General features: G+C 52.2%; 62 protein-coding genes (1 of these 62 cut by a window edge). 33 read left to right on the top strand and 29 right to left on the bottom strand.

The features are described 5' to 3' along the window. From PsAD46_RS24365 to PsAD46_RS24400, 8 genes are all read left to right on the top strand, one after another. Window positions 1-47, top strand: the end of a protein-coding gene (locus PsAD46_RS24365) for an endonuclease/exonuclease/phosphatase family protein (protein WP_084404527.1). It extends 985 nt beyond the left edge of the window; only the last 47 of its 1,032 coding nucleotides appear in the window; its start codon lies off the left edge, out of view; its stop codon occupies window positions 45-47. A gap of 49 nt (window positions 48-96) precedes the next feature. After that, window positions 97-786 (top strand): HAD family hydrolase, encoded by a 690-nt coding sequence (locus tag PsAD46_RS24370; protein WP_063293972.1) that lies wholly within the window; start codon window positions 97-99, stop codon window positions 784-786. Window positions 787-903: 117 nt separating this feature from the next. Continuing rightward, window positions 904-1,542, top strand: coding sequence for a thymidine kinase (locus PsAD46_RS24375; RefSeq protein ID WP_057463577.1), 639 nt, complete (start codon window positions 904-906; stop codon window positions 1,540-1,542). A 27-nt stretch (window positions 1,543-1,569) separates the two neighbouring features. Next, on the top strand, window positions 1,570-1,851 hold the full coding sequence (locus tag PsAD46_RS24380; RefSeq protein ID WP_057463578.1) for an HlyU family transcriptional regulator: 282 nt from the start codon (window positions 1,570-1,572) through the stop codon (window positions 1,849-1,851). Window positions 1,852-1,968: 117 nt separating this feature from the next. Next, window positions 1,969-2,541, top strand: coding sequence for a CDP-diacylglycerol--glycerol-3-phosphate 3-phosphatidyltransferase (gene pgsA, locus PsAD46_RS24385; protein WP_057463579.1), 573 nt, complete (start codon window positions 1,969-1,971; stop codon window positions 2,539-2,541). A gap of 60 nt (window positions 2,542-2,601) precedes the next feature. Next, entirely contained in the window at window positions 2,602-2,853 is a 252-nt protein-coding gene (gene moaD, locus PsAD46_RS24390; RefSeq protein WP_057463580.1) for a molybdopterin converting factor subunit 1, read from the top strand. 42 nt (window positions 2,854-2,895) lie between these two features. Further along, window positions 2,896-3,384, top strand: coding sequence for a molybdenum cofactor biosynthesis protein MoaE (locus tag PsAD46_RS24395; protein WP_063308051.1), 489 nt, complete (start codon window positions 2,896-2,898; stop codon window positions 3,382-3,384). A 154-nt stretch (window positions 3,385-3,538) separates the two neighbouring features. Continuing rightward, window positions 3,539-4,795, top strand: a complete 1,257-nt coding sequence (locus tag PsAD46_RS24400; protein WP_063293976.1) for a multidrug effflux MFS transporter — start codon at window positions 3,539-3,541, stop codon at window positions 4,793-4,795. 61 nt (window positions 4,796-4,856) lie between these two features. Here PsAD46_RS24400 and PsAD46_RS24405 read toward each other — a convergent pair whose 3' ends face one another. Further along, on the bottom strand, window positions 4,857-5,756 hold the full coding sequence (locus PsAD46_RS24405) for a branched-chain amino acid aminotransferase (RefSeq protein WP_063293977.1): 900 nt from the start codon (window positions 5,754-5,756) through the stop codon (window positions 4,857-4,859). A 319-nt stretch (window positions 5,757-6,075) separates the two neighbouring features. On the opposite strand from PsAD46_RS24405, the gene PsAD46_RS24410 reads away from it, so the two are divergent. Genes PsAD46_RS24410 through PsAD46_RS24420 form a run of 3 tightly spaced genes read left to right on the top strand, consistent with a single transcriptional unit; the run spans window position 6,076 to window position 8,690 of the window. Next, on the top strand, window positions 6,076-6,552 hold the full coding sequence (locus PsAD46_RS24410; protein WP_057463584.1) for a MarR family transcriptional regulator: 477 nt from the start codon (window positions 6,076-6,078) through the stop codon (window positions 6,550-6,552). 9 nt (window positions 6,553-6,561) lie between these two features. After that, complete coding sequence (locus PsAD46_RS24415) at window positions 6,562-7,263, top strand: response regulator transcription factor (RefSeq protein WP_063293978.1); 702 nt, start codon at window positions 6,562-6,564, stop codon at window positions 7,261-7,263. Between the two features lie 44 nt (window positions 7,264-7,307). After that, a complete protein-coding gene (locus tag PsAD46_RS24420; RefSeq protein WP_063290031.1) occupies window positions 7,308-8,690 on the top strand; it encodes an ATP-binding protein in 1,383 nt (460 codons plus the stop codon). A 568-nt stretch (window positions 8,691-9,258) separates the two neighbouring features. Here the strand turns inward: PsAD46_RS24420 and PsAD46_RS24425 are convergent. The 5 genes from PsAD46_RS24425 to PsAD46_RS24445 form a co-directional block, all read right to left on the bottom strand. Continuing rightward, window positions 9,259-9,615 (bottom strand): tRNA-binding protein, encoded by a 357-nt coding sequence (locus tag PsAD46_RS24425; protein WP_057463587.1) that lies wholly within the window; start codon window positions 9,613-9,615, stop codon window positions 9,259-9,261. A 121-nt stretch (window positions 9,616-9,736) separates the two neighbouring features. Then, the gene (locus PsAD46_RS24430; protein ID WP_063308052.1) at window positions 9,737-10,429 is read right to left on the bottom strand and encodes a hypothetical protein; all 693 of its coding nucleotides are present in this window, start codon (window positions 10,427-10,429) and stop codon (window positions 9,737-9,739) included. 341 nt (window positions 10,430-10,770) lie between these two features. Then, entirely contained in the window at window positions 10,771-11,592 is an 822-nt protein-coding gene (gene proC, locus PsAD46_RS24435; RefSeq protein WP_063308053.1) for a pyrroline-5-carboxylate reductase, read from the bottom strand. Continuing rightward, on the bottom strand, window positions 11,589-12,089 hold the full coding sequence (locus tag PsAD46_RS24440; protein WP_063293981.1) for a YbjN domain-containing protein: 501 nt from the start codon (window positions 12,087-12,089) through the stop codon (window positions 11,589-11,591). Before PsAD46_RS24440 ends, proC begins: the two co-directional genes overlap by 4 nt. Window positions 12,090-12,370: 281 nt before the next feature. Beyond that, on the bottom strand, window positions 12,371-12,655 hold the full coding sequence (locus tag PsAD46_RS24445) for an accessory factor UbiK family protein (protein ID WP_057463662.1): 285 nt from the start codon (window positions 12,653-12,655) through the stop codon (window positions 12,371-12,373). 307 nt (window positions 12,656-12,962) lie between these two features. Between PsAD46_RS24445 and lgt the strand changes: the two genes are divergently transcribed. From lgt to ychF, 9 genes are all read left to right on the top strand, one after another. Next, on the top strand, window positions 12,963-13,796 hold the full coding sequence (lgt, locus tag PsAD46_RS24450; protein ID WP_063293982.1) for a prolipoprotein diacylglyceryl transferase: 834 nt from the start codon (window positions 12,963-12,965) through the stop codon (window positions 13,794-13,796). Further along, window positions 13,793-14,884 carry a class I SAM-dependent methyltransferase gene (locus PsAD46_RS24455; protein WP_063308054.1) on the top strand — a complete coding sequence of 364 codons (1,092 nt, stop codon included), beginning with the start codon at window positions 13,793-13,795 and terminating at the stop codon, window positions 14,882-14,884. Before lgt ends, PsAD46_RS24455 begins: the two co-directional genes overlap by 4 nt. Window positions 14,885-14,908: 24 nt before the next feature. Then, window positions 14,909-15,676, top strand: a complete 768-nt coding sequence (gene pgeF / locus PsAD46_RS24460) for a peptidoglycan editing factor PgeF (protein ID WP_063308055.1) — start codon at window positions 14,909-14,911, stop codon at window positions 15,674-15,676. A gap of 71 nt (window positions 15,677-15,747) precedes the next feature. Further along, window positions 15,748-16,908, top strand: a complete 1,161-nt coding sequence (locus PsAD46_RS24465) for a Xaa-Pro peptidase family protein (RefSeq protein WP_193757761.1) — start codon at window positions 15,748-15,750, stop codon at window positions 16,906-16,908. A 178-nt stretch (window positions 16,909-17,086) separates the two neighbouring features. Further along, a complete protein-coding gene (locus tag PsAD46_RS24470; protein WP_208980630.1) occupies window positions 17,087-17,488 on the top strand; it encodes a hypothetical protein in 402 nt (133 codons plus the stop codon). A 234-nt stretch (window positions 17,489-17,722) separates the two neighbouring features. After that, window positions 17,723-18,658 carry a ribose-phosphate pyrophosphokinase gene (locus PsAD46_RS24475; protein ID WP_057463594.1) on the top strand — a complete coding sequence of 312 codons (936 nt, stop codon included), beginning with the start codon at window positions 17,723-17,725 and terminating at the stop codon, window positions 18,656-18,658. A gap of 214 nt (window positions 18,659-18,872) precedes the next feature. Continuing rightward, window positions 18,873-19,484 (top strand): 50S ribosomal protein L25/general stress protein Ctc, encoded by a 612-nt coding sequence (locus PsAD46_RS24480; RefSeq protein WP_057463595.1) that lies wholly within the window; start codon window positions 18,873-18,875, stop codon window positions 19,482-19,484. Window positions 19,485-19,513: 29 nt separating this feature from the next. Next, a complete protein-coding gene (gene pth, locus PsAD46_RS24485; protein ID WP_063293986.1) occupies window positions 19,514-20,278 on the top strand; it encodes an aminoacyl-tRNA hydrolase in 765 nt (254 codons plus the stop codon). After that, window positions 20,279-21,379, top strand: coding sequence for a redox-regulated ATPase YchF (gene ychF / locus PsAD46_RS24490; protein WP_063290039.1), 1,101 nt, complete (start codon window positions 20,279-20,281; stop codon window positions 21,377-21,379). A 77-nt stretch (window positions 21,380-21,456) separates the two neighbouring features. Here the strand turns inward: ychF and PsAD46_RS24495 are convergent, their stop codons facing one another. The 11 genes from PsAD46_RS24495 to PsAD46_RS24545 all read right to left on the bottom strand — a co-directional run bounded on the left by PsAD46_RS24495 (window position 21,457) and on the right by PsAD46_RS24545 (window position 31,410). Beyond that, window positions 21,457-22,266 (bottom strand): DeoR/GlpR family DNA-binding transcription regulator, encoded by an 810-nt coding sequence (locus PsAD46_RS24495; RefSeq protein WP_208982014.1) that lies wholly within the window; start codon window positions 22,264-22,266, stop codon window positions 21,457-21,459. Between the two features lie 75 nt (window positions 22,267-22,341). Then, the gene (locus tag PsAD46_RS24500; protein WP_063293989.1) at window positions 22,342-23,136 is read right to left on the bottom strand and encodes a DeoR/GlpR family DNA-binding transcription regulator; all 795 of its coding nucleotides are present in this window, start codon (window positions 23,134-23,136) and stop codon (window positions 22,342-22,344) included. 69 nt (window positions 23,137-23,205) lie between these two features. Further along, window positions 23,206-23,700, bottom strand: a complete 495-nt coding sequence (locus tag PsAD46_RS24505; RefSeq protein WP_063303211.1) for a GNAT family N-acetyltransferase — start codon at window positions 23,698-23,700, stop codon at window positions 23,206-23,208. Beyond that, window positions 23,685-24,395: a 5,6-dimethylbenzimidazole synthase gene (bluB, locus tag PsAD46_RS24510; protein WP_057463599.1), complete on the bottom strand. Its 711-nt coding sequence runs from the start codon at window positions 24,393-24,395 to the stop codon at window positions 23,685-23,687. Before bluB ends, PsAD46_RS24505 begins: the two co-directional genes overlap by 16 nt. Then, a complete protein-coding gene (locus PsAD46_RS24515; RefSeq protein ID WP_193757764.1) occupies window positions 24,392-24,937 on the bottom strand; it encodes an adenine phosphoribosyltransferase in 546 nt (181 codons plus the stop codon). Before PsAD46_RS24515 ends, bluB begins: the two co-directional genes overlap by 4 nt. 86 nt (window positions 24,938-25,023) lie before the next feature. Next, window positions 25,024-25,896: an S-methyl-5'-thioadenosine phosphorylase gene (locus PsAD46_RS24520; RefSeq protein WP_063303210.1), complete on the bottom strand. Its 873-nt coding sequence runs from the start codon at window positions 25,894-25,896 to the stop codon at window positions 25,024-25,026. A gap of 144 nt (window positions 25,897-26,040) precedes the next feature. Continuing rightward, on the bottom strand, window positions 26,041-26,883 hold the full coding sequence (locus tag PsAD46_RS24525) for a cytochrome c1 (protein WP_063303209.1): 843 nt from the start codon (window positions 26,881-26,883) through the stop codon (window positions 26,041-26,043). A gap of 18 nt (window positions 26,884-26,901) precedes the next feature. Beyond that, entirely contained in the window at window positions 26,902-28,158 is a 1,257-nt protein-coding gene (locus tag PsAD46_RS24530) for a cytochrome b/b6 (protein ID WP_057463603.1), read from the bottom strand. A gap of 23 nt (window positions 28,159-28,181) precedes the next feature. Then, complete coding sequence (petA, locus tag PsAD46_RS24535; RefSeq protein ID WP_057463604.1) at window positions 28,182-28,742, bottom strand: ubiquinol-cytochrome c reductase iron-sulfur subunit; 561 nt, start codon at window positions 28,740-28,742, stop codon at window positions 28,182-28,184. 366 nt (window positions 28,743-29,108) lie between these two features. Beyond that, window positions 29,109-30,947 carry an ABC transporter ATP-binding protein gene (locus tag PsAD46_RS24540; RefSeq protein ID WP_063308056.1) on the bottom strand — a complete coding sequence of 613 codons (1,839 nt, stop codon included), beginning with the start codon at window positions 30,945-30,947 and terminating at the stop codon, window positions 29,109-29,111. 73 nt (window positions 30,948-31,020) lie between these two features. Further along, window positions 31,021-31,410, bottom strand: a complete 390-nt coding sequence (locus PsAD46_RS24545; protein WP_057463607.1) for a hypothetical protein — start codon at window positions 31,408-31,410, stop codon at window positions 31,021-31,023. A gap of 567 nt (window positions 31,411-31,977) precedes the next feature. Between PsAD46_RS24545 and PsAD46_RS24550 the strand changes: the two genes are divergently transcribed. From PsAD46_RS24550 to hemF, 4 genes are all read left to right on the top strand, one after another. Continuing rightward, on the top strand, window positions 31,978-32,433 hold the full coding sequence (locus tag PsAD46_RS24550) for a tRNA (cytidine(34)-2'-O)-methyltransferase (protein WP_063290043.1): 456 nt from the start codon (window positions 31,978-31,980) through the stop codon (window positions 32,431-32,433). Window positions 32,434-32,501: 68 nt separating this feature from the next. Beyond that, window positions 32,502-33,080, top strand: coding sequence for a DUF1176 domain-containing protein (locus tag PsAD46_RS24555; RefSeq protein ID WP_063308057.1), 579 nt, complete (start codon window positions 32,502-32,504; stop codon window positions 33,078-33,080). A gap of 241 nt (window positions 33,081-33,321) precedes the next feature. Further along, on the top strand, window positions 33,322-33,897 hold the full coding sequence (locus tag PsAD46_RS24560) for a DUF1176 domain-containing protein (protein ID WP_208982015.1): 576 nt from the start codon (window positions 33,322-33,324) through the stop codon (window positions 33,895-33,897). 89 nt (window positions 33,898-33,986) lie between these two features. Further along, window positions 33,987-34,898, top strand: a complete 912-nt coding sequence (gene hemF, locus PsAD46_RS24565) for an oxygen-dependent coproporphyrinogen oxidase (protein ID WP_063308058.1) — start codon at window positions 33,987-33,989, stop codon at window positions 34,896-34,898. A 74-nt stretch (window positions 34,899-34,972) separates the two neighbouring features. Here the strand turns inward: hemF and PsAD46_RS24570 are convergent, their stop codons facing one another. Beyond that, entirely contained in the window at window positions 34,973-35,563 is a 591-nt protein-coding gene (locus PsAD46_RS24570) for a DUF2087 domain-containing protein (RefSeq protein ID WP_208982016.1), read from the bottom strand. Between the two features lie 215 nt (window positions 35,564-35,778). Further along, on the bottom strand, window positions 35,779-36,186 hold the full coding sequence (locus PsAD46_RS24575) for a hypothetical protein (protein ID WP_063308059.1): 408 nt from the start codon (window positions 36,184-36,186) through the stop codon (window positions 35,779-35,781). Between the two features lie 86 nt (window positions 36,187-36,272). Between PsAD46_RS24575 and PsAD46_RS24580 the strand changes: the two genes are divergently transcribed. After that, window positions 36,273-36,845, top strand: a complete 573-nt coding sequence (locus PsAD46_RS24580) for a TetR/AcrR family transcriptional regulator (protein WP_063308060.1) — start codon at window positions 36,273-36,275, stop codon at window positions 36,843-36,845. On the opposite strand, the gene fumC is transcribed toward PsAD46_RS24580, so the two are convergent. After that, entirely contained in the window at window positions 36,832-38,238 is a 1,407-nt protein-coding gene (fumC, locus tag PsAD46_RS24585; RefSeq protein ID WP_063308061.1) for a class II fumarate hydratase, read from the bottom strand. The two genes, PsAD46_RS24580 and fumC, sit on opposite strands and share 14 nt — an antisense overlap. A 242-nt stretch (window positions 38,239-38,480) precedes the next feature. Between fumC and PsAD46_RS24590 the strand changes: the two genes are divergently transcribed. From PsAD46_RS24590 to PsAD46_RS24600, 3 genes are all read left to right on the top strand, one after another. Beyond that, window positions 38,481-39,605 carry an AAA family ATPase gene (locus PsAD46_RS24590; RefSeq protein WP_063293995.1) on the top strand — a complete coding sequence of 375 codons (1,125 nt, stop codon included), beginning with the start codon at window positions 38,481-38,483 and terminating at the stop codon, window positions 39,603-39,605. A gap of 2 nt (window positions 39,606-39,607) precedes the next feature. Further along, window positions 39,608-40,591 (top strand): EamA family transporter, encoded by a 984-nt coding sequence (locus PsAD46_RS24595; RefSeq protein WP_063308062.1) that lies wholly within the window; start codon window positions 39,608-39,610, stop codon window positions 40,589-40,591. A gap of 80 nt (window positions 40,592-40,671) precedes the next feature. Continuing rightward, window positions 40,672-41,145 carry a PAS domain-containing protein gene (locus PsAD46_RS24600; protein WP_063290051.1) on the top strand — a complete coding sequence of 158 codons (474 nt, stop codon included), beginning with the start codon at window positions 40,672-40,674 and terminating at the stop codon, window positions 41,143-41,145. Window positions 41,146-41,148: 3 nt separating this feature from the next. On the opposite strand, the gene PsAD46_RS24605 is transcribed toward PsAD46_RS24600, so the two are convergent. Continuing rightward, entirely contained in the window at window positions 41,149-41,619 is a 471-nt protein-coding gene (locus tag PsAD46_RS24605; RefSeq protein WP_208982017.1) for a MarR family transcriptional regulator, read from the bottom strand. A gap of 181 nt (window positions 41,620-41,800) precedes the next feature. Between PsAD46_RS24605 and PsAD46_RS24610 the strand changes: the two genes are divergently transcribed. After that, a complete protein-coding gene (locus tag PsAD46_RS24610) occupies window positions 41,801-42,232 on the top strand; it encodes an organic hydroperoxide resistance protein (protein ID WP_063308064.1) in 432 nt (143 codons plus the stop codon). Between the two features lie 178 nt (window positions 42,233-42,410). Here the strand turns inward: PsAD46_RS24610 and PsAD46_RS24615 are convergent, their stop codons facing one another. From PsAD46_RS24615 to PsAD46_RS24640, 6 genes are all read right to left on the bottom strand, one after another. Then, complete coding sequence (locus PsAD46_RS24615) at window positions 42,411-43,463, bottom strand: Tim44 domain-containing protein (RefSeq protein WP_063308065.1); 1,053 nt, start codon at window positions 43,461-43,463, stop codon at window positions 42,411-42,413. A 173-nt stretch (window positions 43,464-43,636) separates the two neighbouring features. Then, window positions 43,637-44,080, bottom strand: a complete 444-nt coding sequence (locus PsAD46_RS24620; protein WP_244273245.1) for a DUF1284 domain-containing protein — start codon at window positions 44,078-44,080, stop codon at window positions 43,637-43,639. Then, entirely contained in the window at window positions 44,077-45,297 is a 1,221-nt protein-coding gene (locus PsAD46_RS24625; RefSeq protein ID WP_063308066.1) for a CCA tRNA nucleotidyltransferase, read from the bottom strand. The genes PsAD46_RS24620 and PsAD46_RS24625 overlap by 4 nt, the downstream gene beginning before the upstream one ends. Beyond that, on the bottom strand, window positions 45,294-45,566 hold the full coding sequence (locus tag PsAD46_RS24630) for a DUF6111 family protein (protein WP_208860182.1): 273 nt from the start codon (window positions 45,564-45,566) through the stop codon (window positions 45,294-45,296). The genes PsAD46_RS24625 and PsAD46_RS24630 overlap by 4 nt, the downstream gene beginning before the upstream one ends. After that, entirely contained in the window at window positions 45,566-46,186 is a 621-nt protein-coding gene (locus PsAD46_RS24635; RefSeq protein ID WP_084404528.1) for a CoA pyrophosphatase, read from the bottom strand. Before PsAD46_RS24635 ends, PsAD46_RS24630 begins: the two co-directional genes overlap by 1 nt. A gap of 27 nt (window positions 46,187-46,213) precedes the next feature. Next, the gene (locus PsAD46_RS24640) at window positions 46,214-46,783 is read right to left on the bottom strand and encodes a DUF1285 domain-containing protein (RefSeq protein ID WP_244273251.1); all 570 of its coding nucleotides are present in this window, start codon (window positions 46,781-46,783) and stop codon (window positions 46,214-46,216) included. Between the two features lie 506 nt (window positions 46,784-47,289). Here PsAD46_RS24640 and PsAD46_RS24645 point away from each other — a divergent pair. From PsAD46_RS24645 to PsAD46_RS24660, 4 genes are read left to right on the top strand one after another with little or no spacing between them, the layout of a single operon-like run. Beyond that, the gene (locus tag PsAD46_RS24645) at window positions 47,290-48,303 is read left to right on the top strand and encodes a MoxR family ATPase (protein ID WP_063308069.1); all 1,014 of its coding nucleotides are present in this window, start codon (window positions 47,290-47,292) and stop codon (window positions 48,301-48,303) included. Window positions 48,304-48,325: 22 nt separating this feature from the next. Beyond that, window positions 48,326-49,252 carry a DUF58 domain-containing protein gene (locus tag PsAD46_RS24650; RefSeq protein ID WP_063308070.1) on the top strand — a complete coding sequence of 309 codons (927 nt, stop codon included), beginning with the start codon at window positions 48,326-48,328 and terminating at the stop codon, window positions 49,250-49,252. Next, window positions 49,249-52,059, top strand: coding sequence for a DUF4159 domain-containing protein (locus PsAD46_RS24655; protein WP_208982018.1), 2,811 nt, complete (start codon window positions 49,249-49,251; stop codon window positions 52,057-52,059). Before PsAD46_RS24650 ends, PsAD46_RS24655 begins: the two co-directional genes overlap by 4 nt. A gap of 37 nt (window positions 52,060-52,096) precedes the next feature. Next, on the top strand, window positions 52,097-54,181 hold the full coding sequence (locus tag PsAD46_RS24660; RefSeq protein ID WP_063308071.1) for a hypothetical protein: 2,085 nt from the start codon (window positions 52,097-52,099) through the stop codon (window positions 54,179-54,181). 59 nt (window positions 54,182-54,240) lie between these two features. Here the strand turns inward: PsAD46_RS24660 and PsAD46_RS24665 are convergent, their stop codons facing one another. Both PsAD46_RS24665 and PsAD46_RS24670 read right to left on the bottom strand, forming a co-directional pair. After that, window positions 54,241-54,816, bottom strand: coding sequence for an N-acetyltransferase (locus PsAD46_RS24665; RefSeq protein ID WP_063308072.1), 576 nt, complete (start codon window positions 54,814-54,816; stop codon window positions 54,241-54,243). A 323-nt stretch (window positions 54,817-55,139) separates the two neighbouring features. After that, window positions 55,140-55,544: an NUDIX domain-containing protein gene (locus PsAD46_RS24670; RefSeq protein WP_063308143.1), complete on the bottom strand. Its 405-nt coding sequence runs from the start codon at window positions 55,542-55,544 to the stop codon at window positions 55,140-55,142. Window positions 55,545-55,921: the final 377 nt, after the last annotated feature.

A 55,921-nucleotide genomic window follows, 5' to 3' on the forward strand; every position in this document is an offset into this window, starting at 1 on the left:
GCTCAGACCATTTTCCAATCTTCGCGACACTTCACATATTACCCTAAAGTAAGCATATAATAACTTTATAGGGATCGGTCCGGAGGGAAATTTGGAATGCCACGAGAATTGCTTATATCCTTCGATGCAGACCAAACCCTCTTTGATTTTCAACGAATTCTGGACGAAGCCCTCATCACCACTGCAAGTTTTTTAAGCCATTACTCCGACAAACCCATCACGCCCAAACGCCTCAAAAAAATACATAAATCCCTCGTTGAAGACGCAGACCCCAACAATATTCGCTATCTGGAAATTCGAAGAGCTTCATTTGAACAAGCTCTTAATCCACTGAGTAATGCTAAGGAGTTGTCTGAGCAGGCGCTGGAGATTTTCAAAAAAGTCCGCTTCGGGGACCCTTACTTTTACCCTCATGTCAAAGAAACGCTCGCGACGCTGAAGCGAAACTACAAGACAGCACTCATCACCAACGGCAACTCCTGCCCCAAAAGCGCAGGCATCGCCCACCTCTTCGATTTCGTGGTGATGGCAGAAGAGTACCCATACAAAAAACCGGATCCCCGTCTCTTTGATGCCATGCTTTCAATGGCTGGTATGAGCCCCGACAAACTCATTCACGTTGGCGACTCTTTGGAACACGACATCGCAGGCGCAAACAATATCGGCGCCACTTCTGTCTGGTTTAACCCTCTGCAGCATGCCAATCGATCCCCTGTTCTGCCGGATCATTCCATAGCCTGCATGCGTGAATTACCAAGTTTGGTCGCTGGATACGCCTCACGCTAAAAGTTTGCCGTGGAACCTTGTGAGTAACCTCCCAGGGTTCTGGCCTCTCTCACGAATCCATGTATGAAGACCTAATCAGATTGAACGCGATGAGGCGCGCCGCGCCACGAAGGGCCAATGGCAAAACTATATTTCAATTTCTCCGCAATGAATGCTGGTAAATCCACTCTGCTGCTGCAGGCCTCCTATAACTATCAGGAGCGCGGTATGCGCAGTTTGCTGTTCACAGCAGCCCTCGACAATCGCACCAAGGTCGGAGAAATTTCATCGCGTATAGGTTTGAAATCAGACGCCCTCATCTACGACACAAAGCTTGATCTGTTCGCTTGTATTGAGGAACAACTCAAAGAGCACCAGTTCAACGCGGTCTTCATCGATGAAGCACAATTCCTGACAGAAGAACAGGTCTGGCAGCTGGCCCATGTTGCGGACCATCTTCGTATTCCTGTAATGGCTTACGGTTTGAGAACTGACTTTCAGGGCAAGATGTTTCCAGGCAGCGCTGCACTCCTCGCCATTGCAGATATCCTCCGCGAAGTGAGAACCATCTGCTGGTGCGGATCCAAAGCAACAATGGTGGCCCGCGTGGACGAAAGCGGAAACATTGTCGAAGAAGGCGATCAGGTTGTCATTGGCGGTGAGGAATCCTACATCTCACTTTGCAGAAAACACTGGTCCATGCGCAAACTTGGAGAACCTAACGGTGAAAACAAGGATGCACTCGCCGACATGATGTGCGAACCTGTAGACCAATAAAACTACGTTTAGTCTGGGAGAATAAACATGGGCTTTTTCTCAAATCTGTTTGGCGGCAACAAAGATGAAAAATCAACGCCAGCTGCAAAGGCAGAAGAATTTGAAGGCTACCTGATTTACTCTGAACCTTCTCGCCGTGGTGGACAGTGGCAAACTGCGGGTCGCATCACCAAGCAATTTGATGAAGAGACCAAAGAGCATACCTTTATCCGCGCAGACACACATGGCTCTGAGGATGAAGCAAAAGAGTTCTCTTCACGCAAGGCAAAGCAGATCATTAAGGAAATGGGTGACGGGATGTTTACATAATCCCGTATACTCCCCCGAAGTCCTGCACAAATAAGCGTGCTACAATTGACAGGACGCACTTGGATGTGCACACCCTGCGTATGAGCGCTTGTTAGCCGCGTAAACTTGAAGGTTCATATGTCCCGTAAGCTTATATTTTCGCTTCCAAATATTCTTACTTACGGCCGTATTGCTGCTGTGCCAGCTCTGGCTGTGTGTTTCTATTTCCCAACCCACACTGCCCGTTGGATTGCATTGAGTATCTTCTTCATAGCTGCAATCACAGATTTCTTTGACGGCTACCTCGCCAGAATTTGGCAGCAACAGTCCGCTCTCGGTCGCATGCTGGACCCAATTGCCGACAAACTTCTTGTTTCTGTTTGTCTCCTAATATTGGCATGGGACCAGACAATCGGAAACTGGTCCATCTTTGCCGCTATCATCATTCTTTGCCGAGAAATCCTTGTTTCCGGCTTGCGTGAGTTCCTTGCTGAGCTTCGTGTATCAGTCCCTGTTACCAAACTGGCTAAATGGAAAACCACTGTCCAACTCGTTGCCTTGGGCTTTTTGCTCGCAGGTGATGCTGGCGATGTTGTTTTCCCCTACACCACATCAACTGGTATAGTGCTACTTTGGGTCGCAGCGATTTTGACCCTATATACGGGGTATGACTACTTCCGCGCCGGAATTGGCCATCTGATTGAAGACTAATTCCTGTAAAAGACAAGGCTTCCACAAAAAGGAAGCCATACAATACCGGGGCTCAATCTCATGAAAATTCGTTACTTTGCTTGGCTGCGTGAGCGCACTGGAACCTCTGAGGAAACCATTGAGCTTCCAGAAACTGTTAAAACCGCAGGCGAATTGATGAGTTGGCTCGCAGCTCGTGATGAAGGCTATGCATTTGCCTTCGAACAACCAGAAACCATTCGCATTGCAGTCAATCAGGAACACGTGGAAGAAGATCACGTTTTGTCTGGAACTGAAGAAGTTGCATTCTTCCCGCCAATGACAGGCGGTTGAGGAACACCTTCCCTCCAGCATATCTCAAAGTCTGCGAGTACCATGTCAAACAGCACCACCACAGAATTTACAGTCCGCGTTCAAGCTGAAGATTTTGACGTTTTAGCAGAAACCGAAATCCTCACCAAAGGCCGTAAGGATGTCGGAGCTATCGTTACCTTCACCGGTCTTTGCCGCGATGAAGGCGGTACGCTTGAAGCTCTAGAGCTAGAACATTACCCAGGCATGGCCGAAGCTCAAATCTCTAAGTTTGCGCAGCAAGCCGTTGAACGTTGGCCTCTGACAGGCCTCACGATCATTCATCGTTTTGGCAAAATTCCTCCAGGCGACAACATTGTTTTGGTCATAGCAACCAGCTCTCATCGTCGAGCCGCCTTCGAAGCTTCTGACTTCCTAATGGACTTCCTGAAAACTCAGGCACCATTTTGGAAGAAAGAGCATCTCAAAGAGGCATCCGAGGGAACTTGGGTCGAGGCCAAGGCAGTTGATGATGCCGATGCAGCGCGCTGGGACGAGCAGAAAACCAAATAGCTCTCCAGCATTCCAGAAACATGCAGCACGCAACAATGAACTGGCACTTGCCTTGACATAGCCATGTTTGCCAGTTCAAATAGAAACTAATTTGAGTTTATTAGGTCGCAATCGCGGCCTCTTACCTTTTTTGCACCCAACAAACAGGTCTCTGATGTCTGCAGTTTCTGATCTGCAGCATGAGCGAGCACCTCATCCTGGGCTTTCCTTATGGGAAATTGTCAGCCTTGTTGCAGCGCTTATGGCGCTGAACGCGGTTGCGACGTCAATGATGCTCCCGGCTCTTCCGGCCATGAGCGCTGCATTGTCTGTCGCCGACAATGATCGCCAATTGGTGATCACAGCCTACATGCTTGGTCTCGCTTTTGCTTCTCTCTTTTTCGGTCCGCTTTCGGATACGATTGGTCGCCGAACCACGTTGCTGATCGGCCTCAGCCTGTACATCATTGGCGGAGTGTATTCGACATTCGCTGTAAGCTATGAGCACATGCTCGCAGCTCGAGCCCTTCAGGGTATAGGAGCTGCAGCGCCGCGCGTCGCATCCATTTCAATGATCCGGGACTGGTACAGCGGTCGTCAAATGGGTAAGGTGATGTCTCTGGTCATGGTAGCTTTCCAGATTGCCCCCGTGATTGCTCCATTTCTCGGACAGATCGTCTTGTGGGTCGCTCCTTGGCAAGGCGTGTTCGCTGCCCTAACTCTGTTTGGAGTGCTCCTGTTGGTCTGGTGTTCGATGCGCCTTCCTGAGAGCCTCGACCCCGTGAATCAGCGCCCGTTGGAATTACGTTCTGTCCTCAGTGCATATCGGTTAGCCCTCACCACTCGTGTGACTGTTGGCTACATGATGGCCATGACATTCATCTTTGCCTGCCTGTTCGCATTCATCAATTCTGCACAGCAAGTCTTCATGGAACGCTTTGCGCTCGCTGACCTGTTCCCAATCGTGTTTGCAGCAATCTCAATCGCAATGGCCCTTTCCTCCTACCTGAATTCACAAATGGTGGAGAAGTATGGCCTCAGAAAAATGTCGCATATGGCATTACTTGGCTTTACCGCAACTTCTGTTTTGACAGCAGCAATTGCCTACAGTGGTAATCTGACCATCGTGACATTCATAGCAATTCAATCACTGGCAATGTTCTTCTTCGGCTTCATCGGCCCGAACTTCAACACCATGGCAATGGAACCATTGGGGCGCGTTGCAGGCGCTGGCTCGGCAATGATAGGCTTCATCACCACATTGATCGGAGCCCTGCTCGGTGCTGGCATTGGCAAGCTGTACAATGGGACCGAACTGCCCCTCGTCTATGGTGTCGCCTTGTTCTCGATCCTTGGCTTGATCTGCGTGCTGATCACAGAAAACGGCAAACTCTTCAAACCGCAGCACGAACAACAGCTCGCAACCGAATAAAACGAGAAAGCCCGCCACTCAGTCAGAGCAGCGGGCTTTGAATTTTCATGCGGCGAAGAAATCAGCTTGCAACAAGCAACTCTTCTTTCGCAGGCTGTACAGCAGCCATGTAATCCTCGATCATCAGCTTCGTAATATCGCCCGGAACAAAACTGTGCGGTCCGATTTCAGAAACCGGTGTCACTTCAGCAGCAGACCCAGTCAGGAAGCACTGTTCAAAGCCTTCCATCTCTTCAGGCATGATACGACGTTCAATCACTTCGATACCACGAGCACGTGCCAGATCAATCACAGTACGGCGTGTGATACCATCAAGGAAACAATCTGCAATCGGCGTATGGATTGTTCCATCTTTGATAAAGAATACGTTGGCACCAGTCGCTTCAGCAACGCGGCCCTGCCAGTCCAGCATCAAAGCATCGGAATACCCTTTTGCTTCTGCTGCATGCTTGGAGATTGTGCAGATCATGTACAAACCAGCTGCCTTCGACTTGAACGGCGCAGTCTTTGGATCAGGGCGACGATATTCTGCCAGATCCAGACGAATACCCTTCAAGCGCTCTTCTGGAGAGAAGTAGCTTGGCCACTCCCAGGCAGCAATCGCCAGATGGATGGTGTTGGACTGAGCTGAAATGCCCATCATCTCACTGCCGCGCCAGGCAACCGGACGCAGGTAAGCGTCTGTCAGGTTGTTCTCAGTCAGCATCTGTTTACACGCACCGTTAATCTGCTCTTCGCTCCACGGAATAGTGAAGCCCAGAACCTCTGCAGAAGCATGTAAGCGCTTGGTGTGTTCTTCCAGCTTGAAGATCTCGCCGCCATAGGCGCGTTGACCTTCGAACACACTGCTTCCGTAGTGCAATCCATGCGTGAGCACGTGCACCTTGGCCTCTGACCACGGAACAATTTTTCCATCCAACCAGATTGAGCCTTCTAGTTGATCAAAGGGTATACCCGCCATTTCTCTTCTCCATATGGCGAACAATTCACGGTGCAGGCAAGGCAAGGACTTGCCAGTCAAGGTGTGTTCTAGCTAAATCAATGAGTTTATAAAGGATAGGTATACAGAGCAGCCGTATTACAACTACAGATGATCAATACCTACCCACGACGTAAAACCGCTGAAGAAATAAATTTTTCAACTATTGCGCACATGCGACGTGTTGAGTTCTTTCCTTTCTTCAGCGATGAGTAACTTGTAACTATCATTCTGAAATAAGTCAACATGACTGACGTATTTTTTGTGAGATTAAAAAATAGGCAGTTATCCGGGACAGGAAATGAATAAAAAAGACAGCGATTCACCACGGTTTGACCTTATTGAACTGTTTTTCTTCGCTTATCGCGATTTTACGGGTGATCCGGATGTGCTTCTCGATGAGCTGGGTTTTGGTCGTGCCCATCACCGTGTTCTTCATTTTGTGCACAGAAACCCCGGAATCAGAGTCTCTGACCTGCTCGACATTTTAAAAATCACGAAGCAAAGTTTAGGACGTGTTTTGAAACAGTTGGTGGATGATGACTTCATTTGTCAGGAACCAGGAGCGTTGGACCGCCGTCAGCGCCTGCTATATACCACTGAAAAAGGTACAGAATTTTGTGCCCGACTATCCAAACTCCAGTCCCAACGTATTAATAAGGCGATCTCCATGATGCCAGATGGCAGTGATGAGATTGTCCGCCAGTTTTTATATCTTATGATTGATGAGAATGATCGCAGCGAAGTTGCCCGTCTCATCACCAAACAAACAGATTGAGGAATTACCGTGGCCCGCTCTGCTCTTCTGGAAGATGATGCACCTCACATTCTCCTGATTGATGATGACAGCCGTATCCGCGACCTGCTCCAAAGGTTTCTCGGAGAAAGCGGCTTTCGGGTAACCGTCGCAAGAGACGCAGTAGAAGCCCGCCGCAGATTATCCGGCCTGGAGTTCGACCTACTCATTTTGGACGTCATGATGCCAGGCGAAAGCGGAATTGAGCTCGCAAAAGACCTGCGCCGTTCCAAAGCTGTCCCCATCCTCATGCTCACAGCCCGCTCCGATATTGAAGATCGGATTGAAGGACTGGAAGCTGGCGTCGACGATTATGTTTCAAAACCGTTTGAACCACGCGAATTACTCCTTAGAATTTCCGCCATTCTCCGCAGAGGTGGCCCAAAGCCAAAAATGAAACTCGAAGTATTGGCGTTCGGCCCGTTTCAATACAATGCAGAACGCGGTGAACTAAAACGCAATGACGAACATGTCCGTCTGACTGATCGGGAAAAACAAATCCTCAACACCTTCGCGGAGAAGCCTGGTCAAACTGTAGCACGAACTGACCTTGTCGGAGCAGATGCTGCACTTGGCGAGCGCACAATCGACGTTCAGGTGAACCGCTTGAGAAGAAAGATTGAGGAAGACCCCGGCAATCCCCTATACCTGCAGACCGTGCGTGGGATAGGTTATCGGCTTATTACCAACTAGCTGCCATTATAGCAGCCAGCGCACAGGCGAGCAGCGAGAGGACAATGGGCTTATCAGACCGGTTCACACTTCCACAATGGATCAGAACGCTTTTAAAGCCCTACTTCGCGGTGACCAGCTGGCTGCATTATCGGCTTCCGAAGGGCCTTTATGTCCGTGCTCTGCTGATCATCGTTATCCCCTTCCTGATCCTGCAATCAGTCCTCGCTTTCGTTTTCATGGAGCGCCACTACGATCTCGTAACCAAGCGCTTGTCTGAAGCCGTAGTCCGACAGATTGCAGCTGTTGTCGATATGACAGAAACCTACAATCACGACGACAATTACGCGACACTGAAGCAAATCAGTGCTGGAGCTCTGGGCCTGTCTGTAACAGTGCTACCCAAAGAGCCGCTCCCGCCACCAAAACCGAAGCCACTCTTTGACTTGGTGGATCGGTATATGACCCGTGAGATTGCTGCGCGCATTGGCAAGCCGTTTTGGATTGATACCGTTGGAGCTTCGAAATATGTCGAAATCCGCATTCAGCTGGAAAACAAAACACTCCGTATCATTGCCCGTCGCAGCCAGACATATGCGTCGAACTCACACATCTTCATCGTCTGGATGGTCGCCACCTCTCTGGTCCTGATTATCATCGCAGTCTTGTTCCTCAGAAATCAGATCCGGCCAATCGAGCAACTGGCAGATGCTGCTGAGGAATTCGGCAAAGGCCGGCAAGTCTCCAACTTCCGCCCACATGGCGCTCGTGAAGTCCGCCGTGCCGCTCTTGCTTTCGTGGACATGCGCCGCAGAATTGAGCGCCATGTTGATCAGCGCACGACCATGCTTGCAGGCGTCAGCCATGACTTGCGAACCATCCTCACGCGGTTCCGTCTTGAGCTTGCTCTTCTTCCTCAGTCCCCTGAGGCAGATGCTCTGCGTAAAGACGTCGACGAAATGAACCGCATGCTGGAGGACTACCTTTCCTTCTCCAAAGGCTATGGTGACGAGCCGCCTGCTCCAGTCGATATCTCGCTCATGCTGGAGGATCTGGAGGTCGAGGCAGAGGTTGTTGGCGCTGATGTTGCATCCTCCTTCGATGGAGATCCACTCGTCATTGTCAAAGGCCGGGCCTTCCGGCGCTGCCTTTTGAACGTGATTTCCAATGCGGCACGCTATGGCAAGACGTTGCGCATCAAGGGCAATCGAACACCTGACTGGCTGATTATCACAGTTGATGATGACGGTCCGGGTATCCCTCGTGAAGAGCGGGAGAACGTCTTCCGTCCCTTCCACAGACTTGATACGGCCCGCAATCAGGACAGCGGTGGCTCAGGCCTCGGCCTGGCAATTGCAAGGGATATTGTGAGAAGTCATGGGGGGGAAATCTTCTTGCGCCAGTCTCCACTGGGCGGCCTGCGCGTTCGCATTCGCATTCCGATCTAGCTCACAGTGTGCACAAACACCAACAGCACCACATGGCCTTCCATGCAGTGTTGAACCAGAGTTCCCGTAAGTCGGGATGAGCAAGGCGGCAGGCAATACCTGCGCTGTTTGTTAAGTTAGTTTCTTCGGCATTAGCTACACGCCTTGCCCGGGCTTTTTATAATGAACAACGTCGCCTCTTTTGCCTATAAGGCACGATAGTCAGTTTCCTGAAAAGACAATGGCTTATCCAGACACGTTTCCATGCCCAAACAGTTCCTCCGTCTTTGACTGACACCTTCGCAAAAGCAAGTCTCCCTGCCGGTGCTCTTGTATCCGTCGCCGCGTGATACCCTATAGTCCTGGGCCCTTCCCCTCAAACCATGCGGTCACGTTTGAAGTTCGGTTCACCGGACCACTGAAAGGTGCGTTACGTCTTTCAACAGCCCAACCCAGCCTACGACAAACTGACGGTCGCTCCGCCAGCAGCCCGTTACGTAGGCATAGGTTCAGAGTATGGGAGGAATTCAGGAGGGGAATAAGTTTTTTCCCCTCACGTCATAAAGGTCCGGCAAACTTGGAGCGAACTCTAATGCATCCGTCCACCGTTAGGCACCTTGCTGTCGGGATGGAGCAAAACGATATCTCCATTCTCATCCGCTAGCCCAAGTGTCAAAACCTCAGACATAAATGGTCCGATCTGGCGCGGTGGGAAGTTCACGACAGCAATCACCTGACGGCCAACAAGTGCCTCAGGCGTATAGTGAGCAGTGATCTGAGCAGACGTTCTCTTCACGCCAATATCATCACCAAAATCAATCTTCAGTTTGTAGGCAGGTTTACGCGCCTCGGGAAAATCAACAGCTTCAACAACAGTGCCAACACGCACATCCACATTCAAAAAATCATCAATACCGATGGTTTTTGTATCTTCTTTTTGGTCCATATTCTTCTCAATAACTCAAATTACAGCGTATCTCCGAAAAGTGGAAACCGGTTTTCGGAGAAAGATACGCAAAAACAAAGGCTAAAGCAGTTCTTGTGTTTCAACTTGAATGCAAACTGGTTTAGGGGCTGGCTTCAGCCCCACCATTCGCAGCTTCAGGTGGAGGTGTGCTTTTACCTGTTGGGCGTGAAGGTCTCTGGCACAAACGTCCCAGCCCTTCAATAAAGGGAGCTGCCACTTTCTCAACGCGGCAAGCGCGGCCCATCCATTTTTCACCGTTCGCCAGCATGTCGTCAACGGCAACCATAACCTTCGGGTGTCCCGGCGCGTCATCCTCAAGCCAAACCCGAACCAACCGCTCAAAACCCAAAGCCAAAGCATTGGACATACCGACACTGCGCAAACCAAATTCTTCAATGCCTGCTGCCACCAGCATCCACTTCATCGAGCGTGTCACGAGCTTGTGCATATGCATGGCCAAAGCCGGGTCCTTCACCACTGTCTTACGGAGGTTACGGATCGCCTCTCTATGCGGTTCCATGATATCAAGCCGACACATGAGGACGTCAAACAGCCGATCACGCCGTGTTTCATCCATAAGGTCAGGATCACGCTCTTTCAGAACTTTCTGGTCAATGTCCTGCATAAAGGCTGCCAGCAGATCCAGCTTTCCATTGCAACACGCCCGCACCACCTCAATCTTCACACCAGCATTATCTGCGATCGCTGTGTAAGTGATCTCTTCAATCCTGTGTGTTTCCAGCAACTCAATAAAACTTGCGATGACTTTCTGATGGGTCTTTTCGGTGGGCATGGCACGCTCCTGTATGGCCAACACTCCAGAGCGCGTTCCGTTTGATTGGCGCCAATCAAACACTTAGAACTCGCTCCACTAAAGAAGTTAGAGTACGGAGCGTGAATGTAAATGAACGCGACCTGCTCTAACTACGCATCAACACCTAATCATACACACAGGAGCAGCACAGATACAAAGAAAAAGCCTCAGTCTAGTAACCGAGGCTTTACTTCAATATCGAGCAATTTTGGAACCTGCTGAAAGCATATCTCCGAGAAGTGGAAACCGGTTTTACGCTAAAGAGACGCGACAACAAAATCTAAAGCAGCGCGGCAGAACCTGCACAAACAGGCGCAGCTTTAGTCAGCAAGTTCTGTGGCGCGATGAGCTGCCTTTGCAACAGCCTCACTCATCAGGTTTGTCAAAGCGTCATCCCCCATCAGCACGGAAAGTGCAGCTGCTGTCGTACCACCCGGAGAGGTCACATTCTTACGCAAAACATCGGCATTCTCGGGAGATTGATGAAGCAGCTCACCAGAGCCTGCAACTGTTCCGCGGGCTAAAGCCTCTGCAAGCTCGGCATTCAGCCCCAATCGCTGACCAGCCTCGCTCATAGCCTCAACCAGATGGAACACATAGGCAGGACCGGAACCGCTGACAGCTGTTGCCAGATCAATCTGCTCCTCAGCATCCACCCAGTAAAACACGCCGATTGTTTCAAGCAGGGAGCTCATCAGAGCCTTCTGCTCATCCTGAACTTCAACCGAAGCATAACCTGCAGTCACACCTCGCCCTACCTGAGAAGGCGTATTCGGTATCACGCGCACAACAGGCTGCGCAGCTCCAAACGTATCTTTAAAACGCTTGATCGTTGTACCAGCTGCCACAGAAAGGATGATGCTGCTCTCATCTGCCACATTGGTGAGTGTTGGCAGCACAGCTTCCATCATTTGCGGTTTGATAGCCATCAGCAACACACCGGCCACAACACCTTCTGGCACGCCCTTGTGCCAGGTGATGCTGTTTGCAGTGATGGTTTCAAGTGTGTCAGATGGTGGGTTGGGGTCAACAACCACAACATGTTCAGGTGCCATACTCTGCTTCATCCAGCCAGCAAGCATGGCACCACCCATTTTGCCTGCTCCAATCAAAACAAGCGGGCGTTCATTCGTTAGTTTCATGCATCACCGGCAGTTTCAAACATCACAGTTTCCATCGCTTCCTGTGCTGTCTTGCCAGCCCACACGACAAACTGGAACGATTGATAATACCGCTCACATGAATCAAGAGAATTAGAGAATAGGACTTCTATCTGAGATGAATTGGCTTCTGCACCACCAGCCAGCAAAAGCGACTGACGGAAAATAACAACACCTTCACGACCCCAGATATCAAAATGCCCCATCCACTGCTGCTCGTTAATGAGCGCAAGCAGACGAACAATCTCATCTTTTCTGGGAGCAGGAACCTTGAGGTCGAACGCACTTGCCATATGCAGTGCTTCCAACTCTTCCATCCATGAAAAGGTTACGTGGTAATCACACCAAGTCCCTGTAACCGAAATGGAAATTTCATCATCACCAAGTCGTTCAAAGCACCAGTCATTACCGGTTGCAAGGTTTTCAATGGTATCAACCGGATTCAGGGGGCGTTCCGTGCCGAACTCAATAAGGCTCATTTCCGGTCCTCTTTCCGTTTGAGGAATGGTTTGTCTACCCACTCCGGACGGACGCGGGTCGAGTGATCATGGACCAGACACTTACGTGCTCTTGGATAGAAGCATGTACTACAAAGGAAGTTCCAGACCGGAACTGTTGATGCAGGACATCGAATCCCTTTTTTGCCAATATACCGATAGATTTGGCCTTTCCCCTATAGGGGGAATAGACAGATCATTGCGAAAATTGTGGACGACTCAATGCCGCCCACAGCATATTCACATGTAATTTTCAGCCAAACCTACGCTTTGTCTTCTGGCGCAGCTTTTTCATCTAGATCGGCAAGGCGCTTTTCTACTGCTGCAAGGCGCTCTTCAAGCTTTTCAACTTCATCAAGCGCTTTGATCGCCATGTCTTTGACTGTGTCAAACTCATCACGCGAAACCAGATCCATATCCGACATGAAACGCTCGGCCTGCGCTCGGAATGCGGTTTCTACTTCCCGCTTGGCACCTTGCGCAACACCAGCGGCATCGGTCATCAGCTTTGCAAACTCGTCAAACATACGATTTGGAGACTGGCTCATGGCGTCCTCTTTAAATTTCTCTCTCACAAACAAGTATTGGTCCGGCCCGTCAGTTTCAAGCGCTGAGAGCTGATTTGCACCCAGAACCCTAAAGAACCTGTCAGTAAGATGTCGAAAGCTTGTGTTGAACACCTGCCACAAACCACTTGACCAAATCCTTCACTTGTCGGAATGCTCGCTGAACTGAAGCGCATGAGGTTTGATAACCTCCGATCAAACACTTGCAATGCGCTCAAACAAACCGAATTAGAGTAAAGTGCGTGAAGGTCTCTGAGCGCAAGGCACTTTAATAACAGAAGGGTTTCATATGCCGCTCTTAGCAATACCTTTCCCGATGATTGATCCGGTTCTGATTGAATTCGGACCACTGGCCATCCGTTGGTATGCACTGGCATATATCGCCGGAATTCTTCTTGCATGGCGCTACATGATCGTAACCGTCCGCAACTCGCCACTCTGGAACAAGACAGCTCATCCAACAGCAACAGACATCGACGACTTCGTCATGTGGGCAACGCTCGGCATTGTTCTGGGTGGGCGCCTCGGCTACGTCCTGTTTTACAATCTGCCCTACTACCTCGCCAATCCAGCAGACATTCTGGCTGTATGGGAGGGAGGCATGGCCTTCCACGGTGGTCTGCTGGGCATGATTGTCGTGTTGATCATCTATTCCAGAGCACGTGGCCTGTCTGGTTGGACCATGTTTGATCTGGCCGCCATCGCCGCTCCAATCGGTCTCTTTTTCGGGCGTATCGCCAACTTCATCAACTCAGAGCTATGGGGCCGCCCGACAGATGTGGCATGGGCCGTTGTCTTCCCAACCGGCGGGCCAGAACCAAGACACCCAAGCCAGCTTTATGAAGCAGCGCTGGAAGGAGCACTTCTGTTCTTCGTGCTGCGCCTGTTGTCCCATCGCTTCAAACTGCTGCAAAAACCGGGCGTTCTCGCAGGCAGCTTCGCCATCGGTTATGGTCTGGCACGCACCTTCGTAGAATTCTACCGCGTACCGGATGCCCACATCGGCTACCTCGCTGGCTTCTTTACCATGGGAATGCTGTTGAGCCTGCCAATGGTTTTGATCGGCATTGTCGTCGTAATTTGGGCTCTCAAAAGAAACACGGAAATCAAAGAAGCAAAATGACCAGCTCTGCGTCCACGCCACTTCAGGAAAAAATCAAAAAACGCATCGCGGACCATGGTCCAATGACCCTCGCTGAATATATGGGCATATGCCTTTCTGATCCCGAGCATGGCTACTACATGCGCCAGCAGCCATTCGGGACGAAAGGTGATTTCACCACGGCACCAGAAATCTCACAGCTGTTTGGCGAGCTGATCGGTGCCTGGCTTATGCATCAATGGCTGTCGCAGGATTTGAAAGGCCCAGTGCATCTGGTCGAAATGGGTCCGGGCCGCGGCACTTTAATGAAAGACATCCTGCGCGTTATCTCGTTACGCCCGCAGATGCTCGCCAACATTCAGATTCACCTGGTCGAAACCAGCCCATCCTTACGCAAAGCACAGCGCAAACTGCTCAAAGCCTACACAATCAAGTGGCACGACACGCTGGAGACCATCCCGGATGGACCAACCCTGCTCGTTGCCAATGAACTTTTCGATGCTCTCCCGATCCACCAGTACCAGCTCACCGAGCAAGGCTGGCGTGAACGATGTGTTGGGCTGGATGACGACGGCAATCTGACATTTGGCATCGGCTCAGGCACTCTGTCTCCGGCTGACGTCGCCAAAGCCGGTTTGCAGGCAAAACTGGGCGATACGCTGGAGCTGTCTCCAGCCTCCACCGCAATTGCCTCACAAATCGGTCAGCGCCTCAAGGCAGACGGCGGTGCTGCTCTGCTCATAGATTATGGGTATGCAAAGACGGCCACAGGTGACACGTTTCAGGCTCTCAAGAAGCACGAGTACGTCTCCACGCTGGAACATTGCGGCGAAGCGGACTTAACCGCCCACGTCAACTTTCAGGCACTCGCCAGCGCAGCCACTGCAGAAGGGGCAAACGTGCACGGCCCAATCGGTCAGGGCGAGTTTCTCCTCGGTCTTGGACTACTGGAGCGCGCAGGACAACTTGGGACTGGCAAGTCCACACTGGATCAGGACCAGATCCGCAAGGACGTGGAGCGCCTCGCAGCCGATGACCAGATGGGCACCCTCTTCAAAGTCCTTAGCATCACCAACACCTCAGAAAAACCAATTCCTTTCCAGAATTGAACGCATCGAAACAGGGAGAAGCCAATGATTAAAGTGCCAGAGCTTGAAGCAATGCAATGCTTTTCACATGGCTTCTTCACCCGCGAAGGAGGTGTTTCCTCCGGCATCTACAAAGGCCTCAACGTCGGCCTGGGCTCAAGCGATGTCCGTGAAGACGTTCTGGAAAACCGCCGCCGCGTCGCCGATCAACTCGGCACAACACCTGAACGGATGGTTACCCCCTACCAGATCCACTCGGCCAAGGTGCTGAACGTATCTGCGCCCTTTGCTGAGGAAGATGACAGGCGCGCAGACGCTCTCGTCACCAACACTCCCGGCCTCGCCATTGGCATCCTGACCGCAGACTGCGGCCCGATCCTGTTCGCGGATCCGGACAACGGAGTTATCGGCGCAGCCCACTCAGGCTGGAAAGGCGCCGTCGATGGCATCCTGCCCAACACCGTTCAAGCCATGCAAAAACTGGGTGCAAACCCGTCGAACATCACAGCTGTGATGGGCCCGATGATCTCACAGCAGGCTTATGAGGTTGGCCCGGAGTTTGTGGTGCGCTTCCTCGAACAGTCTCAGGACAACAAGCGCTTCTTCGTTCCCTCACAAAAGCCACTGCACAGTATGTTTGATCTACCGGCTTTCATTAAAGCCCAACTGGACAAACTTGGCCTCAAAGACGTCATCGACCTCAAACTATGCACCTATGCGGATTCGGATAGGTTCTTCTCCTACCGAAGAACCACCCATAACAAAGAACCAGATTACGGACGTCAGATATCAACTATCATGTTGACCGCCTGATTGTGCTGACGGACGAGCAAGAGTAAGTTCTGTTTCACATTGCTTTGCAAACTATGGATTGGGAGAAGACCATGGCCCTGCACTTTGCACCGGAAGAATTTGCTGAGCGCCGTGTTGCTCTGGACGCCAAACTCAAAGAGCGTCATCTCGATTGCCTGCTGATCTTCGCACAGGAGAGCATGTATTGGCTGACAGGTTTTGACACCTTCGGCTACTGCTTCTTCCAGTGCTTGATCTACCGCCCCGGTGAAGAACCTATCCTTCTCACCCGCTCCGCTGATCTGCGGCAAGCCCGCAACACCTCCAACCTCAAAGACATTCGCCTCTGGATGGACGTTGCAGGCAAATCTCCGGTTGGTCAGGTAAAAGAGCTTCTGTTTGATCTCGACCTGCTCGGCACCCGCATCGGCGTAGAGTATGACACCCACGGCCTCACCGCAGCCAACGGCCGGTTGCTGGACGAATCTCTGCACTCCTTTGCAGACGTCGATGACGCTTCCGACATCATAAAGGAGCTCCGTCTGGTCAAATCGTCAACTGAGCTGGAATATGTCAGAACCGCAGGCAAACTCGCCGATGCTGCTTTCCTTGCCGGTATGGAGGAAATCAAACCCGGAGCCGACGAAGGCCGCATTCTGGCTAAGATGCAAAGCGCAGTGTTTGAAGGCGGCGGCGACTATCCGGCAAACGAATTCGTCATTGGCTCAGGCCCAGACGCCCTTCTCTGCCGCTACAAATCTGGTCGCAGAACCCTCTCAGAAAACGATCAACTCACCATCGAATGGGCGGGGGTTTACCGCCATTATCACGCTGCCTCCATCCGCACAGTTATTCTGGGTGAGCCAACGCCGCGCCATCTGGAGCTCCACCGCGCCGCAAAAGATGCCCTTCTGGCTGTTGAACAAGCCATGCAGGTGGGCAACACGTTTGGCGACCTGTTTGCTGCACACGCCAACATTCTGGATGATCGCGGCCTGATGCCACACCGCCTGAATGCCTGCGGATACTCACTTGGTGCCCGCTTCACACCAAGCTGGATGGAGCCGCCCTACATGGCTTTCAAAGAAAATGCACATGAAATTCATGAAAACATGGTGTTGTTTATGCACATGATCATCATGGATTCAGACAGCGAAACCGCTATGACTTTGGGCCAAACTTACATCACACACGCAGATGGGCCTGAAAGCTTATCACAGCTTTCTCTCGACCTCCCTGTGAAGGCAGGGTAAAGACTGCCATAATTAACCTTTACGAATCTATTGGGGCACCCCACGCTGATTCTCTGAGTGGACTTTAAGGACTGACATGCTGAAGCTCGTACTTTTACCTCGGGTATTAATCATTGCCGCTATGGCAATTCTTGCAGGCTGTGCGGCAAACCCTCTTCCCCCTTCCAGCATCGGGGACATGATTGAAACCAAGTCAGCTCCTCCGACTGTCTCTCCGGCAAAAGCAACTTTTGCATTTGAGCAGCTGACCGGACTGCCTGGCAATATTGCCGACGATCTCTCTGAGCAACTGGGGAATCGCGCAGCAGCAGCGAATCTCAACCTTGTCAGACGCGTTGGTGCACCAGCAACGTACCGAGTCAAAGGATTCTTGACCGCGGCTGGCGATCAGTACACCACCACCGTCTTCTATGTATTTGATATTATTGACGCAAATGGAAACCGTGTTCACCGGATTGATGGCCAGGAGCAAACTGGCGGCAACTCTGGCGATCCATGGGCTGATGTTTCAAGCGACGCACTGCGAAGAATTGCGACCAGAACAATTGCTTCTTTAGAAGCATGGTTACACAGCAAGTGACCTAATAAAATCAAATAGATACACGATTACGCAGCTCAGCTTTTGCAAAAAAGCTGAGCTGCTGTGCGTTCTGGCTATTGTCGGCTTAAGACGAGGTTGCTAAAAGGCGCGCAAGGCGACCTGTCAGGACGCCTTACCAGAAGAAATCGGGTTCCACCAAGGGACGCAAATTTCCACCTCACCACCGACAAATGTCACAGGGTGAGATCAAAGCCCAAGAAGGACTTGCGGGTTATGAAAATCGTCGCGGGTAACTCCAATCGCGCGCTGGCCGAGCAAATTTCAAAGTATCTTGATGTACCATTGTCGAAGTGCCAGGTTCGCCGCTTTGCAGACCAAGAAATCTACGTTGAAATCCAGGAGAACGTGCGCGGTGAGGACGTCTTTGTCATTCAGCCTACAAGCTATCCGGCAAATGACCACCTCATGGAACTGCTGATCATCATTGATGCGCTCCGCCGTTCTTCAGCACGTCGCATTACCGCAGTGGTTCCATACTTTGGCTACGCCCGTCAGGACCGTAAGTCAGCGCCTCGTACGCCAATCTCTGCGAAACTTGTTTCCAACCTGATCACCAATGCTGGTGCAGACAGAGTGCTTACACTCGATCTGCATGCTGCGCAGATTCAGGGCTTCTTCGACATCCCTACCGACAACCTTTACGGTGCGCCGGTGATGACCCGTGACATCAAAGAGCACTATGACACAACCAACGTCATGGTTGTTTCTCCGGATGTTGGCGGTGTGGTTCGTGCGCGTGCACTAGCAAAGCGCATTGAAGCTCCTCTGTCCATCGTTGATAAGCGCCGCGACAAGCCTGGTGAATCCGAAGTCATGAACATCATCGGTGATGTGAGCGGCTACGATTGTATCCTTGTGGATGACATCGTCGATTCTGGCGGAACCCTTTGCAACGCAGCAGATGCACTTCTTGCTGCTGGTGCTAAGTCCGTCACGGCCTACATCACACATGGTGTCCTCTCAGGTGGCGCAGTGGCGCGCGTTTCAGCATCCAAGCTCAAAGAACTGGTAATCACTGATTCTATCGAGCCAACGGCTGCTGTTCAGGCTGCTCCAAACATCCGCACTATTTCTATCGCCCCACTCATGGGCGAAGCGATCAACCGCACATCGCAGGAACGCTCTGTTTCCAGCCTGTTCGATTCATAACGAGCTCTAATCACGAGCTTTGAGAAACCGGGGCACGCTCCGGTTTTTCTTATTGTAGGCTCAGCAGTTGCCCTTGCTCTTTCTGGGAGTATCGGTTATACGAGCCGCGTACGTCGACACCCTTGGAGGAGGCGTGCGAAGTTGGCCGTAGTTGAGCGCAGAAATCTGTCGCTCCCGCGGCCTTACTTTTATAATCAAACTAGGAGATTCCACCATGGCAAACAGCTATGAGCTGAAAGCACAGGTGCGTGAACGGGCCGGCAAGGGGGCCGCTCGTGCAGCTCGTCGTGAAGGTCTTGTACCAGCAGTAATCTACGGCGACAAAAAAGAAGCAGTGTCTATCAGCCTGCCAATTAAAGAAGCAACCATGACCCTGCATAAGGGCGGTTTCTTGTCTCACGTCGGCACAATCGACCTGAACGGCGAAAAGACTTCTGTAATTGCAAAAGACTTCCAGCTGCATCCAGTAAAAGACACTCTGATGCACGTTGACTTCCTGCGTGTTTCTGCAAACGCTACCCTGACCGTAGAAATCCCAGTGAAGTTCCTCAACGAAGAAACTTCCCCAGGTCTTAAGCGCGGTGGTGTTATCAACGTTGTACGTCACACTGTTGAAATGACTGTTCCAGCGAACGCTATCCCAGAAGCTCTCGAAATCGATCTTGGTGAAGCTGACCTCGGTTCTTCTCAGCATATCTCTGCTGTTAAGCTCCCAGCAGGTTGTGCTCCGACCATTACAGACCGCGACTTCACAATCTCCACGATTGTTGCACCAGCAGGTCTGAAAGAAGACGACGCTTCTGAAGAAGGTGAAGGCGAAGAGTAATTCTCTAACTAGGGCTTGGGACAATACCTATGAAGCTGTTAGTCGGCCTCGGTAATCCAGGCCCTAAATACGAGAGTAATCGTCACAATATCGGGTTCATGGCGGCAGATGAAATTCATCGCCGCCATAGCTCATTCAGCCCGTGGCGGGCTCGCTTTCAGGCTCAGGTTTCTGAAGGCACTTTGGCGGGTGAAAAAGTCCTGCTGATGAAGCCAATGACCTACATGAACGAATCCGGTCGTTCCGTAGGCGAAGCACTCCGTTTCTACAAGCTCACCCCACAAGATGTTGTCGTGCTCTATGACGAGCTGGACCTGCCTCCTGCGAAGTTCCGCATGAAGAATGGCGGCGGTCACGGAGGCCACAATGGCCTGCGCTCCATCACAGCACACATCACGGATGCCTATCGCCGTGTACGCCTTGGTATTGGCCATCCCGGCCATAAAGACCGTGTACATCAATGGGTCCTGGGTGATTTTGCAAAAGCGGATCAGGAGTGGCTTGAGCCTCTTCTGGAGGCAGTTGCAGACAACGCTCCTTTGCTTGCACAACATCACGACAACCAGTTCGCCAACAAGGTGACACTGGCAACACGCCCGGAAGGCTCTGGTAAACCTTACAAAAAGGACAGCTCTCGCGAGGCTGCTGTTAAAAAGAAGCAGGACCCCGCCAAGCCTGAACCAGAAAAAAAGCCAGCTCCAAAAGCAACGGGCTATCAGGACAAAGAAGCTAACAAAAAAGGGCCGCTCGCGTCAGCGCTTGAGCAGCTGTTTGGATCGAAAGGACAAGAATAAATGGGTTTTCAGTGCGGCATCGTCGGCTTGCCTAACGTTGGTAAGTCTACCCTCTTCAACGCTCTGACGAAGACAGCAGCGGCGCAGGCAGCAAACTATCCGTTCTGCACCATTGAGCCAAACACTGGTGATGTTGCTGTGCCAGATCCACGCCAGTCCAAGATTGCAGCAATCGCTGGCTCCAAAGAGATCATCCCGACCCGCCTGACTTTCGTAGACATTGCAGGCCTCGTGCGCGGCGCGTCCAAAGGGGAAGGCCTGGGCAACCAGTTCCTCGCTAACATCCGCGAAGTAGACGCGATCGCACACGTTCTGCGCTGCTTCGAAGACGACGACATCACGCACGTTGATGGCAAGATCGATCCAATCGCTGATGCAGAAACAGTCGAAACCGAACTGATGGTTTCTGACATGGAAAGCCTCGAAAAGCGTATTGCGCCGCTCGCTAAAAAAGCGAAGTCTGGCGACAAAGACGCCAAGATGGCTCTTCCGATTATGGAACAGGCACTCGCAATTCTTCAGGATGGTAAGCCAGTGCGCGCACTTGGCCTCACCGACCCGGAAGACGTCAAACAGCTCGAAATGCTGAACCTGCTGACATCCAAGCCAGTTCTCTACGTGTGTAACGTGGAAGAAGAATCAGCAGACAAAGGCAACAGCCTGTCCGCTAAGGTTCAGGCTATGGCAGAAGAGCAAGGCGCAGCCTCCGTTGTCATCTCAGCCGCGATTGAAGCAGAAATTGCACAACTGGAAGACGAAGAGCAGCGTGAATACATGGCTGACATGGGCTTGGAAGAGCCTGGCCTAGACCGTTTGATCCGCGCAGGCTACGACCTGCTGCACCTGATCACCTACTTCACAGCTGGCCCGAAAGAAACACGCGCCTGGACCGTATCAAGAGGCACCAAAGCCCCTCAGGCTGCTGGCGTCATCCATACGGACTTTGAACGCGGCTTCATTCGCGCACAAACCATCGCTTACAACGACTACGTTGAGCTTGGCGGCGAAAACCCGGCTAAAGAAGCAGGCAAAGCACGCGACGAAGGCAAGGAATACATCGTTCAGGATGGCGATGTGCTGCTCTTCAAGTTCAACACATAAGTCTATGGCACGATCGCTATAAAGCAAAAGGCGCTCAATCGAGCGCCTTTTTTATTGAAAAATCAATGAGATAAGAATCAAATATCTAACAAAACAATCTCACTGGAAGCTTCTGCCTCCACATCAGCCACATGGACTTCTTTCACGCCCTGCGCGATCAGCTTGTCAAGAATACTTGGCTCAACGCCGCTATCCACGATCAGCATGTCTGCCTGAGCGCATGAATTAGCAACGAACCGGCTCGGAACGCCAATCTTGCTGGAGTTACACAGCACCATAGTTCGCTTGCAAGACGCCATGACGGCCCGCGCAAACTTAGCTTCCTCTTCCACGTAGTACATGAGATCCCCCTCAGTGGACAAACCGACAGGACAAATGATCCCCCAGTCCGCCTCGAGGCTCTCAACCGTACCCAGAGCAATCGGCCCCAAAGCCCCCTGCCCATCGGTATAGAGATTGCCGCCAATCACATGGATGTCTGCAGCTGTCTCAGCCCCAATCATCATTGAGGCGACCGCATACGAGTTGGTCGAAACCTTTATCTGCGGCACCTGAGCAAGATGCTGCGCCAGGATTGTCATTGTGCTTCCGGACTCAACAACCACATGGTCACCAGTCTTGAAGAACGAAGTCGCCAGCCGACCAATCGCATACTTCTCGATGTAATGGCTGCGAAGCCTTACTCGATAGGCATCCTGATCTCGTGGCATGAGGAAGCAAATAGAATTATCGAAGAGTTCAAATTCCTCACGATCCGACAACACCTTCGCCAGACTGGTGAGTTCTTCAAAATCCATTCCTAAAATATCTGCCGCAGCAGTCAATGAAATACGTCTGTGGCGCTTAACCAGATTGGCGAGAACGTCCACCATTAAGTCACTAATCATCTAAATTGGCCTAGATCCCAGATACTATTCCGGTAGTAAACAATGTTCATTTTTATCGAAAAAGATTAAAATTTATCAACTGTTCAGAAGAATGAAATCTTCGCTGTCAGCATCCTCGGAAATCGCATGAAAAACGCGCGCTTTTCTAAGATGATGATCGACTTCAGCAAAGCCTAATTCCCCATTATTATCAGTAATAAAGACATCAACACCCTGCATTGTTTGCGCGGTATAGCGGCTGGGAACGCCCAATTTGGAACTATCATTCAACATCATAGTTTTCTGCGCACTGCGCTGCATAAGCAAGCTGGTTTCAGCATCAACTTTGTGGAAGTAGCAGGCCCCTTTTTGAATACACATGCTCGTCGGGCTCAGGACGGTCCAGTCCACCTTCAGATCACGAATACGCGCCTGTGTCTCTTCCCCATGAAGCGCAGTGGTATGCGCTTCCAACCTGCCGCCAATCAACTCAACATTACATGTACGACTATGCCGGACAAGGCTCTCCGCAATCAGCGGGCTTGTCGTCGCGATGGAGAGATTTTTCTTCTCTTTCAGATGATTGGCAAAAAGGGAAAGCGTACTGCCCGCCTCAATCAGCAAACTTTCACCATCCTTAATCAGGCTGGCAGCAAGTTTGCCAATGGCATTCTTCTCGGCAAACCGAGAGTGCATGCGCACGCTGATATCACTCTCTGCAATGGCCTCATTCGAAACCAGGGAACTGCCTCGCACGCGCATGATACTGTTGTTTTCCAGGCCATCAACGGCATACAGGATCTCATCGACAGAGCAATCCAGTACAGTGGCCAGTAAGGAGAGCCGTATCGTTCTATAGCGTCGCACCAATTCGATTATGCGGACGATCACAACACAACCCTCATATACAATTTTATTTAATCTTTCATAAAATTAGTCAAATACCGTTTGAATGTAAAGCTAAGATCGATTGCCGGTGATGTCGCGTCCAAAAATCACCTCGTCACGCAGCGGTATGCCGTGCAAGCCTGTGACTGGTATTTCTGGCTTTAACTTACGTTCCTCATCAATGACGCCCTGCACCACTTTTTCTAAGCGGAAGCCACGTCTTTGATAAAACCGAAATGCATCCAGATTGTCGTTAGAGGTCCGCACCATAATCCGGCCAAGGCCTTCCTGCCGCGCAGCATCAACGGAAGCATCCAGCAGAAGCGTACCAATGCCGCCCCAGCGTTGTAGCGAATCCAGCGTAAGGATCTCCCACTCCTGCTCACGCTTGATCAACGTAATCATCCCCACAAGACGCCCTTCATCCAGAGCGAGATATCCAGGCAGACGTGAGGCGTCCACCATTTCACCATCAAGCAATTGCTCAGGACTGGTCCACCGGTTTACGAGCAGTTCAACAACCTGCTCTCGATCTTCTGGTTCAATTGCTCTTACTTGGATTGACACGAAGAAGACTCCTGTTTGGCTTCTGGCCTGACTAGATCAATATCTTTTAACATTCGCAATTCAGTGGCAGTACGTGCCTGCCAGCCAGTGCGCTGCAGTTCGGGGACTTCGTTGTTCTCACATGGGTAACCTATGCAAAGATAGGCAACAAATTTCCAATTTTCAGGAACACCAAACAACTGTCCGATACTGTCAGGATTGAGAATAGACACCCAACCGACACCAATGCCTTTTGCTCTAGCAGCAAGCCAGAGGCAATTAATTGCGCTAACACAAGAATAAGCCAGCGTCTCTGGCATAGTCTGCCGTCCGAGCCCGCCTCCCTGCGTTGGATCAAGATCACAAAATACAGCAAATTGCAGCGGAGCATCAGTCAAGCCTTGCAGCTTGAGCTTGGTATAGCTTTCTGCCCGCTCCCCTTTATAGCCCTTGAGAGCTTCAGAATTTGCCTGTTGGAAATTGAGATAAACAGCCTCGCGGTTCGCAGGTTGGCTCATCTCGATAAAACGCCACGGCTGACTGTTGCCGACGCTTGGGGAAAGATCAGTTAACCGCAAAAGCTCATCAACAGTTTCGCGATCAATAATGTCCTGCTTAAAATGGCGCACATCCCGGCGCCATTTCAAAAGCAATTCAAAATCGTGATTGAAGGCCGCAGAAAACTGCGGGCCATTCTCTACAAAGGCGTCATTCAATGACCGGGAAACTCCACCAATGTCCTGACAGGAATATCGAGTGCTTCCAGTTTTGCACGTCCTTGCAGTTCTGGCAAATCGACAATGAAGCACGCAGCCACGATGTCGGCCCCAGCGCTTCTCAGAAGCTTCACAGCAGCTTCTGCGGTCCCACCAGTCGCAATCAGGTCATCAACCAGAATAACCTTCTCACCGGGCTTTACAGCATCACAGTGGATCTCAATGGTATCGGTACCATACTCCAGCTCATATTCCTGCTCGATGGTCTTAAACGGCAGCTTACCCTTCTTACGCACTGGCAAGAAACCGGCGGAGAGCTGGTGAGCCACAGCACCACCAAGAATAAAGCCGCGCGCCTCGATACCAGCAACCTGCTCAATCTTGGAGCCAGCCCAAGGCTGTACCAGTGCATCAACCGCACGGCGGAAGGCGCGAGGATCACTCAGCAGTGTTGTGATATCGCGAAACAGAATACCTTCCTTTGGATAGTCTGGAATGGTCCGAATGGACGCAATCAGCTCCTCTGAGATACTGTTAGTTATGTCAGTCATGGTCATTTCCGCGTTTGAATTGCATAGTTTTTGTAAGAAGCCCTTCAACGAGAGCCCCATAAGCGATCTGTGCTCGATTATTTGCGCAGCACACGTCCAGCAACAGCATCAAGCTTTGCAAGCAGTGCCGGGTCTCTTTTGTCCTCAGCAGTCATAATCGCAAAATCAAGTGCCGTGTTGGAACCAACCGGGCACTGCTGGTGCTCTCTCGGCAGTTTCCGGGCAACAGCTAGGACAAGCTTCTGAGCACTTTCCACGTTCTCGTGTAGAACCTTGATGATCGCGTTGATATCTACGTTTCCGTGGTCGGCATGCCAACTGTCGTAATCCGTTACCATCGCCACAGTTGAATAACTGATTTCCGCTTCACGGGCCAGCTTGGCTTCCGGCATGTTTGTCATGCCAATAACGTCACAGCCCCAGGAGCGGTAGAGGAGGCTTTCTGCCTTGGAAGAAAACTGAGGCCCTTCCATAGCCAGATAAGTACCGCCGCGGCTATACGTAAGGCCCTCTTCTTGACAGGCACTTTCAACAACATCCACCAGCAGTGGCGAAATTGGATCAGCAACGGAGACGTGCGCCACGCAGCCTGTTCCAAAGAAGCTCTTTTCGCGCGCAAACGTACGATCGATGAACTGGTCAACAAGAACGAAAGTTCCCGGTGCATATTCCTCTTTCAAGGACCCGCAGGCGCTGACGGAAATCAGGTCTGTGACACCAGCCCGCTTAAGCACGTCAATATTTGCGCGATAATTGATCTCGGTTGGAGAGTGCACATGTCCGCGACCGTGACGAGGCAGGAAAACAACCTTCAAGCCACCAATCTCGCCGATACAAACATCATCACTTGGCTCACCCCACGGGCTTTCAATCCGTTCCCATCGGGCATTTTCAAAACCAGGGATATTGTAGAGGCCAGAACCTCCGATAATGCCCAGAACCGCCTGCATATCGCTCTCTCCGCTTTGCCTGTGTCGGCGCAACCTTACCTGATTCACTGATAGGAAGTTGGCGGTACATCAAATCCAGCCCGCAACCCCAAAAAAAAGGGCTACCCGATTAGGATAGCCCTTTTTGAATTTATAAATGTGACCTTAGTGGTCAACATCTCTCCAGATCTTACGCTTTGTAAAGTACAGCAGCGATGCGAACAGGATCAGGAATGCCATCACACCAAAGCCGATACGCTTGCGTGATTCCAGATGAGGCTCAGCAGTCCACATCAGGAATGCAGAAACGTCACGAGCATACTGATCAACAGTCATTGGAGAACCGTCGGAGTACTCAACCAGCTCATCAGAAAGCGGAGGCGCCATTGCGAGCGTGGACCCTGAAATGAAGCCAGGATTGTAGTACTGACCTTCTGGAACCTCAACACCCTCAGGTGCCTCATGGTAGCCAGTTAGCAGACCGTACAGGTAATCCGGACCGTTTTCCTGATACTGCGTGGCAACATCAAGAACAAACCAAGGGAAACCACGAAGGGCAGCGCGTGCTTTTGCCATCAAAGAAAGGTCTGGTGGGTAAGCACCATTGTTAGAAGCACGTGCAGCTTGCTCGTTCGGGAATGGTGATGGGAATTTGTCGAACGGCTTGCCGTCACGCTCAAACATTTCACCTTCACTGTCCGGGCCATCTTCGATGGTGTATTCAGCTGCAAGAGCCTTCACTTCATCAACAGAGAAACCTGGTCCGCCTTCCTCAGCAAGGTTACGGAATGCGACGTAGCTCAGTCCATGACAGGCAGAACAAACTTCCTGGTACACCTGGAAGCCGCGCTGCAGCTGCGCTTTGTCAAACTGACCGAATGGGCCAGCAAAAGACCAAGGCTGCTTTTCGACGTGAGGTCCTTCGCCAGCTGCAAGAGCCGGACCAGCTACAGCAAGACCTGCAACAACAGCCAGAGCACGAGCGCTTTTGAACATTAGATTTTTCATCTTTAAAATCCCCTGCCCTTAAGCCGCATCACTGGACTTACCCAGCACTGCATCGTTGATTGAGTCAGGAACTTTCCGAGGCGTTTCGATCAGTCCGAGAACTGGAAGAACGATCAGGAAGTGTGCGAAGTAGAGAACCGTAAAGAACTGGATCCAGGCAATGTATGGCTGCTCAGCAGGCTTAGATCCAAGCCACCCCAACATGATTGTGGTGAAGAAGAAGAGCCAGAAGAAGAACCGGTAAACAGGACGGTAATTCGCTGAACGAACTTTGGAAGTGTCAAGCCAAGGCAACACGAACAAGATCGCAATCGCACCGCCCATGGCAATCACACCACCGAGCTTGGAAGGAATTGGACCAATATCGAAAGTGATCGCACGCAGGATCGCATAAAATGGCAGAAGGAACCATTCTGGAACGATGTGCGCTGGTGTCACCATTGGGTTCGCTGGAATGTAGTTATCAGCATGACCCAGATAGTTTGGCAGGTAGAACACGAACCAGGAGAACAGGATCATAAAGACAACGATCGCGAACAGATCCTTCAACGTGTAGTACGGATGGAATGGAACTGTGTCTTTATCGGACTTAGGATCAACACCAACTGGGTTGTTGTTACCAGCAACGTGGAACGCCCAGATGTGCAGCATCACAACGCCAAGGATCACGAACGGCAGCAGATAGTGCAGTGAGAAGAAGCGGTTCAGTGTTGGGTTACCAACTGCAAAACCACCCCAGAGCCATGTGGTGATTGCTTCACCAACAACTGGAACTGCAGAAAACAGGTTCGTAATAACCGTTGCACCCCAAAGAGACATCTGGCCCCAAGGAAGTACGTAGCCCATGAATGCGGTAAGCACCATGAGGAAGAACAGCAACACACCCAGGATCCATGCAATTTCGCGCGGCTCTTTGTAAGAACCGTAGTACATACCGCGGAAGATGTGGATGTACACTGCGAAGAAGAACATGGATGCACCGTTTGAGTGCAGATAACGCATCAACCATCCGTAGTTCACATCGCGCATGATGTGCTCAACGGATGCAAATGCGAGCGCATCATTCGGCGTGTAGTGCATTACCAGAACGATACCGGTAATGAGCTGAACAACGAGCACGAAAAATGCGATACCGCCGAAGGTCCACCAGTAGTTCAGGTTCTTCGGGGTAGGAAACGCAACAAAACTCCCATGTACAAGGGAGAGTACCGGCAAACGACGCTCAAGCCATTTGGCGCCAGCGTTTTGCGGTTCATAAGTAGAATGACCAGCCATAGCTGCCTCCTGAAAGGGCCTCGTCAGCCGATTACAACAACGTCGTCGCTGGAAAACTTGTAAGGCGGCACGAGCATGTTTTCTGGAGCCGGGCCTTTACGAATACGACCAGCAGTGTCGTAGTGGGAGCCGTGACATGGGCAGAACCAGCCGCCGTATTCACCAGCTTCACCAAGAGGCACACAGCCCAGGTGCGTACAAACGCCAACCATAACCAGCCAGGCTTCTTTGCCTGTCGTAGCGCGGTTTGCGTCAGATGCGTCCGCACCATCTTCTAGGTTAGCATTACGTGCAAACTGGTCTGGCAGATCAGCAATAGGCACTTCTGTCGCTTCAGCGATCTCTTTTTCCGTACGTTGACGGATAAAGACCGGCTTACCACGCCAGGTCACAGTGATGGATTGCCCGACTTCAACCGCAGAAACATCAACTTCGATAGAAGCCAAAGCCAGTGCAGATGCATCGGGGTTCATCTGATGGATAAAGGGCCAAGCCAGAGCTCCCGCACCGACCGCGCCCACGGCACCGGTCGCGATGTAAAGAAAATCGCGGCGTGACGGTTCAGCCGTGTCCGTGTGTTCCAAGGTCGCGTCCTCTCGAAACAAAATTGAAAGAGAACACCTACGATCTCTTCTGTGAGGACAGGCCCGCAACCAGTCAAAACCGGTCACTGTCTATACACCGCAAAGAAGACATAGGTGAAAATGCGCTAAATACGCACTTATATTGACGGATGCTATCTGCCACCAATGGTCGCACTTGTCTAGACTGGTTAAAAATTTGCGGACTTATTGTCGCAGACAACTTGGGCATAAGAGGAAAAAAACGGGATCAATTGAGATTTTGACACGCAAATATGAGTCAAAAGTCGAGTGGTTCGGGGACCCTAGGACGCAAACTCGCCCCGAACCACTTTTAGTTTAAACCGCTTGATTCCCTGTCAGGAATCCCTATTCGGCGGCAACTTGTGCAAGGAAACCGCCAGATTGGTGGTTCCAGAGGTTTCCATAGATACCTTCGGATTTCAGAAGTTCCTCATGGGTACCCATCTCTACGATCTTGCCTTGATCCATGACAATGAGGCGATCCATTGCCGCAATTGTGGAAAGTCGGTGGGCAATTGCAATAACCGTCTTACCTTCCATCAACTCAAACAGGCTTTCCTGGATCGCAGCCTCCACTTCTGAATCCAAAGCAGACGTTGCTTCGTCCAAAACAAGGATCGGAGCATCCTTAAGCAAGACACGCGCGATGGCGACGCGCTGGCGCTGTCCGCCAGAGAGTTTCACACCGCGCTCACCCACCAGAGTATCAAAGCCAGTCCGTCCTTCCGGATCTTTCAGGCCGTCAATAAACTCCAGAGCATGAGCCCGTCTCGCCGCTTCGCTCGCCTCTTCCAGAGTTGCACCATCTTTGCCGTAGGTGATGTTCTCCAGAATAGTCCGATGCAGCAAAGACGTGTCCTGAGAAACCACACCAACATTCTGGCGCAAGCTCTCTTGCGTCACGCCGCGAATATCCTGACCATCAATGGCAATGCGTCCACCTTCCAGATCATGGAAGCGCAGCAGCAAGTTCATCAGGGTCGATTTACCCGCACCCGAGCGACCAACAATCCCGATTTTCTCACCCGGCTTAATGTTGAGCGTCAGGTTTTCCAGAACGCCGCTGCCTTTGCCATAGTGGAACTTCACATCTTCAAAGCGAATTTCCGCGTCAGAAACAACAAGCGCTTTCGCATCTTGCTTATCAGTGACCTCAGTATGCCGGGACAACATGCCCAATCCGTCCTGAACCGTACCGATATTCTCAAACAGACCAGCAACTTCCCAAAGAATCCACTGAGACATACCCTGCAAACGCAAGGCCAGACCAATCGCAATCGCGATATCACCAGTCGTCACCAAAGCCCTCTGCCAAAGCCAGATGGACAGAGCGCCAAGAGACAACAAGAGCAGATTATTGATCAGCGTCAGGCAGATGTTCAGCTTTGTCACATTCCGCATCTGCTTATGCACGGTATCCATGAAAGTGCTCATGGAACCTTTGGCATAGTCTTCTTCACGCGATGCATGTGAAAACAGCTTTACGGTCGAGATATTCGTATAGGCATCAACGACATGACCAGTCATCACAGACCGGGCATCTGCTTGCTTCTTGGAAATACGCTTAAGCTTGGGAACAAAGACGTACATGACGAGGAAGTAGGAGAGCAACCAACCGATCATCGGCAATGCAAGACGCCAATCTGCGCTCACAAGCACAACAAGCGCAGCCAGAAAGTAAACAATTACATAGACAAATATATCGACAATACGCGTAATAACTTCCCGCACAGCAAGAGAGGTCTGCATCAGCTTGTTAGCAATGCGACCTGCAAAGTCATTATGAAAGAAAGTCAAACTCTGTCGAAGTAACTGCCGGTGCCCCTTCCACCTGATCAGCATTGGATAGTTACCAACCAATCCCTGATGGAAGAACATTTCCCACACTGCTGACATGATCGGCGAAATCACAAGAAGAACAACACCCATCCAGATCAGGTGGCCCCAGTTGTCGGCAAAGAACGTTTCCGGGTCTTCGGTGCCTAACCAGTTCACCAAATCACCCATAAACGTAAAGATGACCACTTCAATTACAGCAATAGATGCAGCGAAAAAGGCGATCACAACAAGTAGTATTGAAACAGGCTTGGTATAATACCAGATAAACCCCCAAAACTTACTTGGAGGAGTCTCGATCTCTTCCATTTTGAATGGGTCAATAAGCTTCTCAAAATAAGAGAACATGACAAATCCCAATTAAGATATTTGGTTTGCGAGGTGCGCTACCACGTCAACATGGTAAGAGGATGACGGCTGCTTACTGCAGCCGCTCATCTCGATCGTAAGGATCCCGGTTATCTTTCGGAGAGCCGGAAAAAGTCCAGATAACACTGGCAATTCCAACCCCAACAGCAAAAGCTCCAACCAGGGTATCAATCAAACGTCCCTGAAACAGAGAGCCAGCCTCGTTGATTCCGTTTGCTCTTACAATTTCTACCGTAGCCAACTCTGCGTAGAGCGTTGGAATAATTGTAAAAAATGCGATTCCAGCACTAATCATCAAGAACCAGAATGCGTGCCCAAGGCTTTGAGAAAACGTTCCTTTTTCAGAACCAGCCGAGCGCACATACCGGCCACCATCAACCGGAATTTGAGATGCAGAATCGTCACGGGACGCGATCTGCGCCCAGATAAATGACGTAATCATTGGAGATACTCCGACAACATATGCATGCAACCGCAGACGTAATACGTCCGTGAAGAGGGCTGCATTAAGAAAATACGAGCTAGAAAGTGTTGGAAATCCGCCTTCTAAGCGGAAACGGCGTAACCTGCGTTTTTGGCGGGATGCATAGCGCATGCGCCAGTCGCTGGGAGAACATTTACGTTCACGAGCACAAATTCAGTATTCATGTATGTCTCCCTAGTTCCAACGTTAAAAAATAGCTGATCGGGCGATCAGCAACTCGGAGAGTCTCGTCAAGTAAGATGAGGGCTCTCGGCCGGTGCGAAATGCTTATACTCATAAAGGCGGAGATATGCCTAGCCCCAAAAAATACGGAAAACCACTTTAGGATGTGGTGTATCTTTTTCGCAACACATATCACGAATTCAGATAGAATCTCTTGATTTCCATTAGGTTTCACCCACCGGAACGCTCCACCTATCAACAAACTCTATGATTTTTCTGGAGATTTTCCTTGGGTTCCTCTAGATGCCCAAGAGATGCTTCCATAAGCCAATCTTTCAGGAAACAACGCGAGCACCCGACAACATGCCAGATATTGCCCTTTACCAGCCAGACATTCCGCAGAACACCGGAACCCTATTACGGCTGGCCGCTTGCATGGATGTGACGGTACACCTGATCGAACCGGCAGGCTTCCCCCTGTCTGATCATGCACTTAAACGGGCTGGCATGGATTACATCGAACGCGCCAAACTCCAACGTCATATGGATTGGGAGAGTTTTCGTGAATGGCAGTTAGCCGAAAAACGCCGACTTATCCTCATGACCACCAAAGGATCACGCCCTTATACGCAGTTCGCGTTCAAGAAAGAGGACCTGATCCTGATGGGTCGCGAAAGTTCTGGCGTGCCGGAAGATATCCATCAAGTTGCTGATGCAAGACTGCTGATTCCTATGAAGAACGGCATGCGCTCTCTCAATATGGCCGTTTCCACTGGCATGGTCCTGGGTGAAGCTCTTCGTCAAACAGATTGTTTTTGAATAAAACACAACCTAAACTAGTTGCGTTGTTGAATGCGTTGCTTTGCGCGATTTAGGTTTTTATTGCGATGTTTGAGAGTCTTTCGAGAAAATTCGCTCATCTGTTTTGCTTTGCACTTTTGCTGTCAGTTCCAAAGTCTACTTTCGCAGGAGCACCGGTCGAACCCGTCCTCCATGCCAATCTGCATGACGAAGCCGTCCTGAATCGATACCTCCACCTGCTGGACGAGATATACCCCTGCGAATGGCATGATGCACACACACGAAGCGGGTATAACCTTTACGACCTCGGCAACGGCGTCGAGGTGCTCGAGTTCTCCTGCACCGTTGGCATACACAATCTGGCGAACCTCTATATCCGTCGCACCAAAAACTCAAACCAGCCTGCAAAACTCGTCTCCCTCGATCGTCCTGAGGACCAGCCAGTCACCAGCCAGTACATTCTGTTCAACAGCTTTTGGGACCACAATCGCGGCGCTCTCACCAGTTTCACAGTGGATCGCGGCCTCTCTGACTGCGGCTCTTTTGAAGTCCACCGCTTCACACCCAAAGGGTATCTGGAACTCGTGGAGTATCGCGCCAAGCGGCAGTGTGACGGCAAATTCCGTGAGCCAACGGATTACCCGTTGATCTACCCGCCAAGGTAAAAGCGACCAGCAAGTCCGTTAAAGCCCGAGGCTTCTTGGTAAGCGCGATGAAACCAAGAGTTTTAGCGCAAGAGTAAGGCTGGCAAGGCATCTTCAGGGACACAGCCAGAAGACTACAGCGTATCTCCGAAAAGTGGAAATCGGTTTTCGGATAAAGATACGCAAAACAAAGACTAAAGCAGTTCATATGTTTCAACTTAAATGCGAACTGCTTTAGGGTTGTCCAAAGAGGAAGATCGCCGTGTTCCAAACCTTGCCCCGAACATTCACAACCTGTTTTGCAGCAACCATTCTCTTCGAAACTCTACTGGCAAGCTCGTTACACGCCGAACCTGTCAAACCCGTCACACAGCACGATCCATCAATCCTGAACCGCTACATAAACATGCTGAATGCAGCCTACCCCTGTGATTGGGAAGACGCCTACGACTTAACCGGCAACCACGTCTTGCAGTTCAGCAAGGACGTAAAGGTGCTGGAGTTCATGTGCGCCAACAACCTTTACAACATGGCCCACCTCTACATCCGTATAGATGCCCGTCAGCCCAACAACGCCAAGCTGCTGACCTTTGAACGCCCAAAACACGAAGGCAACGACAACCCTGACGTGGTCTTCAACGGTGTCTGGGACATCAAGACCGGAGATCTGACCAGCTTCACGGAAGGCCGCGGGCTGGGAGATTGTGGCACCTACGAGGTTCACAAGTTCACCTCCGACGGCTACCCCCAGCTGATGGAGTTCCGTGCCAAGCCCGAATGTGACGGCAACTATGTCCAGCCTGAAAAGTATCCAGTCATCCTCGACAGATCCAAATAGCTCCATGCACCGTTCCGCCTCACCTGTACTTCTCAGTTGCGCTCCCTTACATAGAACAGCAAAGAACGCTTTGCGCTCAAGGAGGGACTATGAGCGATACACAAAACACGCTTCCAGCAGATCTGGAAGACAAAAAACAAGAGGCATCCGCGTGGTTCAGCCAGCTGCGTGACAACATTTGCAATGCCTTTGAGCAGCTGGAAGTAGAAGTCGGGGAACTGGACGGCCCCCTCTCCGACCAGCCAGCGGGACGTTTCGAGCGAACCCCATGGGAACGTACAGACCACAGCGGCGGCCACGGCGGCGGCGGTGTCATGTCCCTGATGCATGGACGTGTGTTCGAGAAGGTTGGCGTACACGTCTCCAGCGTACACGGTGAGTTCTCGCCAGAGTTCCGCGACCAGATCCCCGGTGCCAGCGAAGACCCACGTTTCTGGGCCTCCGGCATCTCCCTCATCGCCCACATGCACAATCCAAATGTACCAGCAGTGCATATGAACACCCGCATGGTCGTCACCACCAAGCAGTGGTTTGGTGGTGGAGCAGACCTGACACCTGTACTCAGCGCACGCCGCACGCAGGAAGATCCGGACACTGTCGAATTTCATGAGGCTATGAAAGCAGCCTGCGCAGACCATCCAGGGGCTGATTACGAGCACTTCAAGAAGTGGTGCGACGAGTACTTCTATCTGCCTCACCGCAACGAAGCACGCGGCATCGGTGGCATTTTCTACGACCGCCACAACACCGGCGACTGGAATGCAGACCTTGCCCTCACCAAATCCGTCGGCAACGCCTTCCTCGACATCTACCCAAAGCTGATCCGCAAAAACTTCCTGACCCCATGGACGCTCGAACAACGTGAAGAACAGCTGGTCCGTCGTGGCCGTTACGTAGAGTTCAACCTCCTTTACGACCGCGGCACAATCTTCGGCCTCAAGACAGGCGGAAACGTCTCCTCCATCCTGTCCTCCATGCCACCCGTGGTAAAGTGGCCATAAGCCACAACAGAATAAAGAAGCTCCCCACCCCACGTGTTGGGGAGCTTCCTGTCTCTTTGGAAGTGAAAACCAGCTTAAGCGCTCGGCCTGACAATGAACGACATGGCAGAACTGCCAGTCTCACTTTCCAAACTTCTCCCCTTCAAACGCTTGATCAGATCACGCGCTTCCAGCGGTGGTTGTTGCTCCTGCCGTCTGTAATCAGAACAATCCCGATTACGATGCAAAAGCCCGAGACTAAACAGCTCACGCCTTAACAAAGCAGGGTCGGCAAAACAGTGCCCTTCCTTGAGCAGCATGTTGATCTCTTTCTCCCGAAGCGATGCACCAGCCGGAATAAGGGACCACAACTGCCAAAGACAAAGCACCTGAACCTGCCGCCGTGACGGCCAGCTCACCAATCGCCCCAAATCATCAAACTGATTGAGGGCGCGCTCAACAAGCCGATGGTCTACCGTCTCGACAACCGGCTCGGTATCGAGGCGACGACCCGCAGAATGCGAAGCTCTTAGATGCTGAAAGTTCTGGAAACCCGCCGCTTTGGCGAGCATGTTCATCAACTCCACATGCGAGGGAGCATCACCGCGAGATTTCATCTGGCGGGCAACACTACGCGCAAACGTGGAGATATCAGGCGAACGAAGAGGGACTGGGACTCTCGACATTGAAAAATCCTCTCGAGCCGCATTACATTTTCGTGGTCGCTGGCTTGCGAAGCGGCATCGGACAAGAATGTCGATTGCTGTCGAAGTGAATGGCAGGTTTAGCTCCCCTTACGGGGCAGCGACGCCTTGGGAACTGCCGACCGATGATGACAATAAAAGCGCAAACCGCGAAATGTCAACACGCAGCAGTTTTGGGCGTCACCCATTTCAACCACTCAGGTTACAGAACTCCGCAATGCATCTGCACGCCCGGCCTTCCGCAATCCCATCGCCACACAGCCGGCTATAATCACGAAGGAAATCCACTGCGGCATATCCATCAGGTTAGCCAACTGGGTGATGCCGTAGTAGATGAACAGCAGCGTGAACCCGCCATATTGCCCAATCACCACCCAGGCAACACCAGCGACCAGTTCCTCTCTAAAGGCAGCTGCCAGCAACAACACGCCGTTCACCAGCATCACCACAGTGATTCCATGCCAGACCACCGACAACACCGCGATCACCACAGGATGAAGATCACTGCCCAATACAGGATCATGGATCTCTGGCCCACCCAGAAACACATGTACCAGCATCAATAGCAACGACAGGATACCAGAAGCCAAAAGCCACTTATTCATTGGAATTCTCTCATCTTTGATTACATACGGTAGCGTATGGTAGCTTAAAGCTGGACCCTGTCAATACGGTAGCGTATGGTGAAAGAATGACAGAGAAAACCAAACTCTCAGCGCTGGACTGGATCAAAGGCGGCTTCCGCTCGCTAGCCGCGAATGGACCTCAGAGCCTGAAGGCCGAAGCGCTTGCCAGAACACTGAAGGTGAGCAAGGGCTCGTTCTATTGGCACTTCAAGGATGTTGCTGCTTTGAAAAAAGCAATGCTGGACCATTGGGAGCAATTAGCCACACAACAAATCATCGCGCAGGTCGATGCAGGCAGCCCCGCCCCCAAACAGCGCCTCTATGATCTGATCGAGATTGCAGCAAGTGAGGTCTCATTGGAGTATGGCGCAACCGGCGTTTCCTCCGCGATCCGCAACTGGGCCCAGTTTGATGATCTCGCCGGCGCCTATATGAGTAAAATTGATCAGCGGCGTCTGGAGTACGTCGAGCAATTATTTTCTCAAATCCCCCAAACCCAAAGAAATGCAAAGATCAACAGCCAGATCCTTTATGCAACGCTCATTGGGGCTCAGCAGTTAGAGGAGGCAGACCAAAAAGCCTGCCTGAAACACACTCTGGACATCATGATGAGTGGCAACCGTCCTACCCCGGCCTGACCATTTTTTCTGGCCGGACAACACGATCAAACTCTTCCGCAGTCACATAACCCAGACGAAGAGCTTCTTCCTTCAGTGTGGTCCCGTTCTTATGGGCAGACTTGGCAATCTCGGTTGCTTTGTCATAGCCAATGGTGGGTGCAAGCGCTGTCACCAACATCAGGGACCGCTCCAACAACTCTTCAATACGCTCAATGTTTGGCTCAATGCCAACAACACAGCGGTCCGCAAAGCTCACCATGCAATCGGCCAGAAGCTCAATGGATTGCAGCAGGCTGTTAGCAATCACAGGTTTGAACACGTTCAGCTCAAAGTGCCCTGTCGATCCACCCACACTCACCGCTGTCTGATTGCCCATCACCTGAGCGCAGACCATGGTCACCGCTTCACACTGAGTCGGATTCACCTTACCCGGCATGATAGAAGAGCCCGGCTCGTTGGCTGGCAGACTGATCTCACCAAGACCGGAACGCGGACCGGAGGCAAGGAAACGAATGTCATTGGCAATCTTCATCAGCGAACAAGCCAGCGTGTTCAGCGCACCATGTGCAAACACAGCCGCATCATGCGTGGCCAGTGCCTCAAATTTATTGACCGCTGTCACAAATGGCAGGCCTGTCACCTCACTCACGTGAGTAGCAAACGCACTGGCAAACTCTGGCGTTGAATTAAGTCCGGTTCCCACGGCTGTGCCACCCTGCGCCAGCCGATAAAGCCCCACAAGGCTCTGCTCAATACGCTCCTTGGAATACTCCAGCTGCGCCACATAACCAGAAAACTCCTGCCCCAATGTCAAAGGCGTCGCATCCTGCGTGTGCGTCCGGCCAATTTTCACGATATCCGCAAAGGCCGCCACCTTAGCTTCCATCGTGTCGTGCAGATGCGTCAAAGCGGGCAGCAGCACCTTGTTGATCTCACAAGCTGCCGCGATGTGCATGGCCGTCGGGAAGGTGTCGTTGGAGGACTGCCCCATATTCACGTGATCGTTGGGGTGTACAGGAGACTTGGTGCCGATCTGTCCGCCAAGCAACTCAATGGCACGGTTGGCAATCACCTCGTTGGTGTTCATGTTGGACTGTGTGCCAGACCCTGTCTGCCAGATCACCAGAGGAAAATGTGCGTCCAGCTTGCCGGAAATCACCTCGGTCGCTGCCTGACAAATGGCCTTGCCCAGATCTTCTGACAAACGCCCCTCTTCCATGTTCACCCTGGCAGCAGCCAGCTTCACCGCGCCCAATGCATGGATCAGCGCAGGCGGCAGATGCTCCCGGCCAATGGGAAAGTTGATCAGAGACCGTGCGGTTTGCGCGCCCCAATATTTGCCAATGGGAACATCCAGCACACCAAAACTATCGGATTCCTGCCGCATACCATCAGAATTTTGATCAGACATTGACACTTTCCTCTCAAGCGCAGTCCCGAAAAAGGAACGATCCCCTTCAGGCGAGAACACACGACAACGAAACCATAAAACAGTTTAGACAACCCTGCCATGAAGCACAGGGCTTCATCAACCACAGGCGAACAAAACGTGAATTTCCGGTGCATGAACGCCGCGGTTCAATTTACATTCGTGAGCCAACCTGCTTATTCTCAACCATACCTACCGAAGATATATCAAAAAAGTTTCACCAGATGTCTATGCCCCCTCTCTCGGCGATCGGTATTGAGAATTACCGATCCGTACATAAGCTGTTCATGCGAGTTGGTGCCGTCAACGTGTTTGTCGGCAACAATGGCGTCGGTAAAACCAACCTCTACAAGTCGCTTGAACTTCTACAGCAAGCCGCACTGGGCCGTATCACCCGCGCCGTTTCAGAGGAAGGCGGCGTAGACAGCGTCATGTGGGCAGGAGAGCTGAAAACCCACGAAAAGAAGCGCATCATCCTGCGTGCCGATCTGGGGGATCTTTCCTACCGCATCCAGCTGGGTCTGCCCAACCCGATCTCTGATCCCGCCCTGCCCTATGAGACCATGGTGAGAGAAGAAGAACTAAACCTTCTGACAGGCTCCAAGTCTGTCGTGCTGATGAACCGCAAAGGCCCAAGTGCCTTTCTGCGCGCCAGCAACGGCAGCAAAGTAACCTACGACAACGAACTTCTGCCTTCCGAGACGGCCCTCGCCAGCATTCGCGATGGCAGCCAGTTTCCGGAGTTAGATCTGGTCCGCCGCGCAATTGCAGACTGGCGTTTCTACCACACCTTCCGCAGTGATCGGGACAGCCTGTTACGTCGTCCAAGCCCCAATGTCACCACCCCAACGCTCTCATCAGACGGCAACGATCTCGCAGCGGTTTTCGCAACGCTGAAGGAAATCCGCAAGGACACCTTCTATCTCCAGGAAGCGGTCGATGATGCCTTCCCCAACAGCAAGCTGATCATCGAAGCCAATGGGCAGGATTGCCGCTTCGCATTACAGACACCGGAAATCCGCCGCCCCTTCCCCTCTCAGGAACTGTCGGACGGCACATTGCAATATCTCGCCCTGCTTGGCGCTATGTTGTCCTACCGCCTGCCCTCCTTCATTGCCCTCAACGAACCCGAAGCCAGCCTGCATCCTGACTTGCTGGAACCACTCGCCAAAGTCATTGCCAAAGCCTCAGAGCGCAGCCAGATCTGGCTCGTCACACATTCTGAGCAACTTGCTGATCATATTGCCAATCATGCAGGGGCATACCCAAGGCGCATTTATAAAGAAAACGGCCAGACCGGAATTGATGGCCTGAAAATCACCGGCGAATTCGTCGGAGAGGAGTACTAAGTTTGACCCCAAAGGGCTTGATTGTCTGCCTTGCCACCATGGTAAGCTGGGCGTTTCTGATTGTCATAAGCAAAGGCTTGCTGCTTACTTACAATCTTGATCCATGGATCTTCACTATCATTCAGCTGATGTTTGGCGGCCTGTTCCTCATCGCCGTCAGCCGAAAGCTGGGCGCAACAATGGATGCGCTCAAGAGCCCTTACACCTGGGCCTACGGGGTTGCCCGTGTCCTCTCCGCAGCCTGTTTCACAGCCTCACTGTTGTACATCAGTGCGGCGAACGCAGGCTTTTTCGGCCTTGTCTCCGTTCCGTTTTCAGCGCTCGCCTTTGCTCTCCTGTTTTTCCGGCTCCCCACCGCTCTGGAACTGCCCGGTCATCTGATCATTATTCTTGGCGTTGTTCTGTTGATCTCCTCGCTGGAAGGCACCTACTCCAACCCCGCCGTCTATCTGATGATCTTCTCGGAATTTGCAGTGGTTGCCTCCGTTATTATCGCTGAATTCCACCCGCAAAATCAGGGAGATGATCTGAAGGAACGTGCCTCGCTCAGCGGTGTCATGCTGGTGGCCAGCGCGTTGATCATGCTCATCGCCCTCGCCGCCCTCTCTCTCATCACCGATGGCCCTGCAGCAACACAGCAAGCAACGGACTGGACCAACAACCTGCCGCTCATCGACCTGACACAGGTCTGGAGCCCAACCATGTGGCTCGCGGCCATTTGTGTCGGCATAACCCTGCGCGGTGTGTCAATGTTCCTGTCCATGCAGGCGATTAATTTGGTTGGCAGTCAGAACTACGTTGCCACAATCGCCGCCCTGCCGTTCACCTCATTGCTGTTTGAGCTCATCGCTGACAAAGCTGGCTATCTGCCTCAGACCCTACTAGATCCAATCGCCATCCTGGCAGGCGTCATCATGACAGCGGGTTCACTGGGCATTCTCTGGGCACGCCAGCGCAAGTTCAAAACAGCCGCCGCATTCTCATAGCTTTAGAAAACCCGAGTATTTCTGAAAGCAATTGCTTACTCGCCTTCGCTAAGGTTTGGGCGAACAGCGAGTAAGCGAACATGACTGACAACAAGAGCGAACTGCCGGAAGTCACTGAACAACGCATTCTGGAAGCGTGGAGACTGTCAGGCTGGGCTGACCGCTTGCTGGAGGAAGCAGGCATCGGTGTCACCATCATCGATAAAGACGGCAAGCTGCTCTACTACAACAAATGGGCTTCAGAAAATCTGGATCGCCAGCCCCGCCACATCGGGCACAATGTAAAAGAAAACCACCGCCGCGCCATCACCAACCCGCGGTTTGATGCCATGCTGCAGCTGTTCAAAGATGGCCGCAAAGACCCGGTGCGTTATGTGGCCAATCCATACGGAACCACCACCATTCTCGTCACCGTCTCCCCAATCCACGTTGACGGAGAGCTCGTCGGCTTTTCTCAGTTTGTCTTGTTAAAGGAAGAAGTGCAGGACCTGTGCTGCCTGTATGATCAGCATGGCCGCGATCCCTTTGAAAAAGCGATGCTACCAGACAGCTGATCTTTAGCTGGAAACCTTCTCTTTGGCTTCCGTCAACATCTCCTGAATGTCATTAAGCTGCTCAACCAGTTGGCCAATGGTTTCTACCGGCACATCCAGATTGGAAAAAGCGCAGTGCTGTACGTCAATCACGCCATCACTCAAATCACGCCCTTCTTTCGTCAGGCTAACAATAACCTGCCGCTCATCTTCTTTGGAGCGCGCACGAGCAAGAAAGCCCAATTCTTCAAGGCGCTTAAGCAACGGTGTCAGAGTGTTCGACTCAAGGAACAGGCGCTCCCCCAACTCGGAGACGCGCTGATGGTCTTTTTCCAAAAGAGCAAGCAAAGTGATGTACTGCGGATACGTGACCCCAAGCTTCTTCATCACCGGTTTATAAAACCGATTGAAGGCGTGGTTGGCCTTATAGATGGCAAAGCACAAATGCTGATCTAAACCAAAGCCTTGAAATTCTTCAGATTTCTTCTCGGCCATCACCGTATTCCAGTCCTGAGTAACATCCTCTTTCCCCGTTCTACCCATCAATATAAAAGCCGTCAAACTAAATCGCACACGATTAATTCACGTTTTGATTGACAGCACCCCACATTTCTTCTTAACTATATCGCATAGGATTTAATCGTGCACGATACATAACAACAACGAGGAATACCAAATGCCAGTTAACGTTCTTTATGAAACAAGCGCAGTTGCTACCGGTGGCCGGGACGGCACTGCAAAAACAAAGGACGGTGCTCTGGAACTGACACTTGCAACCCCAAAAGAACTGGGTGGCGCAGGTGGTGAAGGCAACAATCCAGAGCAGCTCTTCGCTGCTGGATACGCCGCATGTTTCATCGGAGCTATGAAGTTTGTAGCGTCTCAGCAGTCTGACATCGCTCTGCCTGCAGACGTAAATGTAGAATCGACCGTTGGAATTGGCCCACGCTCCGAAGGTGGTTTCGGTCTGGAAATTGCTCTGGCTGTTACCGTACCGGGCATGGACAAAGCCAAGACAGAAGAACTCGTCGCTGCAGCGCATGAGGTCTGCCCATATTCCAACGCAACCCGCAACAACATCGATGTAAAGCTTTCTGTCGCAACCTAAAGCGTATCTCCTAAAAGTGCCTATCGGTTTTCGGAGATAGATACGCAAAAAGCAAAAGCTAAAGCAGATCAAGCGTATCAGCTAAAACGCGAATTGCTTTAGCAGCACAAGACCCATCGAACCATTAAAGAGAAAGGGGCCCATGAGGCCCCTTTCCAATTTCTATTATCTGCTCTGATTAATCAGCTTGTTGAATAGCTGAGAGCTTCCAGCTCTCACCGGCATCACGAACAAACGACCAGATCTCTGTCCGCTCTTCCGGTACATCCGGATTGCCTTCAACCACTTTGTTGTTGGCCCGCTCACGCATCACATCAATGGCCTCATAGCGCATTGCGACAGACGCATAGTCCTTGTCGCCTTCACGCCAGGCTTCACTCAGATCACCCTGAAGCAGCTTGATGCCGCGCACTTCATTGACAAGACCGTTGGACGCAGCCTTGCCCAGTTCCTCAGCAAAGTAGCCCATGATTTCAGGCGTCGCGATTTCGCGGATCTTACCGTAATCTTCAGAGCCGTAAGCAGTCCAGACGGTTGTCAGCAATGCCTCAAACGCATCAAAGTCATCCGCAGTCAGTCCGATTTCATCATCCACTTCGGTAGAAAAGACAGGCTTTTCCTCAAACTGAGGCGCTTGACCACCACCAAAACCAGTGTTCGGAATGCCAGAAGACCCTGAACGACGCGGCGCATCCTGCGCGCCCGCATCATTAAAGCTGAACGACTGGTTCTGCTGTGGCTCCTGCTGGTATCCATGGGCAGCACCAGCGGCCTGTGGCTGTTGGCGTCCCCGCAAGAAGCGCATCAACAACATGATACCACCGCCGATCAGCAGCACCTGCATGATCATACCGAATAACCCGGCCATACCGCCGAACCCGGAACCGAACAACATGCCCAGCAATCCACCAAGTGCCAATCCACCGAGCATAGACCCGAGGAAACCACCGCCAAACAAACCACGGCGCTGGCCTGCAGCTGCCTTGGAGGCTGCCGCGGCATTCTGCTGCTGCGCACCTGTGTTAGTGCCGTTGTTAGGTGTCATGGTCCGCTGAACCGGAGCCGTCTTTGGTGCGGTCTTGGTCGCTTTTGGAGCTGAGTAACTGCGTGAACCGCGGCTACCGAAACTGAACCCACGCTTTGCCTCTGCAAAGTCAGCCGTCACAAAGATCAGACCGATCGAAAACACCAAGAGTGTGAGAAACTTTGGAAACTTATTCAATGCAAGCATGTAACCCCTAAACCTGCCCTTAAACTCATGTTGCCCTCCATATGGGGGCATTCTGTTAAAATTTGAAGACCAAACTGCATTCCCGAAAAGTGGAAGCCGGTTTTCAGACAAGAATACGCACCAATGAAAAATGCTGAAGCAGCTTAAGCCCCTCAAAACAAAGGCAAACGACTTCAAAGTTTCATTGGATTGCGAAGATGGACTTTTTCAAAGCCAGATGAGGAGATTTCATCACAAAACTCCACCCACTCGCAGTTTTGGCAGGCCTTCTTAAAAACACCCTCAGCATATGCTTTCCGCATTTTGGTGACCAAATGCGAACTCAGCACAAGCTCATCGCCAATACGCAGCTCAGTCCCAAGCAGACGAGAGATCAACGTCACAGCCGCTTTATCACGCTCCACCACACTGCAATTAAAGCAATGCGGTTGCTCTTCTTCACTAATCAGAACCGCACAAATCTCATCCGGCCCCTCAACCAGTTGGGCAGCCTCTCCCGCATTCAGGCGCTTCACCACAGCCTCGTAGTTCTTGGAAAACGCAGGAGAATAGCCGTGCCCAATGAATGTAAGCACGCATAGCAAGTGATGACCACGCAGCTTGACACTAATGATCACTTCACCTCATCAGCCAGCAGCACTTTCACCTGCTCCAGCAAACTCTCAGCAGATTGCTGATAATCCGCATCAGCCCAGATCCGCTGTGCCAGCCGCATCGCCTTACCCATATCAGGTCCGGCTGGAATCCCCCCAGCAATCATCATCTTGCCTGTCAGCGGAAAGCTCGGGATCTCCCAGTTCTGCGCAAAGGCCAACAGCTCTCTCAGCTCTGCTTCAATCTGCACAACATCATTCATCCATGCTGTCAAAACGCCATCAACAACAGCATCTGTTCCATGAGCAACCAACAACGCCTTCAACTGCTGTTTGCTCTGCCCGCGTGTATGCAGCACCTCCGCAATATCAGCAGCAACCTCAATCTCTTTCTTCTGCACATTAGAAAGGCGCAGGAGCTCAGCAACTTGCGGTCCTGCAACACCACCAAGCCGCAACACCGGCTGGAGAGCTACCTCAGGTAAATCCTCTAGGTCCAACAAGCGTGCTAAACGAGAGCTCGCAGCCTCTCCACCCAAAATGAGCTGCAAGATTCCGCCCTGCTCCATCAACAGCAAAGAATCGAGAGCACGCGATGCAGACAACGTTCTCAGAACTTCCTTGGTAATACGCTCCTTGGAAAGGTGAGAAAGGCCATCTTTCAACTCAATACAGGCAGCATACCCATCCGCATTGATCTCCCCTTGCCCGTAAGTCGCGAAGAACCGGAAGAACCGTAGGATCCGCAGATAATCTTCACGAATACGCGCACGCGCATCTCCAATGAACCGCAGATGCCGGTTGAGGCAGTCATCCAGACCGCCCAGCGGATCAAACAGTTCACCATGACGGTCCACGTAAAGCGCATTCATTGTGAAATCGCGACGCTGCGCGTCTTTCGTCCAGTCCCGCCCAAACTTAACCGTCGCGTGGCGTCCGTGCGTTTCAATATCCTCACGCAGACAGGTCACTTCAATTGGCTGGCGATCAATAACCAGCGTCACCGTTCCATGATCAACACCAGTTGGGATGGCTTTGACACCAGCAGCTTCCGCTCTGGCAAGCACCACATCCGGCAAGGCAGTGCAGGCGATATCAACATCATCCACCACTTCACCAAGTAGGGAATTGCGCACAGTTCCACCAACGGCACGCGCAACATCACCGTCTTGTTCCAGAACGTCAAAAGCCCTCTGAACAGCAACACTGTCCAGCCAGCCGCTCTGTTGTAATCTAGTCATTTTTGAGGAGTCTCGTATCCACCTGGAACGAACTCACCATCCACCACTTGCGCTGGTCTGTATTGCGAGCCAAGAGGTGCGCGGCTTGTTTCTGCAAGCAGCATCAGGCTGGCGATGACAAGAGCTATTCCGCTGATGCTCAACCACAACATCGGGCCATCGCGAAATCGCTTGTCTTTCTTTGCCTTGCGCACAACCATCACCCACACCGCGTAGGCGATAAAAGGAACAAAGAACAACAACCCATGTGTCAGGAGCATTCGTATCATCAGGCATAAACCCTATTGTAAAGCACGCGCAGGATGCCAGCGGTGACACCCCATATGTAACGCTGCTCAAACGGCATGGCATAATAGTAGCGCGTTTTGCCTCTGAATTCTCCGCTTTTTTTCTGGTGGTTCTTAGGGTTCATCAGAAAAGACAAAGGCACTTCAAATACTTCATCCACCTCTGCCGGATTGGGAGAGAGGATCAACGGAGGTTTGACTGTCGCAAGAACCGGCACGACCCGATACCCGGAGCCCGTGTAGTAATCGCCAAGATCACCTAAAATCTCTACTAAGTCAGAGTCCAGGCCAACTTCTTCATGCGCCTCTCGCAAAGCTGCACCCACAGGCCCGTCATCATCCTCATCAATTTTGCCACCAGGAAACGCAATCTGCCCTGCATGAGAACGCAGGTGCGCAGTACGCTGGGTTAAAAGAATGGACGCCTCTGTCCCCCGGTCAACAATACCGATCAGAACAGCAGCATCCCGTACCTGCTCCAGATCCTCACCATAATCAGGAATATCCGGATTGAGGATGTGATCTCCTGCAGGCTCACGGGCTTGACCGGCCAACCGGTCCATCACCCGAGATCTGAAATTCTCTGCTGTAAACTCAGACAAGATAATACGCCGTCCTAATGTCTCTTCCTAAAATCCAAGGTTTTGGACCGTATCCACCACGAAGAATGCACCATGGCTTTCAATGCCAACAATCCGTCCACCCTCGCCTTCACGCTCTTGCAAATGCGGCGCGAGCTCATGAACCAGTGTCCGCGCAAACAACGCTTCCAATCGGTCACGCACAAGGATGTAAGGCTTCAGCCCGCCATCTTCTTCCTGCTGCACAAACCGGATCGGGTTATCAGGCCCAGCTTCAACAACGTCACCGCAATTGGTCCGGATGGTGATCACCTGCTCTCCGTCCTGCTGGTGAATGTCCATCTCCACGGCCACAAACGGTGCATCTTCAACGCTCAGGCCAATCTTCTCAACGGGCGTGACAAGATAATACTTCCCGTCGTCTTCCTGTTTTAAAACAGTCGCGAACAGGTGCACCAGAGCCTCACGCTGAATAGGCGTGCCCATGTAATACCAGGACCCATCCCGCTTGATCTGCATATCCAGATCACCGCAGAACTCCGGGTTCCAAAGATGGATAGGAGGCAGGCTTTTTGATTTTCCTGCACGCGAAATCAAAGCCTGAAGACCTTTCGGCATCTCGTTGATTTCCGGAATGCTCTTTTCTGTTAATTCGCTCACCACGGTCATTCTACCAATACATCGGAACACACCACTATTGGGGTAATATGGTGTCACGCAAGCTCTAACGCTACCCTCCCTCAAAGCCCGCGCCAAGTTATACCTTTGCGATAAGCATCGACGCAGCAAAATAAGAGACGTCATTGGTGGTCTCTATTACGTGCGCAATGCTCTCAATTCTCAGGGGCAAACAGAATCTCGGCCCTCAGACTCACTATCTGTTCACAGAAATGCCGTTAGGGTAGAGCCAACCAAACTATAACCCAGGGATGCTCTGACCCCGATCATATCAAAACATTTTGAAACTGGCTTTCGCGCCTTGCATTGCACTTCTGCCTGCATAGTCAGCCTATTGCTGAAAAGTACAGGCCTATAAATTTGCTAGGGATCGCCTTTTTTAAAACCGAGTATGATGCAAAGGTGAGCTAGGCAGGGTTGCAACGCGCGACGAAAAGAGAGCAGCGATGAACACCAATATGACAGGCATGCCCCCCAAACCAGAGGATATAGTCGCACGCACAGAGGCGGCTTGTGAGAAAATCCGACAGGCAAAAGAGGAAATCGCCCGTTCCATATTTGGTCAGGAAAGCGTTGTCGAACGCACATTGGTGACGATTCTCTCCGGCGGGCACGGCCTGCTTGTTGGTGTTCCCGGTCTTGCTAAAACCAAACTGGTGGAAACTCTGGGCACAGTGCTCGGCCTCGATTCCAGCCGTATCCAGTTCACACCAGACCTTATGCCCTCGGACATTTTGGGTTCTGAAGTGATGGAGGAAGCCCCGGATGGCAAACGCTCCTTCCGCTTCATTCCCGGCCCGGTCTTCGCCCAGCTACTAATGGCAGACGAGATCAACCGCGCCAGCCCGCGAACCCAGTCCGCTCTCCTGCAATCCATGCAGGAATACCACGTCACAATCGCAGGCCATCACCACGATCTGCCTGCCCCCTTCCACGTACTGGCCACTCAGAACCCGCTTGAACAGGAAGGCACTTACCCTCTTCCGGAAGCACAGCTCGACCGTTTCCTCATGCAGATTGATGTCCATTATCCGGACATAAATGCAGAGCGCCGTATTCTGCTGGAAACCACAGGGGCGACAGAAGCCAAATCCAAACAGGTCCTGCAACTTGAAGAGCTGCGGGAGATGCAACAACTTGTGCGCCACATTCCGGTGGGCGAAACCGTCATGGACGCTATCCTGAAACTGGTCAGAGCAGCCCGCCCCGGCGAAGCAGATGGCTTTGATGATCTCGCCCAATACATCGCCTGGGGGCCAGGACCGCGCGCCAGTCAGGCACTTATGTTGACCGTTCGTGCCCGTGCTTTGGCAGATGGACGCCTGTCTCCAAGCGTTGACGATGTCATGTCTCTGGCCGAACCTGTGCTGCAACACCGCATGGCTCTCACCTTTGCCGCACGAGCCGACGGAAAAACCATTCCGCAACTGCTCAAAGACATAAAAGAACGCATCGCCTAACAACAAGCCGACAGGATCGCATATGTTATCTTCGAGGACCGCTCCTCAAGACAGACAGGAAAACATCTTCGGCTTAACGGGCGAAGCGCAGTCCATTGCTGGTACCTTGCCAGAGCTGCTGGTTGAGGCAAGACGCATTGCAGCCAATGTCACCTCTGGCTGGCATGGTCGCCGCCGAGCAGGCCCCGGCGAAACCTTCTGGCAGTTCCGCCCTTTCCTCTCTGGTGAGGCAGCCCAGCAAGTTGACTGGCGCCGCTCCGCCCGCGACGACAATTTGTATGTGCGTGAGCGCGAATGGGAAGCAGCCCAAACCATTTGGGTCTGGGCAGACCTTTCCGCTTCCATGTGCTTCCAAAGCAGACAAGCCACCGCCTCCAAACGCGACCGCGCCTTGCTGCTCATGCTGGCTCTGACTTATGCCTTGAATGAAGCTGGCGAACGCGTCGGTCTGGCTGGCCTGACAAGGCCACTGGCCAGTAGAAATTCAATGCAAACCATCGCAGAAACTCTGGTGCACGAGAACCCTGAGGCAACGCTACCCAACCCTGAAGGAATCCGCCGTTTTTCTGAGATTGTACTCTTCTCAGACCTGCTCGACCCACCGGAAAAGCTGGAAGCGTGGATGGCCAACATCGCCGGCACAGGCGCTAAAGGCCACCTCATCCAGCTTCTGGACCCGATTGAAGAGACATTCCCCTTCACAGGCCCAACCCAATTCGAAGACCCGGAAAACGGAGAGCAGCTCAAAGCAGGCCGCGCACAAACCTGGCAACAGGAGTACTTGCTTCGTCTGGCCGCGCATAAGGATCAGATCAGCTCTCTCGCCCGCAAATTCGGCTGGAGCTATACCCTGCACCACACAGACCGCCCAGCGGTCGAGCCCTTGATGCTGCTCCATTCCCGTCTGGCTGACGCCCCACAGCACAAAATGAGAGGAGACCTGCGATGATCGGTTCTCTTCTCCCAATTGGGTTTGCAGCACCGTGGGTACTCACCGCACTCGCAGCTCTTCCCGTTCTGTGGTGGCTGCTCCGCACCACACCACCTCAACCTGCCCACGTTAAGTTCCCACCTCTGCGCCTCCTGCTGTCTCTTCGCAACAAAGAGGAAACCCCACAACACACCCCGTGGTGGCTGATCCTGCTGCGCCTTATGCTGGCTGCGGTCCTGATCATCGCTATGGCTGGCCCCGTCTGGAAACCTCTGGATATTGCAGAGCCCAAAACAGGCCCACTCTGGATCATCGTCGACAATGGATGGGATGCCTCAGCAGATTGGGACCGCCAAATCCGTATGGCGGAACTCATGGTAGACGGTGCAGCGCAGAACAACAGAACCGTCATGCTGGTGACAACAGCAGATGGCCCTGCCCAGCCCTTGCGTTTGTCCAGTGCGCAGGAGGTTGCCGACCAGCTTCGCGCACTGACACCTCAAGGCTGGCAAGCCGCCCGGTCAGAACTCATTCCTACCCTGCAAAAGCAAGCAGAGCAAAACGCGCCCGGTGCAATCCTTTGGTTTTCATCACCGCTTGAGGAACCATCCACCACAAGCTTTGCACGGGGATTAGCCAGCATTGCCAGAGCGTCAGACGTGCGCGAAAGCTCTTTCCTTATCTACCGCTCCGACACCCCGGTCTACGCACTTAAACAGTTGCAAAACACCACTGGCGCCATGACGACCACAGTCCTCCGCCACCCAGCACCACTGGCAGAAACATTGACGGTCCGCGCCTTCGATCGCAAGCAACGCGCTATTGCAGAACAAACCATCCAGATGAAAGCAGGTCAAAGCGCCGCCGAAATTTCATTGGAGCTGCCGTCAGAGCTGCGCAACGACATCACCAAACTCGCAATTCTTGGTAAGTCCAGCGCTGGCAGCACTGTGCTCGTGGATGAACAATGGCGCCGCCGAAAAGTCGGCTTGTTCGCCGGCGGTTTCGCCGACCGCTCTCAGCCTCTGCTCTCGCCACTTTACTATCTGGAACGTGCACTTGCCCCTTTTGCAGACCTTCCACCAGCAAAAAGCACAGATATCACCACAGCCATCTCCGACTACTTTGACAAAGGCATCTCCGTTCTCATCCTTGCTGAAGTCGGCACACTGCCCAAGACCACAGAGGCTGACATCGCCAGCTGGGTCTCCAAAGGCGGCACACTGATACGCTTCGCAGGTCCGCAACTCCCGGAAAAACAAGACTCACTCATCCCTGTTGCTCTCCGTCTGGGCGACCGCAAACTGGGTGGCTCTCTCTCCTGGAAAGAACCACAGGCACTCAAGTCTTTTTCAGAAAACAGCCCGTTCCGTTCTATCGTTCTGCCTAAGGACGTCACCGTAAACCGTCAGGTGCTCGCAGAACCAACCGCAGACCTGCCTGACAGAACATGGGCCTCACTGGAAGACGGTACGCCTCTCGTCACGGCCAAGAAACACGGCAACGGAACCATTGTCCTGTTCCATGTCACCCCTGATACCAAGTGGTCCAACCTGCCTCTTTCCGGTGGGTTTGTGGATATGCTGCGGGCCATCACAAGCATCTCCTCAACGGCAGTCTTCAATCCGGATGATGAAGCTGATGGCACAACATCAGCCTCCGCCCTGCCTCTGCTCAAAATGCTGGATGGCTATGGCAAACTCACACCACCCTCTGCCAGTCACAAACCTATTCTGGAGCGCGATTTTGCAACCACCCATCCAGGCCGCGATACCCCCCCAGGTCTCTACGGCACCGACGATGCAGCACGCGCACTCAACCTCATGGAAGATGAGGATAATCTGATCCCGTTAGACCTCAAACCACTGTCCATGGCAAAGATACTCGACTACCCCTCAGAAAAACCGCTGGACCTTCGTGGCTGGTTCTTCTCCATCGCAATCCTGCTGGCTTTGCTGGATACGCTCGCCCTGCTCTGGCTCTCTGGTAAACTACGCCGCAGCCAATTCACACAGGCCGCTATTCTCTTGCTCATCGCCTCCAGCCTGAGCCTGACAGGTGCTGATAAAACGCAGGCACAAGACAACGCAGAACAGTTCGCCCTCGACGCTTCATTAGACACCCGCCTCGCCTATGTAAAGACAGGCGTGCCAGAGGTGGACGAAATCAGCCGAGCCGGACTGTTCGGCCTCACCAGATTACTAACCGACAGAACAGCATTGGAGCCTGAAGCTCCGGTGGGTCTGGATCTGCAAAGCCATGAACTGGCCTTCTTCCCAATTATCTATTGGCCCATTGATGCAGGCATGCAGATGCCAAACCCTGAGGCGATGTCGCGGATCAGTGCCTACATGCGCAACGGCGGCACAATCCTGTTCGACACAAGAGATGCGTTTGGAACAGGATCAAACTCACCAAACAAACTGAAGCTTCAGCAACTCTTGCGCGGATTGGACATTCCTAGTCTGGAACCTGTTCCGCAAGACCACGTGCTGACCAAAACCTTCTACATTCTGGATAACTTCCCCGGCCGCTACAACCAAAGCCCCATGTGGGTACAAGCCAGCGCAACCACCTCAGATGGCAGCCGCCCAGTCCGCGCAGGCGATGGCGTGTCCCCCATCATGATCAGCGGCAACGATTTCGCTGCAGCATGGGCCATTGATACGCAAGGAAACTACCTTTACCCAACCATTCCTGCTGATGGCAACCAGCGCGAGATGGCGGCGCGGGTGGGCATCAACATCCTCATGTACACCATGACAGGCAACTACAAGGCAGATCAGGTCCACATCCCTGCGCTGCTGGAACGTATCGGCCAATAGTAGGCCAGCAAACAAGACGCGGAGCACAGCTACACACATGACATGGTCTCTTTCCATCGACCCGCTTTTGCCCCTTCCGGCAATAATCGCGCTTGGAGTGATCATAGCTCTGGTCTGTGCCTACCTCCTCTTCGTCGGTATGCGCGGCGCCCTGATCCGTTCCGCCGCCTTGGCTCTGCTGGTTCTGGCCCTGCTCAATCCGGCGGTCTTACGAGAGGATCGGGAGTACCTCCCAAGTACCGTTGTTGTCGTCTCAGACAACAGCCAAAGCCAGCAACTGGAAAACCGTGCAGAGCTGACTGAGGCAGCGCGAGAGGGTATCGTCAATCAACTTAAAGCCCTTGACGGCATTGATCTGCGGCAGGTCTCTCTCAATGATACTTCCATGGAAAGCGGTGATGGCACCCGCGCCTTCACCGCAATCTCCAATGAACTGGCTGATGTCCCGCCAGAGAGAATAGCCGGAGCCATCGTGATCACCGATGGTCAGATACATGATGTACCAGCCACTGCAGAAAAGCTCGGCTTCTCAGCTCCGGTCCATGCGCTCATCTCAGGCCGTGACGGCGAGTTTGATCGCCGTTTGAAAGTCGCCAAAGCCCCGCGCTTTGGTCTGGTTGGCTCAACACAGGTCGTCCAACTGGAATTGATCGAGGAAGGCACTCCGCAGCCCTTCGGCAACCGCGCTGAAATCATAGTCCGCCGCAACGGCGATATCCTGTCCAAGCAGTTTATCTCTTCAGGCTATCCGGCAGAAATCGCAGTTGAGATCGAACATGGCGGCCAGAACATCTATGAGTTTGAGGTGGAAGCACTCAATGGCGAGCTGACACCACTGAACAACCGCGCCCTCGTCACCATTGATGGCGTTCGCGAAAATCTCCGCGTCCTGCTGGTGTCCGGCTCTCCCCATGCAGGCGAGCGCACATGGCGCAACCTGCTCAAATCAGATGCCTCCGTCGATCTCGTCCACTTCACCATTTTGAGGCCACCGGAAAAACAAGACGGAACCCCAATCAACCAGCTGTCTCTGATAGCCTTCCCAACCCGTGAGCTGTTCTCCGTTAAGATCGACGAGTTCGACCTCATCATCTTCGACCGCTACGAACGCCGCGGCGTCCTCCCCCTGCTCTACTTCGACAACATCGCCCGATACGTCAGTGACGGCGGCGCAGTCCTCATTGCAGGTGGTCCTGACTACGCAGAAGCCAACAGCATCTTCCGAACCCCGCTGGGCCGCGTGCTTCCAGCCGCACCAACTGGTGAAGTCTTTGAAGAACCCTTCTTTGCCAATGTCTCAGAACTCGGCCTGCGCCATCCGGTAACTCGCGATCTGCCCGGTGCAGGTGAAAGCCCGCCCCAATGGAGCAAATGGTTCCGCCTCGTCGGTGCAAATGTGCAAGAAGGCCAACCCATCATGACTGCGCTGGGCGATAAGCCGCTGCTCGTCCTCAGCCGCGTCGGCAAAGGCCGCGTTGCCGCCCTGCTGTCTGACCATGTCTGGCTCTGGGCAAGAGGCTATGAGGGCGGAGGACCACACGTCCCGCTTCTGCGCAGGTTGGCCCATTGGCTCATGAAGGAACCTGATCTGGAAGAGGAAGCCCTGCGCTTGTCTTTACGCGGTTCCAACCTGCTGACAGAGCGACAAACCCTCGCCAATCTGGTTGATCCGGTCACACTTACAACGCCCTCCGGTAAAACTGAGCAGCTGGAGCTGATACAGGACACATCAGGACATTGGACCGCCTCCGTCAAAGTGGAAGAACTCGGCCTTTATTCAGCAACCGATGGCGCACATACAGCACTGATTAATGTCGGCCCGCCAAATCCGAGAGAGTTTCTGGAAGTGGTTTCAACGACAGACAAACTCTCTGGCATCACAGAACAGACAGGTGGTACAGCTTTGCGGATCGGCGGTGACGACGGCGCATCCTTGTCCCTGCCCAATGTCATCGCGCAGCGTTCATCCGCTCAATATCATGGAAACGGCTGGATCGGTATCAAACGAACAGACGCCAGCATCTTGAATGGCATAGACCGCTATCCGCTTCTCATCGGCTTTCTCGGCCTTGCCTTGCTGTTAGGGCTGTTGTCGTTCACTTGGTACCGCGAAGGACGATAGAAAAACATCTTAGATGGAAAAGGGATCTGTGGGATGAATTAATTATCCTGCTCAGTCTTTCAAGTCGCCATTGCCAGCGAGCCCTGCATCACGTCCACCAGTTGGCTGTCACTCTGCTTTGTGGCAACCAACGCAGGCTTCACGTAGCCACCAACCACAGCACCAGTCGGCATTTGCCCGCCCTGCAGTTTCAAAACAAGTAACCGATCCAAATCAACAGGCCCCGGCAACGTGATCTGCCCATGAGGCACCTGCTCATATCCGTGCGGCCCATAGTAAGGATGATCCCCAACCAGCAAAATGGACTGAACGCCCTGCGCTTTGGCCTCATTTGCAACAGTCGTCAGCAAAAGACGACCCAGCCCCTGCCCTTTATAGGCAGCCTTTACGGTCAAAGGTCCCAGCAACATGCTCTGGCTATTGCCAATCATGATGGGAGTGAGTTTCACAGACCCGGCAATCTCGCCGTTGAGTTCTCCAACAAAACATAACTGAGAAGCTTGTTGAACGCCTTCACGGATCTTGAACGCCGTCCGCTCAAACCGCGCAGGGCCAAACGCCTCTACTTGCATCTGCTCAATTTCGGAGAAATCTGCTGGGGCTTCCTGCCGCACCAGCCATTTTGAAACTATCATGTCACATACCACAAATCGAAGGAGGAAGACCGTCGATCCGTGTGGCTCGGGCAGTTATACCGATGTTGGGAGCACACTGAGAAAAGGACGGCACGATGCACCACGCGAGAGCAAGTCCCGCGCGTTCATTCGTCGTCGCTGTTCCCAGCAAATAGCCATAAGGCTCACACCCCAGTTTCTCGGTCTATCGCATGCCAGAGCACACGAAATATAATTTCTCCTGACTAACTAACACGCAAATTTTCTGTCGTAAAGCACAAAACTAAGTGCAGATGCGTATTCGTTAGTTGTAGGCCACCGGCACGTAGGTCCTTGAAAAACAACTACCAATAGGGATCAGGCTCAGCTTCACCCGCAATTTCTTGCAGACGACGCAGCGTCGCCGGGCTCACATCATCAGGCAGGGCATCCAACGCAAACAGCTGTAAATCTGAGATTTCCAGAGCCGGTCTTTTCCAGTTCGGATCTTGCTCAGTCAAGCTCACCTTAAAGAGGCCGACATGGTCCCGGCCAGTTCCTCCGCGGTTAAGATGCATGGAAAGCAATGCCACATCCGGTCCGCATCCATACCCCGTTTCTTCTGCCAACTCCCTGCGAGCGGCCTCCGTCATCGTCTCCCCGGAATCAACACCGCCACCAGGAAAATACCAGCCCGGCAGATATTGATGACGTACGAGAAGGACTCGGTTTTCAGCATCAAATGCCGCAACGCGCGCGCCCATCGTCATTCCACGACTCAAAAGAGCCGCCGATTGCACCAGAATATTGATAATTCGCGTCTTAAAGCTTGCCACGTCTGGCCTCACAATCAATATAACCATTTGATATAACAGCACTATATTCTGAAATATCATTTATGCAAAAAGTGCATACCACCCTTGCAAAACTAACACTACACAACCCACAGGATAGGCGTAGAAAGAGATCAAAGAATAAGCATACGCCCAAAAATTAATCAGGGCGGCCCCATCACCTACTTATAATAGACACCCAATCCGCGTTTCCCAAATCGCAGGAGTAACACGTCATGCTTACTAAAGTTCTCGCTCGTTTCCGTCGCACAAAACGCTTCCATTGGGCACCAGCAGTTAATTCAGCAAACACC

It is taken from the genome of Pseudovibrio sp. Ad46 (assembly GCF_001623065.1).
Taxonomy (GTDB): domain Bacteria; phylum Pseudomonadota; class Alphaproteobacteria; order Rhizobiales; family Stappiaceae; genus Pseudovibrio.

Bases quoted from the DNA above. Each gene is read 5' to 3' on its own strand.
- PsAD46_RS24580 (WP_063308060.1), top strand. From the start codon at position 36,273: ATGACAGAGAAAACCAAACTCTCAGCGCTGGACTGGATCAAAGGCGGC.
- PsAD46_RS24405 (WP_063293977.1), bottom strand. From the start codon at position 5,756: ATGGCGGGTATACCCTTTGATCAACTAGAAGGCTCAATCTGGTTGGAT.
- proC (WP_063308053.1), bottom strand. From the start codon at position 11,592: ATGAAACTAACGAATGAACGCCCGCTTGTTTTGATTGGAGCAGGCAAA.
- PsAD46_RS24440 (WP_063293981.1), bottom strand. From the start codon at position 12,089: ATGAGCCTTATTGAGTTCGGCACGGAACGCCCCCTGAATCCGGTTGAT.
- PsAD46_RS24590 (WP_063293995.1), top strand. From the start codon at position 38,481: ATGTCTATGCCCCCTCTCTCGGCGATCGGTATTGAGAATTACCGATCC.
- PsAD46_RS24425 (WP_057463587.1), bottom strand. From the start codon at position 9,615: ATGGACCAAAAAGAAGATACAAAAACCATCGGTATTGATGATTTTTTG.
- PsAD46_RS24420 (WP_063290031.1), top strand. From the start codon at position 7,308: ATGGGCTTATCAGACCGGTTCACACTTCCACAATGGATCAGAACGCTT.
- PsAD46_RS24600 (WP_063290051.1), top strand. From the start codon at position 40,672: ATGACTGACAACAAGAGCGAACTGCCGGAAGTCACTGAACAACGCATT.
- PsAD46_RS24610 (WP_063308064.1), top strand. From the start codon at position 41,801: ATGCCAGTTAACGTTCTTTATGAAACAAGCGCAGTTGCTACCGGTGGC.
- PsAD46_RS24645 (WP_063308069.1), top strand. From the start codon at position 47,290: ATGAACACCAATATGACAGGCATGCCCCCCAAACCAGAGGATATAGTC.
- PsAD46_RS24445 (WP_057463662.1), bottom strand. From the start codon at position 12,655: ATGAGCCAGTCTCCAAATCGTATGTTTGACGAGTTTGCAAAGCTGATG.
- PsAD46_RS24640 (WP_244273251.1), bottom strand. From the start codon at position 46,783: ATGCCGAAAGGTCTTCAGGCTTTGATTTCGCGTGCAGGAAAATCAAAA.
- PsAD46_RS24555 (WP_063308057.1), top strand. From the start codon at position 32,502: ATGTTTGAGAGTCTTTCGAGAAAATTCGCTCATCTGTTTTGCTTTGCA.
- PsAD46_RS24625 (WP_063308066.1), bottom strand. From the start codon at position 45,297: ATGACTAGATTACAACAGAGCGGCTGGCTGGACAGTGTTGCTGTTCAG.
- pgsA (WP_057463579.1), top strand. From the start codon at position 1,969: ATGTCCCGTAAGCTTATATTTTCGCTTCCAAATATTCTTACTTACGGC.
- PsAD46_RS24540 (WP_063308056.1), bottom strand. From the start codon at position 30,947: ATGTTCTCTTATTTTGAGAAGCTTATTGACCCATTCAAAATGGAAGAG.
- PsAD46_RS24430 (WP_063308052.1), bottom strand. From the start codon at position 10,429: ATGCCCACCGAAAAGACCCATCAGAAAGTCATCGCAAGTTTTATTGAG.
- PsAD46_RS24495 (WP_208982014.1), bottom strand. From the start codon at position 22,266: ATGATTAGTGACTTAATGGTGGACGTTCTCGCCAATCTGGTTAAGCGC.
- pth (WP_063293986.1), top strand. From the start codon at position 19,514: ATGAAGCTGTTAGTCGGCCTCGGTAATCCAGGCCCTAAATACGAGAGT.
- PsAD46_RS24615 (WP_063308065.1), bottom strand. From the start codon at position 43,463: ATGCTTGCATTGAATAAGTTTCCAAAGTTTCTCACACTCTTGGTGTTT.
- PsAD46_RS24655 (WP_208982018.1), top strand. From the start codon at position 49,249: ATGATCGGTTCTCTTCTCCCAATTGGGTTTGCAGCACCGTGGGTACTC.
- PsAD46_RS24455 (WP_063308054.1), top strand. From the start codon at position 13,793: ATGACCAGCTCTGCGTCCACGCCACTTCAGGAAAAAATCAAAAAACGC.
- PsAD46_RS24525 (WP_063303209.1), bottom strand. From the start codon at position 26,883: ATGAAAAATCTAATGTTCAAAAGCGCTCGTGCTCTGGCTGTTGTTGCA.
- PsAD46_RS24370 (WP_063293972.1), top strand. From the start codon at position 97: ATGCCACGAGAATTGCTTATATCCTTCGATGCAGACCAAACCCTCTTT.
- PsAD46_RS24660 (WP_063308071.1), top strand. From the start codon at position 52,097: ATGACATGGTCTCTTTCCATCGACCCGCTTTTGCCCCTTCCGGCAATA.
- ychF (WP_063290039.1), top strand. From the start codon at position 20,279: ATGGGTTTTCAGTGCGGCATCGTCGGCTTGCCTAACGTTGGTAAGTCT.
- PsAD46_RS24665 (WP_063308072.1), bottom strand. From the start codon at position 54,816: ATGATAGTTTCAAAATGGCTGGTGCGGCAGGAAGCCCCAGCAGATTTC.
- PsAD46_RS24480 (WP_057463595.1), top strand. From the start codon at position 18,873: ATGGCAAACAGCTATGAGCTGAAAGCACAGGTGCGTGAACGGGCCGGC.
- PsAD46_RS24575 (WP_063308059.1), bottom strand. From the start codon at position 36,186: ATGAATAAGTGGCTTTTGGCTTCTGGTATCCTGTCGTTGCTATTGATG.
- PsAD46_RS24400 (WP_063293976.1), top strand. From the start codon at position 3,539: ATGTCTGCAGTTTCTGATCTGCAGCATGAGCGAGCACCTCATCCTGGG.
- PsAD46_RS24670 (WP_063308143.1), bottom strand. From the start codon at position 55,544: ATGACGATGGGCGCGCGCGTTGCGGCATTTGATGCTGAAAACCGAGTC.
- PsAD46_RS24465 (WP_193757761.1), top strand. From the start codon at position 15,748: ATGGCCCTGCACTTTGCACCGGAAGAATTTGCTGAGCGCCGTGTTGCT.
- PsAD46_RS24375 (WP_057463577.1), top strand. From the start codon at position 904: ATGGCAAAACTATATTTCAATTTCTCCGCAATGAATGCTGGTAAATCC.
- PsAD46_RS24530 (WP_057463603.1), bottom strand. From the start codon at position 28,158: ATGGCTGGTCATTCTACTTATGAACCGCAAAACGCTGGCGCCAAATGG.
- hemF (WP_063308058.1), top strand. From the start codon at position 33,987: ATGAGCGATACACAAAACACGCTTCCAGCAGATCTGGAAGACAAAAAA.
- PsAD46_RS24605 (WP_208982017.1), bottom strand. From the start codon at position 41,619: ATGGCCGAGAAGAAATCTGAAGAATTTCAAGGCTTTGGTTTAGATCAG.
- PsAD46_RS24650 (WP_063308070.1), top strand. From the start codon at position 48,326: ATGTTATCTTCGAGGACCGCTCCTCAAGACAGACAGGAAAACATCTTC.
- PsAD46_RS24545 (WP_057463607.1), bottom strand. From the start codon at position 31,410: ATGATTACGTCATTTATCTGGGCGCAGATCGCGTCCCGTGACGATTCT.
- fumC (WP_063308061.1), bottom strand. From the start codon at position 38,238: ATGTCTGATCAAAATTCTGATGGTATGCGGCAGGAATCCGATAGTTTT.
- PsAD46_RS24630 (WP_208860182.1), bottom strand. From the start codon at position 45,566: ATGATACGAATGCTCCTGACACATGGGTTGTTGTTCTTTGTTCCTTTT.
- PsAD46_RS24520 (WP_063303210.1), bottom strand. From the start codon at position 25,896: ATGCAGGCGGTTCTGGGCATTATCGGAGGTTCTGGCCTCTACAATATC.
- PsAD46_RS24395 (WP_063308051.1), top strand. From the start codon at position 2,896: ATGTCAAACAGCACCACCACAGAATTTACAGTCCGCGTTCAAGCTGAA.
- PsAD46_RS24410 (WP_057463584.1), top strand. From the start codon at position 6,076: ATGAATAAAAAAGACAGCGATTCACCACGGTTTGACCTTATTGAACTG.
- PsAD46_RS24570 (WP_208982016.1), bottom strand. From the start codon at position 35,563: ATGTCGAGAGTCCCAGTCCCTCTTCGTTCGCCTGATATCTCCACGTTT.
- pgeF (WP_063308055.1), top strand. From the start codon at position 14,909: ATGATTAAAGTGCCAGAGCTTGAAGCAATGCAATGCTTTTCACATGGC.
- lgt (WP_063293982.1), top strand. From the start codon at position 12,963: ATGCCGCTCTTAGCAATACCTTTCCCGATGATTGATCCGGTTCTGATT.
- moaD (WP_057463580.1), top strand. From the start codon at position 2,602: ATGAAAATTCGTTACTTTGCTTGGCTGCGTGAGCGCACTGGAACCTCT.
- PsAD46_RS24550 (WP_063290043.1), top strand. From the start codon at position 31,978: ATGCCAGATATTGCCCTTTACCAGCCAGACATTCCGCAGAACACCGGA.
- PsAD46_RS24380 (WP_057463578.1), top strand. From the start codon at position 1,570: ATGGGCTTTTTCTCAAATCTGTTTGGCGGCAACAAAGATGAAAAATCA.
- PsAD46_RS24475 (WP_057463594.1), top strand. From the start codon at position 17,723: ATGAAAATCGTCGCGGGTAACTCCAATCGCGCGCTGGCCGAGCAAATT.
- PsAD46_RS24470 (WP_208980630.1), top strand. From the start codon at position 17,087: ATGATTGAAACCAAGTCAGCTCCTCCGACTGTCTCTCCGGCAAAAGCA.